General features: G+C 50.0%; 58 protein-coding genes and 1 tRNA gene (2 of these 59 only partly in view). 28 read left to right on the top strand and 31 right to left on the bottom strand.

What is annotated here, in order from left to right:
* The 3 genes from ABD843_RS00290 to porW all read right to left on the bottom strand — a co-directional run.
* Positions 1-402, bottom strand: partial view of a M12 family metallo-peptidase gene (locus ABD843_RS00290; protein WP_345076737.1) — the 5' end (the start) only. The gene continues 1,899 nt to the left of window position 1, outside the view; 402 of the gene's 2,301 nt are visible here — the first part of the coding sequence; the start codon lies at positions 400-402; the stop codon falls past the left edge of the window.
* Positions 403-650: 248 nt separating this feature from the next.
* Entirely contained in the window at positions 651-1,880 is a 1,230-nt protein-coding gene (hutI, locus tag ABD843_RS00295) for an imidazolonepropionase (protein WP_345076740.1), read from the bottom strand.
* 38 nt (positions 1,881-1,918) lie between these two features.
* A complete protein-coding gene (gene porW, locus ABD843_RS00300; protein WP_345076743.1) occupies positions 1,919-5,569 on the bottom strand; it encodes a type IX secretion system periplasmic lipoprotein PorW/SprE in 3,651 nt (1,216 codons plus the stop codon).
* Between the two features lie 236 nt (positions 5,570-5,805).
* On the opposite strand from porW, the gene ABD843_RS00305 reads away from it, so the two are divergent.
* From ABD843_RS00305 to ABD843_RS00315, 3 genes are all read left to right on the top strand, one after another.
* The gene (locus ABD843_RS00305) at positions 5,806-5,988 is read left to right on the top strand and encodes a hypothetical protein (protein WP_345076746.1); all 183 of its coding nucleotides are present in this window, start codon (positions 5,806-5,808) and stop codon (positions 5,986-5,988) included.
* Positions 5,985-6,359: a hypothetical protein gene (locus ABD843_RS00310; protein WP_345076749.1), complete on the top strand. Its 375-nt coding sequence runs from the start codon at positions 5,985-5,987 to the stop codon at positions 6,357-6,359. Before ABD843_RS00305 ends, ABD843_RS00310 begins: the two co-directional genes overlap by 4 nt.
* Positions 6,360-6,427: 68 nt before the next feature.
* Positions 6,428-7,069 carry a SprT-like domain-containing protein gene (locus tag ABD843_RS00315; protein WP_345076753.1) on the top strand — a complete coding sequence of 214 codons (642 nt, stop codon included), beginning with the start codon at positions 6,428-6,430 and terminating at the stop codon, positions 7,067-7,069.
* 14 nt (positions 7,070-7,083) lie between these two features.
* Here ABD843_RS00315 and ABD843_RS00320 read toward each other — a convergent pair whose 3' ends face one another.
* From ABD843_RS00320 to ABD843_RS00330, 3 genes are read right to left on the bottom strand one after another with little or no spacing between them, the layout of a single operon-like run.
* Positions 7,084-8,250: a PAS domain-containing response regulator gene (locus ABD843_RS00320; RefSeq protein ID WP_345076757.1), complete on the bottom strand. Its 1,167-nt coding sequence runs from the start codon at positions 8,248-8,250 to the stop codon at positions 7,084-7,086.
* A gap of 42 nt (positions 8,251-8,292) precedes the next feature.
* A complete protein-coding gene (locus ABD843_RS00325) occupies positions 8,293-8,736 on the bottom strand; it encodes a response regulator (RefSeq protein WP_345076760.1) in 444 nt (147 codons plus the stop codon).
* Positions 8,714-10,012 carry a sensor histidine kinase gene (locus ABD843_RS00330; protein ID WP_345076763.1) on the bottom strand — a complete coding sequence of 433 codons (1,299 nt, stop codon included), beginning with the start codon at positions 10,010-10,012 and terminating at the stop codon, positions 8,714-8,716. The genes ABD843_RS00325 and ABD843_RS00330 overlap by 23 nt, the downstream gene beginning before the upstream one ends.
* 221 nt (positions 10,013-10,233) lie before the next feature.
* On the opposite strand from ABD843_RS00330, the gene ABD843_RS00335 reads away from it, so the two are divergent.
* The 3 genes from ABD843_RS00335 (at position 10,234) to ABD843_RS00345 (ending at position 13,189) form a co-directional block, all read left to right on the top strand.
* Positions 10,234-11,973 carry a M28 family peptidase gene (locus ABD843_RS00335; RefSeq protein ID WP_345076766.1) on the top strand — a complete coding sequence of 580 codons (1,740 nt, stop codon included), beginning with the start codon at positions 10,234-10,236 and terminating at the stop codon, positions 11,971-11,973.
* A gap of 86 nt (positions 11,974-12,059) precedes the next feature.
* Positions 12,060-12,764: a carboxypeptidase-like regulatory domain-containing protein gene (locus ABD843_RS00340; protein ID WP_345076769.1), complete on the top strand. Its 705-nt coding sequence runs from the start codon at positions 12,060-12,062 to the stop codon at positions 12,762-12,764.
* Between the two features lie 203 nt (positions 12,765-12,967).
* A complete protein-coding gene (locus ABD843_RS00345; RefSeq protein ID WP_345076772.1) occupies positions 12,968-13,189 on the top strand; it encodes a hypothetical protein in 222 nt (73 codons plus the stop codon).
* 86 nt (positions 13,190-13,275) lie between these two features.
* Here the strand turns inward: ABD843_RS00345 and ABD843_RS00350 are convergent, their stop codons facing one another.
* The 4 genes from ABD843_RS00350 to ABD843_RS00365 form a co-directional block, all read right to left on the bottom strand.
* Positions 13,276-13,950, bottom strand: coding sequence for a phosphatase PAP2 family protein (locus tag ABD843_RS00350; RefSeq protein ID WP_345076775.1), 675 nt, complete (start codon positions 13,948-13,950; stop codon positions 13,276-13,278).
* Positions 13,934-15,409 (bottom strand): LptF/LptG family permease, encoded by a 1,476-nt coding sequence (locus ABD843_RS00355; RefSeq protein ID WP_345077095.1) that lies wholly within the window; start codon positions 15,407-15,409, stop codon positions 13,934-13,936. The genes ABD843_RS00350 and ABD843_RS00355 overlap by 17 nt, the downstream gene beginning before the upstream one ends.
* A gap of 184 nt (positions 15,410-15,593) precedes the next feature.
* Positions 15,594-15,980, bottom strand: coding sequence for an START-like domain-containing protein (locus ABD843_RS00360; RefSeq protein ID WP_345076778.1), 387 nt, complete (start codon positions 15,978-15,980; stop codon positions 15,594-15,596).
* Positions 15,981-16,165: 185 nt separating this feature from the next.
* Positions 16,166-16,981, bottom strand: a complete 816-nt coding sequence (locus tag ABD843_RS00365) for a class I SAM-dependent methyltransferase (RefSeq protein WP_345076781.1) — start codon at positions 16,979-16,981, stop codon at positions 16,166-16,168.
* 240 nt (positions 16,982-17,221) lie between these two features.
* Here ABD843_RS00365 and ABD843_RS00370 point away from each other — a divergent pair, with 240 nt between their 5' ends.
* Positions 17,222-17,872, top strand: coding sequence for a DUF47 domain-containing protein (locus ABD843_RS00370; RefSeq protein ID WP_345076784.1), 651 nt, complete (start codon positions 17,222-17,224; stop codon positions 17,870-17,872).
* 17 nt (positions 17,873-17,889) lie between these two features.
* Positions 17,890-19,083, top strand: a complete 1,194-nt coding sequence (locus tag ABD843_RS00375) for an inorganic phosphate transporter (protein WP_345076787.1) — start codon at positions 17,890-17,892, stop codon at positions 19,081-19,083.
* Between the two features lie 38 nt (positions 19,084-19,121).
* Here ABD843_RS00375 and ABD843_RS00380 read toward each other — a convergent pair whose 3' ends face one another.
* The 7 genes from ABD843_RS00380 to ABD843_RS00410 all read right to left on the bottom strand — a co-directional run bounded on the left by ABD843_RS00380 (position 19,122) and on the right by ABD843_RS00410 (position 24,755).
* Positions 19,122-19,547, bottom strand: coding sequence for a response regulator (locus ABD843_RS00380; RefSeq protein WP_345076790.1), 426 nt, complete (start codon positions 19,545-19,547; stop codon positions 19,122-19,124).
* A 189-nt stretch (positions 19,548-19,736) separates the two neighbouring features.
* Positions 19,737-20,222: a hypothetical protein gene (locus tag ABD843_RS00385; protein WP_345076793.1), complete on the bottom strand. Its 486-nt coding sequence runs from the start codon at positions 20,220-20,222 to the stop codon at positions 19,737-19,739.
* A gap of 13 nt (positions 20,223-20,235) precedes the next feature.
* Positions 20,236-20,607 carry a hypothetical protein gene (locus ABD843_RS00390; protein WP_345076796.1) on the bottom strand — a complete coding sequence of 124 codons (372 nt, stop codon included), beginning with the start codon at positions 20,605-20,607 and terminating at the stop codon, positions 20,236-20,238.
* A 10-nt stretch (positions 20,608-20,617) separates the two neighbouring features.
* On the bottom strand, positions 20,618-20,809 hold the full coding sequence (locus ABD843_RS00395; protein WP_345076799.1) for a hypothetical protein: 192 nt from the start codon (positions 20,807-20,809) through the stop codon (positions 20,618-20,620).
* 121 nt (positions 20,810-20,930) lie between these two features.
* Complete coding sequence (gene nadD, locus ABD843_RS00400; RefSeq protein WP_345076802.1) at positions 20,931-21,503, bottom strand: nicotinate (nicotinamide) nucleotide adenylyltransferase; 573 nt, start codon at positions 21,501-21,503, stop codon at positions 20,931-20,933.
* 153 nt (positions 21,504-21,656) lie between these two features.
* Positions 21,657-23,624 carry a transglutaminase domain-containing protein gene (locus tag ABD843_RS00405; protein WP_345076805.1) on the bottom strand — a complete coding sequence of 656 codons (1,968 nt, stop codon included), beginning with the start codon at positions 23,622-23,624 and terminating at the stop codon, positions 21,657-21,659.
* A gap of 78 nt (positions 23,625-23,702) precedes the next feature.
* Positions 23,703-24,755: a 2-oxoacid:ferredoxin oxidoreductase subunit beta gene (locus ABD843_RS00410; protein WP_345076808.1), complete on the bottom strand. Its 1,053-nt coding sequence runs from the start codon at positions 24,753-24,755 to the stop codon at positions 23,703-23,705.
* Between the two features lie 276 nt (positions 24,756-25,031).
* Here ABD843_RS00410 and ABD843_RS00415 point away from each other — a divergent pair, with 276 nt between their 5' ends.
* Entirely contained in the window at positions 25,032-26,192 is a 1,161-nt protein-coding gene (locus tag ABD843_RS00415; protein ID WP_345076811.1) for a phage integrase SAM-like domain-containing protein, read from the top strand.
* Positions 26,193-26,351: 159 nt separating this feature from the next.
* On the opposite strand, the gene ABD843_RS16355 is transcribed toward ABD843_RS00415, so the two are convergent.
* Entirely contained in the window at positions 26,352-26,537 is a 186-nt protein-coding gene (locus ABD843_RS16355) for a helix-turn-helix domain-containing protein (RefSeq protein ID WP_425575632.1), read from the bottom strand.
* Entirely contained in the window at positions 26,519-26,710 is a 192-nt protein-coding gene (locus ABD843_RS00420; RefSeq protein ID WP_345076813.1) for a hypothetical protein, read from the bottom strand. Before ABD843_RS00420 ends, ABD843_RS16355 begins: the two co-directional genes overlap by 19 nt.
* Before the next feature lie 240 nt (positions 26,711-26,950).
* Between ABD843_RS00420 and ABD843_RS00425 the strand changes: the two genes are divergently transcribed.
* The 3 genes from ABD843_RS00425 to ABD843_RS00435 all read left to right on the top strand — a co-directional run bounded on the left by ABD843_RS00425 (position 26,951) and on the right by ABD843_RS00435 (position 29,749).
* A complete protein-coding gene (locus tag ABD843_RS00425) occupies positions 26,951-27,400 on the top strand; it encodes an SRPBCC family protein (RefSeq protein WP_345076816.1) in 450 nt (149 codons plus the stop codon).
* Positions 27,401-27,421: 21 nt separating this feature from the next.
* Positions 27,422-27,799 (top strand): iron chaperone, encoded by a 378-nt coding sequence (locus ABD843_RS00430; RefSeq protein WP_345076819.1) that lies wholly within the window; start codon positions 27,422-27,424, stop codon positions 27,797-27,799.
* A 138-nt stretch (positions 27,800-27,937) separates the two neighbouring features.
* Positions 27,938-29,749 carry a hypothetical protein gene (locus ABD843_RS00435; RefSeq protein WP_345076822.1) on the top strand — a complete coding sequence of 604 codons (1,812 nt, stop codon included), beginning with the start codon at positions 27,938-27,940 and terminating at the stop codon, positions 29,747-29,749.
* A gap of 16 nt (positions 29,750-29,765) precedes the next feature.
* Here the strand turns inward: ABD843_RS00435 and ABD843_RS00440 are convergent, their stop codons facing one another.
* The gene (locus tag ABD843_RS00440) at positions 29,766-30,395 is read right to left on the bottom strand and encodes a uracil-DNA glycosylase family protein (protein ID WP_345076825.1); all 630 of its coding nucleotides are present in this window, start codon (positions 30,393-30,395) and stop codon (positions 29,766-29,768) included.
* 43 nt (positions 30,396-30,438) lie between these two features.
* Positions 30,439-30,777: a hypothetical protein gene (locus tag ABD843_RS00445; RefSeq protein ID WP_345076828.1), complete on the bottom strand. Its 339-nt coding sequence runs from the start codon at positions 30,775-30,777 to the stop codon at positions 30,439-30,441.
* A gap of 284 nt (positions 30,778-31,061) precedes the next feature.
* Here ABD843_RS00445 and ABD843_RS00450 point away from each other — a divergent pair, with 284 nt between their 5' ends.
* Positions 31,062-31,328, top strand: a complete 267-nt coding sequence (locus ABD843_RS00450; protein WP_425575629.1) for a spore germination protein GerW family protein — start codon at positions 31,062-31,064, stop codon at positions 31,326-31,328.
* Positions 31,329-31,402: 74 nt separating this feature from the next.
* Here the strand turns inward: ABD843_RS00450 and ABD843_RS00455 are convergent.
* Both ABD843_RS00455 and ABD843_RS00460 read right to left on the bottom strand, forming a co-directional pair.
* Positions 31,403-31,473: transfer RNA gene (locus ABD843_RS00455), tRNA-Gln, on the bottom strand.
* Positions 31,474-31,609: 136 nt separating this feature from the next.
* Positions 31,610-34,870 (bottom strand): M1 family metallopeptidase, encoded by a 3,261-nt coding sequence (locus ABD843_RS00460; RefSeq protein ID WP_345076834.1) that lies wholly within the window; start codon positions 34,868-34,870, stop codon positions 31,610-31,612.
* A gap of 119 nt (positions 34,871-34,989) precedes the next feature.
* On the opposite strand from ABD843_RS00460, the gene rsgA reads away from it, so the two are divergent.
* Positions 34,990-35,916: a ribosome small subunit-dependent GTPase A gene (gene rsgA / locus ABD843_RS00465; protein WP_345076837.1), complete on the top strand. Its 927-nt coding sequence runs from the start codon at positions 34,990-34,992 to the stop codon at positions 35,914-35,916.
* Between the two features lie 4 nt (positions 35,917-35,920).
* Here the strand turns inward: rsgA and ABD843_RS00470 are convergent, their stop codons facing one another.
* The 3 genes from ABD843_RS00470 to ABD843_RS00480 form a co-directional block, all read right to left on the bottom strand.
* A complete protein-coding gene (locus tag ABD843_RS00470) occupies positions 35,921-36,262 on the bottom strand; it encodes a carboxymuconolactone decarboxylase family protein (protein ID WP_345076840.1) in 342 nt (113 codons plus the stop codon).
* Between the two features lie 42 nt (positions 36,263-36,304).
* A complete protein-coding gene (locus ABD843_RS00475) occupies positions 36,305-37,081 on the bottom strand; it encodes a menaquinone biosynthetic enzyme MqnA/MqnD family protein (RefSeq protein WP_345076843.1) in 777 nt (258 codons plus the stop codon).
* A gap of 379 nt (positions 37,082-37,460) precedes the next feature.
* Positions 37,461-38,138: a toll/interleukin-1 receptor domain-containing protein gene (locus ABD843_RS00480; RefSeq protein ID WP_345076846.1), complete on the bottom strand. Its 678-nt coding sequence runs from the start codon at positions 38,136-38,138 to the stop codon at positions 37,461-37,463.
* A gap of 258 nt (positions 38,139-38,396) precedes the next feature.
* Between ABD843_RS00480 and ABD843_RS00485 the strand changes: the two genes are divergently transcribed.
* The 8 genes from ABD843_RS00485 (at position 38,397) to ABD843_RS00520 (ending at position 43,457) form a co-directional block, all read left to right on the top strand.
* Complete coding sequence (locus ABD843_RS00485; RefSeq protein ID WP_345076849.1) at positions 38,397-38,747, top strand: hypothetical protein; 351 nt, start codon at positions 38,397-38,399, stop codon at positions 38,745-38,747.
* A gap of 56 nt (positions 38,748-38,803) precedes the next feature.
* On the top strand, positions 38,804-39,292 hold the full coding sequence (locus ABD843_RS00490; RefSeq protein WP_345076852.1) for a hypothetical protein: 489 nt from the start codon (positions 38,804-38,806) through the stop codon (positions 39,290-39,292).
* Positions 39,293-39,657: 365 nt separating this feature from the next.
* Positions 39,658-39,879, top strand: coding sequence for a hypothetical protein (locus ABD843_RS00495; RefSeq protein WP_345076855.1), 222 nt, complete (start codon positions 39,658-39,660; stop codon positions 39,877-39,879).
* Positions 39,880-39,941: 62 nt separating this feature from the next.
* Positions 39,942-40,910, top strand: coding sequence for a hypothetical protein (locus tag ABD843_RS00500; RefSeq protein ID WP_345076858.1), 969 nt, complete (start codon positions 39,942-39,944; stop codon positions 40,908-40,910).
* Between the two features lie 72 nt (positions 40,911-40,982).
* Positions 40,983-41,669, top strand: a complete 687-nt coding sequence (locus ABD843_RS00505) for a TIGR02117 family protein (protein ID WP_345076861.1) — start codon at positions 40,983-40,985, stop codon at positions 41,667-41,669.
* 9 nt (positions 41,670-41,678) lie between these two features.
* On the top strand, positions 41,679-41,831 hold the full coding sequence (locus tag ABD843_RS00510; protein ID WP_345076864.1) for a hypothetical protein: 153 nt from the start codon (positions 41,679-41,681) through the stop codon (positions 41,829-41,831).
* Positions 41,832-42,076: 245 nt separating this feature from the next.
* Entirely contained in the window at positions 42,077-42,661 is a 585-nt protein-coding gene (locus ABD843_RS00515; RefSeq protein WP_345076867.1) for a YceI family protein, read from the top strand.
* Between the two features lie 163 nt (positions 42,662-42,824).
* Positions 42,825-43,457: a DUF47 domain-containing protein gene (locus ABD843_RS00520; protein ID WP_345076870.1), complete on the top strand. Its 633-nt coding sequence runs from the start codon at positions 42,825-42,827 to the stop codon at positions 43,455-43,457.
* 2 nt (positions 43,458-43,459) lie between these two features.
* On the opposite strand, the gene ABD843_RS00525 is transcribed toward ABD843_RS00520, so the two are convergent.
* The 4 genes from ABD843_RS00525 to eno form a co-directional block, all read right to left on the bottom strand.
* The gene (locus tag ABD843_RS00525; protein ID WP_345076873.1) at positions 43,460-43,807 is read right to left on the bottom strand and encodes a bleomycin resistance protein; all 348 of its coding nucleotides are present in this window, start codon (positions 43,805-43,807) and stop codon (positions 43,460-43,462) included.
* Positions 43,808-43,812: 5 nt separating this feature from the next.
* Positions 43,813-45,015: a GAF domain-containing sensor histidine kinase gene (locus tag ABD843_RS00530; RefSeq protein ID WP_345076876.1), complete on the bottom strand. Its 1,203-nt coding sequence runs from the start codon at positions 45,013-45,015 to the stop codon at positions 43,813-43,815.
* Between the two features lie 222 nt (positions 45,016-45,237).
* Positions 45,238-45,543, bottom strand: a complete 306-nt coding sequence (locus ABD843_RS00535; protein ID WP_345076878.1) for an FtsB family cell division protein — start codon at positions 45,541-45,543, stop codon at positions 45,238-45,240.
* Between the two features lie 177 nt (positions 45,544-45,720).
* Positions 45,721-47,010: a phosphopyruvate hydratase gene (gene eno, locus ABD843_RS00540; protein ID WP_345076881.1), complete on the bottom strand. Its 1,290-nt coding sequence runs from the start codon at positions 47,008-47,010 to the stop codon at positions 45,721-45,723.
* A 149-nt stretch (positions 47,011-47,159) separates the two neighbouring features.
* Here eno and ABD843_RS00545 point away from each other — a divergent pair, with 149 nt between their 5' ends.
* From ABD843_RS00545 to ABD843_RS00560, 4 genes are all read left to right on the top strand, one after another.
* Positions 47,160-50,402, top strand: coding sequence for a toll/interleukin-1 receptor domain-containing protein (locus ABD843_RS00545; RefSeq protein WP_345076884.1), 3,243 nt, complete (start codon positions 47,160-47,162; stop codon positions 50,400-50,402).
* Positions 50,403-50,507: 105 nt separating this feature from the next.
* On the top strand, positions 50,508-50,900 hold the full coding sequence (locus ABD843_RS00550) for a cytochrome c maturation protein CcmE domain-containing protein (RefSeq protein WP_345076886.1): 393 nt from the start codon (positions 50,508-50,510) through the stop codon (positions 50,898-50,900).
* Positions 50,901-51,096: 196 nt separating this feature from the next.
* A complete protein-coding gene (gene ccsA / locus ABD843_RS00555; protein WP_345076888.1) occupies positions 51,097-53,580 on the top strand; it encodes a cytochrome c biogenesis protein CcsA in 2,484 nt (827 codons plus the stop codon).
* A gap of 470 nt (positions 53,581-54,050) precedes the next feature.
* On the top strand, positions 54,051-55,862 hold the full coding sequence (locus ABD843_RS00560; protein WP_345076891.1) for an ABC transporter ATP-binding protein: 1,812 nt from the start codon (positions 54,051-54,053) through the stop codon (positions 55,860-55,862).
* 28 nt (positions 55,863-55,890) lie between these two features.
* Here the strand turns inward: ABD843_RS00560 and rnhA are convergent, their stop codons facing one another.
* On the bottom strand, positions 55,891-56,391 hold the full coding sequence (rnhA, locus tag ABD843_RS00565; RefSeq protein WP_345076894.1) for a ribonuclease HI: 501 nt from the start codon (positions 56,389-56,391) through the stop codon (positions 55,891-55,893).
* 109 nt (positions 56,392-56,500) lie between these two features.
* Here rnhA and ABD843_RS00570 point away from each other — a divergent pair, with 109 nt between their 5' ends.
* Positions 56,501-56,932 (top strand): VOC family protein, encoded by a 432-nt coding sequence (locus tag ABD843_RS00570; protein WP_345076897.1) that lies wholly within the window; start codon positions 56,501-56,503, stop codon positions 56,930-56,932.
* Between the two features lie 442 nt (positions 56,933-57,374).
* Positions 57,375-57,428, top strand: the start of a protein-coding gene (locus ABD843_RS00575; RefSeq protein ID WP_345076900.1) for an HAEPLYID family protein. Its footprint extends 858 nt past the window's final position; 54 of the gene's 912 nt are visible here — the first part of the coding sequence; it begins with the start codon at positions 57,375-57,377; its stop codon lies beyond the right edge, outside the window.

Below are 57,428 nucleotides of genomic sequence, written 5' to 3' on the forward strand. Positions count from 1 at the left end.
CGCCAGCGATCCCTCTACCCCTTGCACTACACCACGGTAGTACAGACCGGGGGTATAGTCTACTCGCGTATCCACACCGTTAGCGCCCATCGTATGTACCTCGAAGTCGTTGGCAAGTACCTGGTGCTGAGCCAGTTCTATGGTGTAAAAGGTGCCATCAGGACCGGGTATCACCAGGTTGATAGCGAAGCTCTTCTCATTCATGAACCTTGCAACACGCGCGTAATCCACTGTCAAAGGCTGTGCTTTGGCAACATTTTTCAGCAGTTCGGTCTTGTCGAAATTGTTGTCGGCAGCCCATATGTCGCTTACCGTTACCAACTTGTTCGACTCCTTCACATGCATGATGAATGTCTCTACAGACGTGCGGTCTTTTGCTACCACTATGGTAGACCCAAGCATTAAAGCCGCAGTGAAACTGTTAAGTAAAATTCTTCTCAACATTGTGATGAAATGTGGTTTTGTTATTAGCAGATTTTCAAAAATATGTGTTTTTGTTAAAAAAAGCTCAAAGCCAACTACATTTTTATTAGCAAAATACAATAAGAGATATAATGCTAATATTAAATGTGGACGCAAAGCATCGCCCATACAAATAAAAATGCTCATAAGGCCGCAACCACATGAGCATCAGTAAGATATGACCCTCTCTAAATTATGTGTCTATACACGGGGTTGTTGCCGTGGTCGTAAGGAATGTAGGCAAGGGAGTGCATTTTATTGGTCAAAATAAGGTTCGCACGCTTGCCCGGCCTTATGCTGCCCATCTCACGTTCCAGCTCCATGGCGGCGGCGCCATTTATGGTCACTGCGTTCACTGCCTCCTCGGGTGTCATTTTCAGTTGTGTACAGGCAATGGTGAGCAGAAGGGGCACATTGCCCGATGGGCACGAGCCCGGGTTGTGATCGCTGGCCAGGCATACCGGCAGGCCTGCATCTATTATGCGCCTTGCAGGCTGGTACTGTATACCCAGGAAGAAGGCAGCCCCCGGCAGCAGTACAGGCATGGTGCTGCTGCCCATCAGCGCGGCTATCTCGGCATCGCCTACACATTCCAGGTGGTCTACGCTTAGGGCATTGTGTTTTACCCCTGTTTGTACCCCTCCCGAGTAGTGTAGCTGGTTGGCATGTATCTTCGGCTTCAGGCCATATTTCCAGCCGGCCTCCAGTAGCCGCTCTGTCTCAGGCACCCCAAAGAACCCCTCTTCGCAAAATACATCCATATAGTCGGCCAGCCCCTCTGCAGCCACAGCGGGCAGCATGGTATTTATTATCAGGTCTACATATGCCTCTTTGTTCTGCTTGTACTCCTGTGGGTAGGCATGCGCCGCCAGGAAGGACGCCTTTACCGGTATAGGCACGCTCTCGCGCAGCCTGCGTATCACCCGCAGCATTTTCAGCTCGCCTTCCAGGCACAGGCCATAGCCGCTTTTTATCTCTATGGCGCCCGTACCCTGTGCCATCACTTTGTGCAGGCGTTCCAGGCTTTGCTCATACAGCTCGTCCTCGCTCATGGTGTTCAGTTTGCGGGCAGAGTTCAGTATGCCGCCGCCTCTCCGGGCTATTTCCTCATAGCTTATGCCCTTTATCCTGTCCACGAACTCACCATCCCTTGGTGCGGCATATACGGTATGGGTATGGCTGTCGCACCAGGCGGGCAGTACCATACGACCGGTGGCATCTATGGTCTCATCGGCATGCATATCGGGCATATCGGCCATTGTGCCGAAGCTATGTATTAGGCCGTTCTCGGTGAGCAGCCATGCGTTCTCCAGCATGGGTACAGTAGCCATATCGGCCCCGGCCACACGGGTCCTGGGGGCATCTGTTGCATATTCCACCTGGTGCAGCAGCGATATATCGGTAATGAGTGTGCGCATGAATGTCTGTTAGAGACCGTAAAGATAGAGCGCGCCGGTCACTTGGGGTAACTGGCATTGTAGAACGCCCTGTATCCCTCGGGGTCCTTATCGGCGAACATCTTCTTGTAGTTCTGCGCAGAAATGACCATGATGCCGATCTCTTCTTTCCCGAACTCACCCAAGGCCGGCAGTGCTGCAAGGTCTTTCATATATGCCTGCGCCATACCTGCCGATGGGAAGCCTTTTACTATGAATACGGCCTCTTTCATCCTGTAAAAGTCTATGAGCAGTTCCAGCGGCGTAGCCGCATATTTTGCCGAGTCGAAGTCGCGAACGGCCTTTTTCAGTCCTGCGGTACGGAAGTCCACTCCCGGCAGTACTACTATGCAGTAATGCGGGCTATCGGCCTTGTAGCTATATACAGGTGGCACATCAGGCAGAACGGGTGGGGGAGCAGGAGCCACCTCTTCCGGTCTTGCTTTCTCTTCTGTGGCCTTTTTAGGTGTGCTGCCGGCCACAGGCAGTGGGCCATCCTTATACCAAGATGGTTTGCCGCCATTGCGCACCTCGCCTATGTACTTCTTCACCGACCGCGCCCATTCGGTAAGCGTATCGGCGGGATTGGTACGCAGGAACTGCGATATCACTGTATCGGCCATATCATAGTTGCCCGCGCCTGCATAGGCCATCGCCTCCAGCACCTCGAACCTGCGATGGTAGAGCGGGTTCTCGTATTTTTTCTTTGCCATGGTGGCACGCATCTGCGCCTCGGTATACTGGTGGCGCATCAGCATATCGTATGTCTCGTCAAAGTAGGCGGCTACTTCTGTCACATTATCGTTCGTTGCCTTGCTTTCGCTCTTTCCGGGCCTCAGTATGCTTGCATACTGAGATGTGGGGAATTTCGCCAGCAATTCCTGCGCATAGACCTGTGCCTTGTCCAGTTGCTGCTCCTTTACGGCTATCTGGTACCGCAAAAAGAGTTCTTCCTCTTTCTGTGTATGTGCCCGGTAGCGAATGTTCAGCGTGTCTAGCGTGTGCAGGGCCCGGGTATGGTCCTGCAGTTGTTTCTCATATGCCTTTGCCAGCAGTATGTATGCCTTTTGCTGCACCTTGTAGGCCAGCTCTTTTTGCTGTGGGGTATTGGGTACTTTGGCCAGCAGGCTTTCCTCTGTAGGCAGGCCGTTCTCTGTTTTGGCTATGCCCTTGCCGCCGTCCTCTTCATCGTCATCATCGGCTCCCGGTGTTGGGGTAGTGGGCTTGGTGCCAGCCGATAGCGGCATGGCCGCTGCCCGGCGCCAGTTGTCTGCCAGCGGGCGGGTACCCCATTTGCGCTTGAAGTCGCCACTGCCCTGCGATATTTGCGACGGATTGGCAAAATACCAGCTCGCAGAGTTGTCCTTATCATTGTCCGCAGCCTCGGCCGCTACTGCTGTGGCGCCTGCATTCTCGGCAGTGGTCATACTGTCCTGTAGCTTTTTCTCCTGTTCGCGCAGGTAGCGGCGGGCCACCTGTTGTTGCTCTCTCTTGCTCATGGCGGCCAGTGCCAGCATACTATCGGTCTCGTGTATGGTATTGGCCGGGCCCGATATCTCCGCTAGGCCCGTACTGCGTTGTGTGGCGGCGGCAATGGTCTTGTCCTTCGCATTGCCTGCATACTTGGCTGCGCTGTCGTATGCGCCTTTGGCGCTTGCATAACTGGCATTGGCATAGTACACATCGCCCAGCGCCGCAAAAAGCTGTGCTTTCTGTTTCTTGGTGGCCTTGGGCGCCTTGGTACCTTTTACATAGTAGTTGATGGCCTCATTGTTCTTACCCGCCTTTGCCGATAATTTGCCCAATACATAATACACCTGGTCGTAGTAGGTGGCATACTTCGCATCTTTCAGTATGCGCTTCAGGGGTATGGTGGCATCTTCCACATCCTTGCCGGCCATCAGTTTATTGGTGGCTATATATTTCCGTGCGTAGAAGTCCATTTCCATCTTGGGAAAATTGTCTACCACGGTCTCAAAGCTCTCTGCCGCCTGCTCATAATTGCCCATGTTCTGCAGCAGCTGGCCGTTCAGAAAGGCTATGCGTGTCCTTAGCCATATGGGCAGGTTGCGGTCGTCTACGGCTATTTTCAGTTGTTCCGATGCCGCCACATAGTTCTCTGTCTTCAGGTAGGCAAAGGCCTTCTCTACGGCCAGGCGGCCTACAAGATCGCTGGGCAGGTCGGCATCGTATTCCAGCAGCGACAGTACCGATTCTCCGTTCTCTACCTGCCCGGCCGTGGCATAGGTACGCGCCAGCCACAGTATAGCATCGTTGTGTACAGAGCGGTGCTGCCAGAAGGCCAGCTTCGATCTTTTCTTACTGTCCACTATAGATGGTGCACCCTTCGGGCGGCTGCCGCCGCTACTGCGGCCCTTGCCTTTTTTATTCTTGTTCTTCTGGTCGTTGGCTATTATGTAGCGGAAAGATGTGGCGGCATGCTCGTAATTGCCCTTGTAGTAATATGCCTGGCCCAGTATCAGGTACATATCATTGCCCCACTTTATACGCGGGTCATGTATCTGTATACCTACCGATACCTTGTGGATGATACTGTCCATATCGGCCGCCAGTAGGGTAGAGTCCTTGTTGGGGTCAAAGGGGAAGAGCCCTATGAGCGAGTCATAATTGTCCTTGTTCACCCGCTGCATGTTCAGCTCGGCCTCCTCCATCTTCCGGTTCGCATTGTAGTAATAATTATAATGCGTGAACGAGTTCTGGAACAGCCGCCGTTTCGGCCCCCATCCTTTTTTCAGCATCGTCTGGTTCGACCATTCTTCCCGTTTCTGTTTCAGCTTCAGTTCCAGCTTCAGCTTCATGGCCTCCTGTTTTTTCTTCTCATTGGCCTTGGCCAGCTTGCTCTTGGCGTCTTTTTTCTTGTTCAGGCTGTCTGTTTTGGTCTTCCGGGCAGTGGCCAGGCTGTCGGTATGTTTTTTGCGCACCAGCTTCATGCTGTCCATCTTCTTGGTGCGTACCAGCTTCGCGCTGTCCATACTGTGCTTTCGCACGGTAGCTATGCTGTCCCTGAACTCTTTTTGTACTGCCTTTATACTGTCGGTACGGTGCCGTTTCACCAGCGTCACACTATCGGTATACCGCTTGCTGGCCTTGTACTTTTTCACTTTTGCTAGGCTATCCGACCGGTGTTTCTGCACCGCCTTCATACTATCGCTGCGCGCCTGCCTTACACCGGTGGTGCTGTCTGTTATGTGTTTCCTTATTTCTTTCAGCGAGTCGGTACGCGCGGTGCGGGCATCGGTCAGCGCTTTGGCCTTCTTATCCTTGGCTTTTGTTACACTGTCGCGGTATTTCTTGCTTTCCTTGTACTTGCGGGCCGCAGCAGCGCTGTCGGTCACTTTTTTGCGGGCGCGGGCCACACTATCGGTCTTTTGCTCGCGCGCCAGCTTTATGCTATCGGTCTTTTGCTTTCGCGATGCCGATGCGCTGTCCATAGCATGTGTGCGTGCATTCCTGGCACTATCCAGCGCTTTTTGCCGGTTCTTTGCCAGGGTCTCCTGCTGCTTTTTCCTTGCTTTGGCTATGCTATCGGTACGGGCACGAGCCTGCTTTGCGCTGTTCTTATTCCCCTTAGACGATTGCGAATACGCACCCGGGAAATAAGCCAGCGCCAGGAAGAACAGTACGAAAAATGATATTATTTTATATCTCAACCTGGCAATGCCTTATCTATCGTACAATAACGGAGAAGTACATAAAATATTATATATTTTTATGCATTATTCGACCCCGTTCTGCAAGCTCTCAAAAATAGAGAAAAAACAGGTGTAACAGATCTGTAATGATAAATTAACAAACTTGTTCGCCACCATAAGGCCGTATGTGTTAATTTCGGTATAGAATAAACGCCGCTATAGGAACTAAAGATAAACGTATAGATAACAGCGCTATGCGTTACGCAGGGCTGGCCACCCAGTGGCTGGTAATGCTGCTGCTGGCGGTGTGGGCGGGCTACAAGATAGATGCCATGTTAAAATGGCCTATACCTTTGTTTATAATTTTATTCCCCTTAATTTCATTGTCCTTTTCCCTGTGGAAACTGATAAAGGAACTGAACAGACCTAAAGAATGAATAAGAAGTTCGTGATAACGATGGTGGTGATATTCCTGCTGCTGGCACTTGTGTTCGGCGCTATGGGTGTGTACGCACCACAGTTCCAGACGCTGCCATTGCATATTGCAAATGCCGTGATGCTGGTACTATCGCTGCTGGCGTACATGCTCATGAACAAGACCGTTGCCGACAGGCCACATGCCTTTGTGCGCGGCGTATATAGTGCATCGCTGCTCAGGTTGTTCATATGCATGGCCGCTATGCTGGCCTATGTACTGCTCAATCGTGGCAGCCTGCACAAGCCTACAGTGTTCGTGCTGCTGGGCGTGTATGCCGTATACTCCGGCACAGAGACCTACCTGCTATCCCGAACCGCAAGAAAACACTGATCTTACTCCCATTCATCTCACACAAAAAACAACCTGATGTCTGAAACGAATAAATAGTTCACCTCAAAATGAAAAAGCAGGAAAGATCTTTCAGTTTCTTAGAGCAATTCTTACCGCCGGGATCTCTTGAACAAGTAGCCCCTTTCTTCAAGACCCATGTCATACACCTCACACTCACCAACGAAAGGCGCAGTGTGCTGGGCGACTACCGCAACCCTACGTCCGATACTCCCTATCACCGCATCAGTATCAATGCCAACCTCAATAAGTATAGTTTTCTCATAACACTGCTGCACGAGCTGGCGCACCTGTTCACCCATGTACATTTTGGCCACAGGGCCTCGCCGCATGGCAACGAATGGAAGACCCAGTTCCGCCATATACTCATACCTTTTATGGGCAAGCGTTTCTTTCCGGCCGATGTGGAGCGTGCGCTTTATGCCTATCTGCACAACCCTGCCGCCAGCACCTGCACCGATGCCGAACTCTTCAGATCGCTATACCGCTACGATGAGCACAAGCCCGGCTACAAGCTGGTAGATGACATAGCCATCAACCAGTTCTTCGAGATAGAGGATGGAGAGGTGTTTCAGAAGGTAGAGAAACTACGCACACGCACCAAGTGCCGTAGTGTGGCCACGGGTAAGATGTATCTCTTCCAGGGTATAATGGAGGTAAAGGCGGTACGCCGCCGGCCGGAATATGCATAGTGTAGCATATATCGCTATGCGGTCACGGCTGCTTTGGTCACATCGTATAGCAATATGAGGCGTGCAGCCATACCGTCGAACATCACACTGCTTGCCATTATCTCCACATCTATCAGGGTGCCGTCCTTTTTCTGATGTTTCCATACACCCCTGTTCGATCGTTCTTCGCTTTTCGCTGCCATGAATACCTCCATAAAACTGTTACGCTCTGTAATGGGCCGTATATCGGCAGCCGTCATGCTCATGAACTCTTCATAGCTATAGCCATAATGCGCCATCGCTGCCTTGTTCACATCCAGGAAGCGTGAAGAGCCTTCTTCTATCACCCACATGGGTTGCGGGCTATAGGCAAAAAGGCATTTGTATTTGTTCTCGTTCTCGCTCAGTCTTTGTTTTGCCTCCTGGCTTTCCGTTATGTCGCGTATGATGCCGGTGAGTGCTGTTATATTGCCATCGGTATCGCGTTTTATCACCATCTCGCAACGGATGTATTTTATCACACCTTGTGCTATCAGCATGCGGCATTCATACTTCATATTGTTCAGGTGGCTGAAGGCATGCTCATGTACCTGTTTCACATGTGCCACATCATCGGGGTGTACACGCGCCATGAAGTTCTCAAAGGTAGGTGCCACTGCCTCGGGCTCATAGCCCAGTATGCGGTATTTTTCGTCAGACCACGCACTGTGTCCGTTCACGAGGTCGGCCTGCCAGCTTCCGAAGCGGGCCAGCCGTTCGGCCTCCTTCATCAGCGCCTCTTTGGCAAATATCTCTTTTATGTGCCGCTTCTTATCCAGCGTGGCCTCGTAGCGTTCCAGTGCGCTGGTCACAGCGCTGGGCAGGCGTTGCAGCCTGTCCTTCAGCACATAGTCCCACGCGCCCTCCTTCATTGCATTCACCGAATACTCTTCCGATACAGTACCTGTTACCAGTATCAGCGGCAGGTCTATGTTCTTCTCCTTTAGTATATGCAGGGCGTCCATAGCCGTAAAGTTGGGCATGGAGTGGTCGGCCAGTATTATATCGTATGTACCTGCATGCAATGCATTGATGAACGACTCCTTATCGCATATCACAGTGATGTTGAAGTTCAGCATTGCCCTGTCCAGTATCTTCTTCACCAGGTACGCATCCATCACCTCGTCTTCCAGGTGCAGTATATTGATCTCTTTGGCCAGCATAATGTTCTACAAATATTAGAATAATGTATCGATCTTGCAATTTTAACTTTTACCCATAGGCGGCCATTGATTCAGTATCAGCCAGTACATTTTCAGGTCGGCAATGGCCTTGCTGAAAGAATCGAAGTTCACCGGCTTCACTATATAGCTGTTCACGCCCAGTTTATAGCTCTCTATTATATCCTTTTCCTCTTTCGATGATGTGAGCACTATCACCGGTATCATTCTCCTGGCCTCGTCGGCCTTCAGCCTGCGCAGTATCTCCAGCCCGTCCACGCGCGGCAGGTTCAGGTCCAGCAGTACCATATGGCGTTTATGGTCGTTCAGCAGCTCCGGCGACATCAGGTAGGCCAGCGCATCGGCGCCATCATCTATGTGCCTTATAGAGTTGCCCAGGTTGTTCGTCTTGAGGCTTCTTATGGCAAGTTCTGCCTCATATGGATCGTCCTCTACTAGCAGGATCTCAATTGGTTCTGTTCCCGTCATGGTCGGTGTTTTTTATTGGTAGTGTGAAATAGAATGTAGCTCCCTTATTCTCTTCGCTCTCTGCCCATACATACCCTCCGTGTTTCAGTACTATACGCTGCACTATGGCCAGGCCTGTGCCCTGCCCATCCATATCGGTCTTTTTATGCAGCCGCTGGAACATGCCGAACAGTTTGTGCGCATACTTCATATCGAACCCCACACCATTGTCGCGCACATAGTACAGCACCTTATCGCCCCTCTGCTCCGATCCTATTTTTATCACAGGCTGTGGCTGGCGGGCAGAGAATTTTATGGCGTTCGCTACCAGGTGGTGCCATACCTGGCGCATCAGCACACTATCGCACGCTACAGGTATCATGTCTCCTATCACAAAGTTCACGGTATCATTCCCTGCTGGCAGCCCTGCCACTGCGCTCCGCACCATTCCGTCCATATCGGCAGGCAGTATCATCAGGTCCTTCTGGCTCAGCCGCGACAGGTTCAGCAGGGCATCTATCATTTCGCTCATATGCCGCGTGTTCGCTATCACAGCATCCATCAGCCGCTTGCTCTCTTCGTTGAACACCTCCTTATGGTCGGTATACAGCATATCGGTATACCCGCCTATTATGCGCAGCGGCGCCCGCATATCGTGCGATACAGAGTAGGAGAATACTTCCAGTTCCCGGTTCATGGCCTCTAGCTTGCGGCCGTGCTCTGCTGCCTGCTGCTCCAGTTCCATGTTCCGGGTCCTTAGTTTCGCTTCTGCATTCCGCAAGGCCGTCACATCCTGTAGTATACGTTCTGCTTCCGCTTTTTTTTCTTGCAGGTTTCGGTCCAGTTCGGCCTGCAGTATCCTTACTTTTTCTTCGGCCTCCCTGCGCCTCGTTACCTCCCGCTCCTGCTCGGCCTCGGTACGCATTGCCCTGAAGGCACGCATATTCCTCAGGAGCCTGTACAAAGTGTAGATGCCTGCCAATGCCACTATGGCCCGAAGCACGGTATCGACCCGGTATACAGGCACCCAGAACATAAGCACGCCCGATAGATGCGTGATACCACACAGCGCCATGAATATGGCCAGCGTATAGAACACCCGCAGAAAAGCCACATTGCCACGGCGAAACGCTATACGCGCCATCGCCACGGCCATGGCCGTGCATACCAGCCATATGAGGCCATCGCCGGCTATATGCATCCAGCCCTCCAGGTCGGTCCAGTTGCCGTTCTGCCATCCCTGTGGCCAGTCGCTGCTATCGAATAATTGTCTGAAAAGGTCTGACAGGGATCTCATTTTTATGTTCTTTACACATATCGTGTCAAAAGGGATAGAGGCAAATTAGGCAAGGTTTTTAAAGCATGCAAGTACTGTGACACATAAAATATGGATCGAATTTTGTGTATGATTAACATGATATAAGTTATCGATCGTTAATAAAGTTCCTGGTTTCATCATATCATACATCTCTCTTACTTCCGTTCTTCGTATTTTCACATTCACAAATGTTCTATAAAATGAGACATATATGTATACTGTTGCTGGCGCTGATACCTGTGTGTGGCCGCTCACAGACGGGTATCACCTGTACCGATACCGTTGCCGCGCGGGTAATGATGGGCGCCTACGACCCTGCCGCATACCTGGCCTCGGTCGTCATCGATCACCCTGATGCCATAAGTGCAGGTATACGCAACAATGTATCGCCCGACTCACTGCATGCCTACCTCGATGTGCTGCGTTCCTTCCGCAATCGCAATACCGGCTCCGATACCACATCGCCCACGCGTGGCATAGGCGCTGCGCGCCGCTGGATATATACCAAATTCCAGCAGTTCAGCGCGGCTAACGAGAACCGGCTCAGGCCTTCCTACCTCCAGTTCGATAAAACACTATGCAGCATCACCCGGCACCGCAATGTGCTGGCCGTGTTACCCGGCTCCGATACTACCGACAAGGCAGTGATAGTGATAGAAGCCCACATGGATAGCCGCTGTACCGATCTTTGCGACACCGCCTGCGTGGCCGAAGGGATGGAGGACAATGGCAGCGGCACTGCGCTGGTGATAGAGCTGGCGCGTGTGATGAGCAGGTATAGCTACAAGCATACCATTGTCTTCATGACCACCACCAGCGAAGAGCAGGGGCTGGATGGCGCCCAGGCCTTTGTGAACTATGCACAGCTACACAACATCAAGATACGTGCGGTGATGAACAACGATGTCATTGGCGGCATCATATGCGGTCATACGTCCTCGCCTCCCGGCTGTCCTTTCTTCAAGCATATAGATAGTACACAGGTACGCCTGTTCTCCAGCGGCGGGTTCAATTCCTTTCACAAGGGCCTGTCCCGTTTCATAAAGCTTGAGTATAAGGAAATGCAGCGCCCCTTCGTATCGGTACCCATGACGGTGAGCATCATGACGCCCGAGGACCGCACCGGCAGGGGTGGCGATCATATACCGTTCCGTATGGCGGGGTTTACCGCTATGCGCTTCACATCGGCCAATGAGGCAGGCGATGCCAACGTGACCAGCGGCACTTATGAGGACAGGCAGCACACATCCGGCGATAGCCTTGGCGCCGATACCGACCTTGATGGCTCGCTCGATGAGTATTTCGTTGACTTCAACTACCTCGCCCGCAATACGGTCATTAATGCCAATGCCGCTGCCATGGCCGCTATCGGGCCCCGCACGCCCAACTTTACCCTTACCACTACAGGAGGCAACCTCCGGATCACCCTCACTGCCGAGACAGGTTATCCGCAGTATAGGGTAGGGGTGCGCACCACCACTTTCGATTGGGATTCTGTTTACACCCTTTCCGGTGGCCCTACTGTTTTCGATATACCGCTCTCTGCTACCGGCAATCATATAGTTAGCATAGCCTCTGTTGACGATAGGGGAGTGGAAAGCCTCTTCTCGCGAGAGCTGCAAGTGGTGGTAACGCCTGCAGGTGTAGGCAGTGCGCCCTACATACCAAGACCCATAGAGCTGATGCAGAACAAGCCAAACCCCGCCGATGAAGCCACTATGATAGGTGTGCTGGTGAACAATAAGGTGGCCTATAAAGATGCATATATCTCCATCAGAGACCTGAATGGGCGCGAGGTACAGTGCACTCCCATATCGCTCACCGAGGGTATGAACGAGATCATCTACGATCATGGGTACAACATGAGTGGCACTTATATGTACAGCCTCGTTATAGATGGCAGGGTCATAGACTCCAAGCGTATGGTCTTCGCCAACTAGAGGTGCGTACCGTATCTTAAAGTATTGCCAAATTCAATGCATATGCGATATGTATACTCATTGGCAGCTTAGTTTTAATGCCTGAAATGAGGCTGCGTTACTTATTCGTCACTTTACTGCTACTGCCGTTGGCGCTCACCGCGCAGACATTGCAGGGTATTGTCTCTGATGCAGCTACACACAAGCCCATATTTCCTGCCACAGTGGTAAATGTGCGCACGCGGGAGGTGGCATATACCAATACCAACGGCTACTACAGCATCACCGCGCAGCAGGGCGATGTCATAGCCTTTACCTGTATAGGCTACAAGAACGAGGAACGCACTAAGCCGCCGTCGGTGCTCATTGCCAACCTCAATGTAGCTATGGAACAGCAGGAATACGAGCTGAAGACCGTAGTACTGGGCCCGGGTGCGCTTACCAAGTACCAGGTCGATTCTATAGAGCGTGCCCAGGTATACAAGATACCCTTGCAGCGCAGGCCGCCATCGCCTATCATGAGCCCGGTATCGGCCATAGCCGAGAAGTTCTCTAAAAAGGCCAAACGCACTTATCAGTTCCAGGAGGATTTTGCGAATGCCGAGCTGCAGAAATTCATAGATACCCGCTATACGCCCGATGTGGTCACCAGTGTCACCGGCCTCACCGGCGATAGCATAGGCTATTTCATGTACGCATACCCTATGCCCTACGAGTTCGCACGCAATGCAACCGGCCTGGAGATAAAGATGTGGGTACGAGACAACTACAAGCAGTGGATGCGCAAACTATCCCCCGAGGTTCATAAGTGACCTTTAAAGGTCCATTTTAACGGTCCCAGGCTAACCTTCTGCATATCACAGCACTACAATAAAGAGACCTTTTTTACATGGGAATGTTGTAGATCTTCTCTCTGCGATCGTAAAGATCGTCGTCCAATACCGTACGATCTTTGTATGGTAAACGGAAATGCCAGCAATGGCCTCCTATTTATCTCACCAAAAAAACCACTGTTATGAGAACGCTTCTTTCACTGACCGCCTTTGCCGGTCTGCTGTTATTCACCTCGTGTGAAAAGAACTATGTATGCGAATGCACCACTGCTGCCAATGGCGGCAACCCCGCAGTTGTTACCAATGAAGACCTTGGTAAAATGAAACTGTCGGAAGCAAGAGCAAAATGTAAAGACAAGGAAGGCACTGTATTGGGTGTAAGCCGTACATGCAAGCTGAACTAACTTCACTTGGTTTCGCCCATGTGCGTGCATGCGCCCGAACATAGTAGAACGCTCACGGTCATCTCCTTTTTCGTACAACGATAGCATTAGCGACCGTTGTGGGAGGGCGCCGTTGAGCGTTCGTCGTTTATAAGCCTTTTGAAAAGCGGGCCCATCAGTATACAGCACAGGGTAGATACTACAGCGCCTATGATGCTGCCTGCATACACATCTTCAAAGAAGTGCGCCGCCAGGTATACCCTGGAATAGCATACGCCCAGTGCCAGCGCGAAGAACAGCAGCCCCAGCGGCCTGTACCTGGGCAGCAGCAGCATGGTGATGAAACAGAAAAAGCTGAACGCCCCCTCGCTATGCCCCGATGGGAAACTGCGGGCATACAGTTCCGGCCAGTGGGGCAGGCGGTGCAGCCATGGCGCAGTACTGTACAAGTTCAGCGGGCGTGGGTGCTGAAAGTACGATTTCATACCCTGCTGCACCAGCATAGGCACTATGTTCACCACTGCGGCCACTGCAAAGTATTCCCATCTTCTCAGCCGGGGTATCAGCATCAGTAGCAGCAGGGCGGGTATTATCACATATGCCTCTCCCATCCATGTGGTGTAGTACATTATGGTGTCCATAAGGTCGGTATAGTGCCCGTTTATGGCCCTGAACATGAACTCCTTCCCATACATCTGGTACAGGGTGCCACCGGCCACCATCCACACTATAAGCGGAAGGTAGAAGTATGGGTTGAGCGATATGTTATTTCTCTTTAGCAACTGTATCGGTAGGTACTGCCGGCCCGGCAAAGGTAATAGCCCGCCACAACCTGAAATACCACTCTTTCGTAAATATTTTAGAGTCGTTGCGTGCGGCATTTATGAGCAATATGGCCAATGGCATCAGCGCTATGGACGACAGCCACATACCCAGCCACGGCGCCACCGATCCTGCCTTGGCCAGTTTCTCGCCCGTTATGTTCAGTATGTGGAATATCACAAAGAACACTACGGCCACCACCATGGGCATTCCCAGCCCTCCCTTGCGTATGATGGCGCCCAGCGGTGCGCCTATAAGGAACAGCAGCAGGCATGCAAAGGATAGGGAGAATTTGCGGTGCAGCTCTATCTCGTATTTCAGGTAGTTCTCCGTCTGCAGGCTGTTGTCCAGCGATACGCCGTCCATCTGTGTCTTCTGAAAGGTCACATTGTTCACTACTGCCTGCATCACCATCTGGCGCATACTGTCCGGCACATATTCCAGGAAGGTGCTGTCATAGGTCACCCTGGCAGGCGCATATTTTTGTGCCAGTGCTTTTACAACGGCATCTTTTTGCCTGCCTGCCGTTTCCAGCGATATATATGGTGCCAGGTTCGATGTGACCATGCCCAGGCTGCGCTTTTGCTGTCTTTTCAGGCTGTCTATGCTCTCGTTCAGCTGGGCCACATCCATCATCTGGTTCGCGCTTTTGAACATGTCCTCGTTCGTTCTCGTGAACTTGAACCCCGACATGTCGAAAACTTTATCCCACTGGTCGAAGTGCATGCGTATCTGCGTATAGTTATGCACCCCGTGCTCAAAACCCTCATTGTACTGCCAGCCATCCTTCAGCCGGAAGATGAGCGCCCGCTTATCGGCAGTGGGTATCATTTCGCCCTCCCTGGCCATCACCAGCTTATTGTTGCCTACCATATCGCTATGGTCATATATCACTATATCGCGTATGGTGCGGCCGTCCTCGTCCTTGCTGCCTATTCTTATAGAGTAGCCAGGTATCTCGCTGTTGAACTGGTTGGGACGTATGGTCAGTGTCGGTTTCGAATTTCGCACATCGTACAGCAGCGATAGCGCTTTCAGGTTGGCAACCGGTATCACATAGTTAGCGAACAGGAACGCCAGGAAGGATATGAATGTGATGAAAATAGCCAGCGGCTGCATGAAGCGCAGCAGCGATATGCCCGACGACTTGATGGCCACCAGCTCGAAATTCTCGCCCATATTGCCAAAGGTCATGATGGAGGAGAGCAGTATGCCCAGCGGCAGCGCCAGAGGCACCAGTATGGTAGACATGAACAGCAATAGCTGGAAGAGTGGCCATACGCCCACACCCTTGCCCAGCATTTCGTCCATATACAGCCAGAAGAACTGCATGACCAGCACGAACAGCGACACGAAGAAGGTGACGATGAACGGCCCTATGAAGCTCTTGATGAGTAATATGTCCAGCTTCTTTATCAGCTACCTATACATTTACGGCTGCAAACCTACACAAAAACCCTGCCCTTTGGTGGGCCCGTGGCAATGATCAACTTTTTATTTAGAATATGGCCGCCATCCCGGCCACAAAAAAGCCTGCGCCACATAGCAGGGTGCAGGCTTTCGTATACCTTTCCGAATGGTGTGTACTTCCAGGGCACATCTCTTAGGCAGCACCTATGCGGTGCTTCAGATCGTGTACCTGTGTGTTCCACAAGCGCTCCTGGTCTTTGATGTCGGCCTTGTCGGCAAAGTCGGTTATCCTCAGTATGGTCTCGTTGGTCACCGGGCTCTGCTCTATGCTGAACTCAAAGAACTCGTCCTTGCCATAGTGGTCCCACCTGTATCGTATGAATTCATTTTCCACATGTTCCAGCATCATTGCTATATCGGTCGATCCATTCCATGTAAAGAAATAGGTGTTGTCCCTCTGGTCTACCTTATCTGCGAACCACTCCTGCAGACCCACCGGGGATGATAGGAATTCATATAGTATAGTAGGGGAGCATCTTATGGGAAACTCTACGGAATACATTATTTTCTTCTTGCTCATTGTCGATCTGTTCTCTTGTGAATGTTCAAGTGCAATAATAAAAAAAGGAGGTTACAAACAAAATTTTATTCCGCTTTCCCCGGGAATTTTCTCAAAACATTTTGAGATATTTTCCTATAGACGTTAAAATACCCTTACAGATGGCTGCAAGGGTATTGAAAATATAAAAGATGTGCCCTGAAATATTACTCCACGATATATAATACCGACCGTGGGTGAATGCCACACCGTTCGAATTGCTCTTTGCCAAAGTCATTTATCCCCAGTTCATTCACCTTAAAGCCTGCATTTTTCAGGTTGGTCACAAAGCCTTTTTTAGAGTAGGCGCGCACATGGTCGTTCTGGCCATAGTACTTCCACCTGTCTATATCTGTCTGTATCTTATCGTCCTGCAGTGTTTCTTCTATGGCCAGGCATATAGGTACCATGGCTATACCCCAGCCGCCGGGTTTCAGTACACGACGCAGTTCGCGCATGGCCTTGTTGTCGTCAGGTACATGTTCCAGTACATGCGAGCATATGAATATATCAAAGCGGCCATCGGTATATATATTCATATCCGTTATGTCCACCTTGTCGTCGGCCTTGGGGTTAAAAAGGTCGGCCGACCTGTAATTGATACAGCTCGATGCCCGCAGGTAACTCTCCAGCGCCTCGGTAGGCGCTATGTCCAGCATATTGTAGCGGCTCTGGCAATTCGTACCCAGGCGTTTTTCTATATATAATGCATACAGGCGGTCGCGGTCGCTCGCATAGCACCTGGGGCATTGATACCTGAGTATATTTATGGTCTCATAGGCGAATAATGAGAAAACATGCTGGCTATCGTCCAGCATTTGCAGATATTCGCTGCTCATAGGGTTGAAATAACTAAGGCCTGTCCTGCATACGGGGCAATGATATTTATTTCCCATATATGCAAGGTGGTGGGGGTCCGACCGTAGCTGCTTATTGAAACTGTGAATGGCTTTTTTCAGCCTCAGCACATTCTTATTCGCCATGGCGCAAAAGTATAGTAAAATTCACTGCTTGCATCATGCAAGTATTCTTTTGCAGACCGATATATAAATGTTGTTCATTTTTATGTAATACCCCATGCAGGCGGCATATTATGACCGATGATGATGCCCTAAGGTTCCAATGTTACCAAATTATTAAGTCTGATGGATTTTTTTTAAATTAGATGCCTGTGGGGTTAGCTTTGCGGCGCTAATAGTTCTATAAAATAAATCTCCGGTTAAATGTCTCCGATCGATTCGTTTCTCAAGATCTTCTTACCTAAGGACAGGATATTCTACACTTTGTTCGAAGAAGTGGCCAATACCCTGGTGCTGATGGGTGATACCTTCAAAAATGCCCTATCTGAGAAAGACCTGGCCAAAAGGGACCAGATGCTGAAAACGCTGGAAGAGCTGGAGCATAAGAACGACGAGATAACGCACCAGATATTCATAGAGCTGGGCCGCAATTTCATCACCCCGTTCGACCGGGAGGATATACATTACCTTGCCACATCGCTCGATGATATAGCCGACTATATATGGGGTGCTGCTAAGAGGGTAGTGAACTACCAGATAGATGACAGGAACAATACCCTGCAGGCATTTGCCGAGATCATCTGCAAGTCCATCAAGTCCATCAATACCGCCATACATGGCCTGCGCGGCATGAAGAACCTGCGCGATATCACTGCCTCATGCGTTACGGTGAACAGTCTGGAGAACGATGCCGACGACCTGCTGGATAATACCATGATGCGCCTCTTCACATCGGGCGTAGATCCCGTAGAGCTCATAAAGCAAAAGGACATCTTCCAGATGCTGGAGATAGTGACCGACAAATGCGAGGATGCGGCCAATGTAGTAGAATCTATCATCATTAAATACGCTTAATATAATCAGGCAACTGTATGTCGGTATTGCTCATAGTCATTATTGTGCTTGCTCTGTTGTTCGATTATATAAACGGATTTCATGATGCGGCCAACTCTATAGCTACGGTGGTCTCCACCAAGGTACTTACCCCCTTGCAGGCTGTTCTTTGGGCTGCCCTGTTCAATTTCGTTGCCTTCTTCATTTTCAAAGATCATGGCGTGGCCAAAACAGTGGCCAAGACCGTACACGATGGCTACATCACCCTACCTGTCATATTCTCGGGTCTTGTAGCCGCCATAGCGTGGAATCTCTTCACTTGGTGGTTCGGTATCCCGTCCAGCTCTTCGCATACCCTTATAGGTGGGTTCGCCGGTGCGGCCATAGCCAATGGTGGTTTTGCAGCTATCAACTCCGAGCCCGTTATCAAAACGGTCAGCTTCATAGTGCTGGCGCCGCTCATAGGTATGATAATGGCCTTCATCATTTCGCTCTGGTTCATCTATTCCTTCCGCAAAGGCTGGAGGCCCAAGGTGGTATCGCTTATTATTATGGTCACGGTCTCCCTGCTGGTGTTCCATTATATAGAGACAGACCCCTCAAAGCTGAAGAATTATCACGAAAGTTACATCGCCAATGTATTGCTGGAAAGCAAGAACCTCAAATGGCTCTTGCTGGGTGTCATAATGGTGGCCATGTGTGTATTCACCATGGTGCTCGGCTCGCTCAATACGGCCAGCGCTACGCAGTTCCTCAAACGCTTCCAACTGGTGTCTTCGGCCATATTCAGCGTAGGCCATGGTGGCAACGATGCGCAGAAGGTAATGGGTATCATCACTGCGGCCCTCTATTGCGGTGGAGAGATAGCGAAAGACCAGATGCCCACATGGGTGCCACTGGCCTGCTATACTGCCATAGCGGTAGGTACCATGAGCGGTGGCTGGAAGATCATCAAGACCATGGGTACACGCATCACCAAGGTCACGCCGTTCGAAGGTGTTGCCGCCGAGACGGCCGGTGCCATAACCCTCTTCCTTACCGAGAACCTGAAGATACCCGTGAGCACCACGCATACCATTACCGGCTCTATTATAGGCGTAGGCGCTACCAAGCGTGTATCGGCCGTGCGCTGGGGTGTCACCATCAACCTGCTGTGGGCATGGATCCTCACCATACCCGTTAGCGCCATGCTGGCCGCCGGCTGCTATGCCATCGTTAGGTTGTTCGTGTAAATTGGGTAAAATTCGTTTTCAGAGGGGCGCCCGGGTCGTTACGAGGTAATGCCGTAGCGCTTGTTCAGCACATGTACTATCAGCTTTATCGACTCCTTGGTCAGAGGCTTTATCAGGTAGTACTCCACATGCTTGTTCGATTGCGCGCGCATCATATCGCCCTTGTCTATCGATGAGGATAATATGTAGATGCGTACCCTGTTCCTGGCTTCCTCGCTCAGTTTTTCGAAACGCGCCAGGAAACCCCAGGCATCCATCACCGGCATCATTATGTCCAGCAGCAGTATGGCAGATTCATCGTTATCGGGCTGAGAGTATTTCTCGGCCACATATTCAAAACCTGCCACAGGGTCGGTGAAATCTACCACCAGGGCATTGGGATATGTTTTTTCTATTATAGTACGACAAAGTTTGTTGTTCAGTTTGTCGTCGTCTATTATCACAAAATTGTTCAGGTAGCTCATATATCTCCGTTGAAAGATAGGTATCGTTTATCTGCCGACAAAGATATTTCTATTTTTCAACATGAATAAATAAAAATTGCATAAATGCAGTATATATATTAACAAGAAAGTGCTAATAAGATACTAATAGAACACTGGTAGGTACAAGCCGGATGTGGGATGAAAATGCTGTGCAGGAATTGCTTTGAATTATTTCTGCTCTGTTGCTGCCTGCCGGGCTTTTTTCTCTTTCTGCTTCTTTACTATCAGCTTCACGCCCTTGTACGATAGTTGCATCGCCTTCCATTTAAGGTAGCTGCCCAGGAATTCCTTTCCTGCGGCCCAAAGCACTTTTTTAGCGCGGGAGGGCGATTTTTTACCTTCGGGAGTGGGCTTGTTCTTTTTTGTAGTGGTGGTGTCATCATCATCTTTCTCTTCGGTGGCCGAAGAGAGCCATTGCTGCGCCATGCTCACAAGCGGGCCTGCAATGGTTCCCGCAAATGGTGCGATGCGTGATGCGATATTCATTATAAAAGGTAGCTTGCCGCCCAGCAGGCCGCTGCTGCCTATACTGTCCACTACATCGTCCATAGACAGCAGGCCTTGCTCTTCCAGCAATTCTTTTTCCTGCAGCAGGCGGCGCCGCTCCTGCTCCAGTTCTGCAACGCTGCGCAGCTTTTTAGAGTATGCTTTCATAAAGACGTTCTTATCAGGCTTTCTTGTTCTGCTCGGCCTCATCGCCCTCATCATCGGCCGATGAGGTTATGACCTCTACAAGCGAATCGGCAAAGAAACGGGTGATGGGCCTGCGCAGCACTACTACCAGCGCCAGCAGCAATATGTATATACCTGTGGTGATGAAGTAGGCCGCAAGCGGCGATACCCCCATTTGTATGAAGGCGCTTGTAAGGCCAAAGCCTATGAACAATACTATGCAGAAGAATATGAGCAACCCTATGAGCGCGAACAGTACATAACTCACCACGCCGGCCGTACGGCCTATCAGGTCTATCTTTACCAGGTCTACCTGTACTTCTATATAGCGCGTTATCCTGTCCTTTATTCCGCTGAAGATGCCCATAATGTCTGCTTTATGTGTATATGTTCTCCTCTATATCCGCAGGTACTTTGCCGAATTTGTCCTTTATGTTGTTAAGGCCCTTTTTCAGCTTTTCCATGTCCTCTTTGCGTTTTTCTTTGTCGGTGGCCAGCAGGTAGCCGACCGCTACACCTACCACTACTCCTGCGAATAGGGTAGCTACTGTGTTGCTCATTTTTGCCATAATGGTATTATTTGGGTGATCGTTCGTTAATTGAACCTAAAGTTCTGTAAAGTTAGAATACCATGCAAGTCCCGGCCTTACATATATCACACATAAGTGCATGATCTGTGTTTTTCTTAACTTACTTCATATAGTAGCGGTTGTCAAGTATGTATTTTTCTACCACGCCGGGCACTATATACTTTATAGACCGTTTTTCCTTCAGCTGCCTGCGTATGTAGGTCGATGATATGTGCAGCAGCGGCGCATCCAGCATGGTTATCTGTGCGCCCCAGGTATCTTCTATCTCGAAGCCCGGCCTGTTGTACACTATGAACGAATAGCGCTCTACCAGGTGCTCGAAGTTCTTCCACCGGTGTATGTTCTGAAAGCTGTCGGCCCCCATTATCACCGAAAAACGCTCCAGCGGGAACTTCTCGGTAAGGTAGGTGAGCGTATCTATGGTATAGGACGGCTTCGGTAGCTGGAACTCCACATTGCTCGCCCTGAACTTCGGGTTATCTTCTATGGCTATATTCACCAGGTGCAGCCTGTCGTACTCGTTCAGCAGCGAGTGCGAATCCTTTAACGGGTTGTGCGGCGATACCACGAACCATACCTTATCTACCTCTGTATGCTCTACTACATGGTTGGCTACTATAAGGTGGCCTGTGTGAATGGGGTTGAAGCTGCCGAAGTACAATCCGATGTGCATGACTGGAACTGGTGATGATATAATGACCGGGAAAACGCCCCGAAAGGCGGCACAAAAATATCATTAATTACCGTTCCCCGGGTTAAGGTCTTATGATATTGCCGGTCAAATTAGACACATATTATTTTTTGGTGTCCGGCACACCGGCAGGTGTCATTTTTTCTTTGCATGCTCGGCCACGCGCTGCATTTTGCGTATAGCGCCCTCGGCATTATGCAGCTGGCGTTCGTTCTCCTTCATGTCGGTATGCCGTTTGCGGGCTATGGTGCGGTCTTCCAGTGTCTGTCGGCTCTTTTCGGCCTTTTCCATGTGGTCCACTATTTTCAACTGTCTTTTGCCCTGCTTGCTCAGCGCTGCAAAGAGCTTCCTGTTGCCCCTTAGGTAGTTACCGTAAAATGTTATGCACCTTGCTGCGCTATCTATAGTACTCTTGTAATGTTCTATGGTTGCAGCATAGCGCGTGGTCAGTTCCACATTGCCTGCGTTCAGTTTTTTGTACTGCTCCAGGCTGCGCACATTGGCCTTGTGTACGTTCAGCGCAGCTACATACTGTTTCTGTAGTTCCTCGTACCGCAGGGCTACCGTATCGAAGCTTGCAAAGTAGTACTTCATCAGTGTGTCCGTCACCTGGTATTTCTGCTGTTCGAACAGGCGGCTCCACTGCTTTACCTCATCATCATAGCTATCGTGCATGCTGAGGCGTGCTACGGCCTCTTGCACCAGCATAGAGTCCTCCACACCCAGCGACCCCGCCAGCGAATCGAGCAATACCTTGCTCTCTGCTATCGCTATCTCTGTACTTGCCTCCTTCAGGCGTATATCCTGCAGCATCGCGTCCAGCCGGGCATTGCGCGCCTCTACCGAGTCGTTTATCACCTCCAGTTCGGGGGCGCCCGCCCGTTTCTGTACCTTACCTGTCTTTACTTTATCTATGCCGTTGGGGTTCAGCCCACGACCGCGCTTCTGAATATCGGCCAGCTTCTTGTGGCTTCTTGTGTACTTATTGTTGGCGCCACGGTCGTGTTTCCTGCATTCTGCCAGCAGCCGTTTATCGTCTGTCTTTATACGGCGTATATACTGTTTGGCCTCCATTCCTTTGGCCCTGTTCTTCCGGCTCAGCCTGCTATACTCCTCCGGGAATGCCTTTTTCTGCTTCTTTATATACTCTACAGATGTCTTCATATTCGCCGTAGCGTCCTTCAGCATGGGCAGTGCACGTTTGCCGGCCGTATCCTTGCTCAGTTGCCTTAGCAGCGAATCGGCCAGTATGGTGTTCTTCATCGCCATAGCCAGGTGGTAGCGCTCATTGTGGGCATAGGCTCTGTCGGCCATTTCCAGGTTTCGCTCTGTCTCGCTCAGTTTACTTATCTCGTCCAGCCGGGGCGATGCTTTCACCGGCTGGCTTATCTCGTTGAAACGCCTCACCGCACTATCTCCTGCCTCGAATATGGTCAGCGGCATCAGCGTATCCGTCAGTTGCCACAACGGGTCCTCGGGCAGGTGCCGCAGCCGGAAGACCTCCGGGTCCTGCATGAAGTACTGCGGGTCGTACCTGAATTTGAATTTCAGGTTCTTCGCCTTTAGCTTCTTCTGCATCAGCAGTTTGTTCAGCAGCATACGCAGCTTGCTGTTGGCCTGGTGCATATAGCCGGCGCCCCATGTAGGATCTGCCAATTCCCACCGGCCATCTATCTTCACGGCACACCATTCGTGGCGGGGTATATACATCGCATCCCCATTGTCGAATATCAGGTCCTTAGCATAGCCACCTATGGTCACCGCTTCCAGCCCTGCACTGCGGCACAGGGCCACATACAGCTCTGCATATCCCCGGCACAGCGCTCTTTTCTGTCGCAGGGCCTGTGCCACCTTATCATCGTCGCTACCATCTAGTTGCCACATACCTTTTACATCATAGGCTATATTATGGGTCACCCAGTTGTATATGGCGTTGGCCTTCTCTTTCTGTGTTCTCAGGTCTATACACAGGGCCGCAGCCAGCCCATCTACATCGGTACCGAAGTTGCCGGGTGCTGTTATGCCAATGGTAGTATCGGTCTGTGCCCATACGGTGGTAAAGGAAAGTAGAGCCAGGACAAATGAAAGTATTACACTGTGCATGCAGGTATATATAACTGCACTAAAGTAAGCCATAGTATAGCATTTGCAAACAGGGTAGGGCGTACATACCCCTCCGGCTCATCTCAGCCCCTCGTTCACGCTGCGCAGGGCCGCGCTGCCGGGGCATAGTATATCCTTCCCCAGCTTGTTCAGCGGCACATCGGTGGTGTTTATTATGTTGTGCAGGTCTTTAGTGTTGGTATCTATATACAGCAGGCCTGTCAGTATCTCCTGCCGTGCAGCGGCCGTTTTTACGGCGTTCATGGCGCTCAGGCGGTCCTGCGGGTCCCAGTTCTGTTCCAGCTTGCGCAGCCGCAGGGCCGATCCGTCATGCATCTCCACGTTCTTCATGCTGCCCTCCTCATATTCGGTGGTTATCTCCTCCTTCACAGGTACGAAGTCTATGGTGCCAATAGCCTCTACATGTTCGCGTACATGGTCGTAAGACTTGGTAGAGCCCACATTGTTGTTGAACGTCACGCAGGGCGATATCACATTGATGAAGGCGAAGCCCGGGTGCGCCATTGCGGCCTTTATGAGCGGTACCAATTGTGTCTTGTCACCAGAGAAACTTTGCGCTACATACGAGGCCCCAAGCTCTATGGCCAGGCTGGCAAGGTCTATGGTCTCGAAGAGGTTCACATTCCCGCTTTTGTTCTTCGACCCCTTGTCGGCCGTTGCACTGTCCTGACCCTTGGTGAGCCCGTAGCAGCCATTGTTCATCACTATGTATACCATGTTCAGGTTGCGCCGTATCACATGTACGAACTGTCCCATGCCTATGGATGCCGTATCGCCATCGCCCGATACACCAAAGTATATCAGGTCCCTGTTGGCAAGGTTGGCGCCTGTGGCCACCGATGGCATACGCCCGTGTACCGAATTGAACCCATGCGAATTGCTGAGGAAATAGGTAGGTGTTTTCGACGAGCAACCTATGCCCGATAGCTTGGCCAGCTTGTGGGGCTCTATGCTCATCTCGTAGGCGCTCTGTACTATGGCCGCGCTTATAGAGTCGTGGCCGCAGCCCGCGCACAGCGTACTCAGTGCGCCCTCATAGTAGGCCATCGTATATCCCAGCTTGTTCTTGGGTAGGGCCGGGTGGCGGAACTTCGGGCGAACGTAGGTCATACCTGTGCGTTTTAGCGTTGTGGAACCATATATGTACTAGTGAAAGATATGAAATATTATCTTGTGCAACAAATTTTTAATGCAGTAAAAGAAAAGCCCCGGGGAGGCCGGGGCTTTAGAGCGGAAGACGAGATTCGAACCCGCGACCCTCAGCTTGGGAAGCCACTAAAGGCATACACGACCTGAATAGCCACATCTGTTTATGAATGACATACACTTTACGAATTAGTCATTTACATACACACTTCTAAGGTCAAGCTTGAAAATAGCTTGAACATGAACTACAAATTCATATTAGACAAACGCCGTATTCGGCAGAACAACACCTATCCTCTAAAGGTGAGGGTTTATGAGGGGACAAAGAGTACGGAAAGGTCGTTAAGCATAGCCATCAAAGAGAGTGAATGGGATGATGATGCACAGGTAGTACTTAAAACCTGCAAGAACCATAAGCTATACAACTCAAAGCTTGCACAGGAAAGGGTTGAACTTGATAAGCAAGTCCTATTTGGTATCGAAGCCACACAGACCAGAAAGCCAAAACCCAAACACTCCATTATAGACTATGGCAGCAGGCTATCGGTAGAGTATGAAAGGACAGGCAAATCAGGTAACTCGATTGTATATAACACAGCCGTTGAGATGCTGCTTAGATACACAAAGCAGAAAAACCTAACATTTGAGGACATAGACTACTCGTTTCTTGTGGCCTTTCAGAATGACCTGCTAACAAGGGGAGTTGGTGTCAACACCATATCAATATACCTGCGAACCATAAGAGCCATCTTCAACAAGGCTATCAACGAAGAACTGACGGACAACTACCCTTTCAAGAAGTTCAGGATAAAGCAACAGCCTACACCATCAAGGTCGCTGACTGTTGAGGAACTGCGGAAGATAGCCCATTATAAGTGTTCAGGGGTGGTAGAATTCAACAGAGACCTATTCCTACTGTCGTTTTGCCTGATTGGTATAAACTTTGCTGACCTCCTTACCTTGACGACTGGCAACATCGTTAATGGCAGAGTAACATTTGCCAGAAAGAAGACACATAAGGTTTACTCCATCTTATTGCATAGCCAGGCAGAAACGTTATTTGCGAAATGGGACAAAGGCACCCATTATTTGCTACCAGTCCTCTCACCCACTTACAAGGGTGTTACTCTCATCCATAAAACGCAGTTAGCGATAAGCCTGTGCAACCATTATCTAAAGAAGATAGCCAAAGACCTCGAAATCAATAAGCAGGTATCTACCTACTATGCACGTTATTCATGGGCAAACATTGCTCGTTCGCTGGGGTATTCTAAAGACCTCATTGCCGAAGCACTTGGTCATGAATATGGCAACAAGGTTACGGGAATATACCTTGACAACTACGAGAATGCTGTATTGGACAAAGCCAATGAGCAAGTCATAGCTGCCATCTTTTCGTAACCCATTCTATCGTTCACATACAAATACAACCTCAAATGAAAGAAGTAGTTAGTACCATCATTGGGTTCATCCGAACCTTACTGGCAATCATTGCCATTATCTTTCTTATCGGGCTGTGGGATTTCATCTGCAACCCATTGAAGTTCATTCATTGACCGCTTAGTCAACCTCGAAGTCCATCAATTCCTTTGGCTTCACTTTCAGGATGCGGGCAATCAGGCAGGTATGGGACAGGGACGTATTTATTACCCCTGTCTCAATTCTGCTTATCTGGGACGGAGGTAACCCAGCCTCATTGGCAAGCCGTTCCTGTGAGTAGCCCTTTTTCAGACGTATCTCACGCAGCTTGTTTCCAGGCCGAAGGGGCCCATGCTCTTACCTTTTACTCGTTTACCTTTCGACTTGTCGATACTCAGGCCTACGTTCTTAGAGCTTATTACGGTGAAATCGATGAGCCTTCTTGTGCAGCTTGTCATCATGGTAGCAGCTATCAGCGCTGCGCACATCATTTTTTTCATTGAGTATATTTTTGGGTCGTTCAATATCACACAATATACAAAATGATCAGTTATAAATGATTATTATTTCAATGTTTATTAGGTCTATATTCGCTTCAGCATTCCGTGCGATCTCATACTTATGGGCCTTCTGCTTCTACTTTCGAATAGGGTCGCTATCCACCCGCAGATCGTCGCATACACACACCATCTCATTCGTTCTTTTGTAGCACCTTTGTATCTACCAAAAACAACTATATCATGTCTACGAACAGCGTTTCTCTGCACCGCGTCATCAAGGCCACTCCCGAAAAAGTATTTCGTGCCTTTACCGATCCGCTGGCCATGGCCTCATGGCTGCCACCTTACGGCTTCCTCTGCACTGTTCACGAAATGAACGCACAGGTAGGCGGCACATACAGGATGTCCTTCCAGAATTTCTCTACAGGCAACAGCCACTCATTTGGCGGTCAGTATGTAGACATCAAACCGAATGAGTACCTGCGGTACACCGACAAGTTCGACGACCCGAACCTGCCCGGCGAAATGACCACTACCGTATGGCTGCAAAAGAATATGGCAGGTACCGAGCTGAAGGTAGTACAGGAGGGCATACCCGCTGTAATACCCGCCGAAATGTGCTACCTGGGCTGGCAGGAATCTCTCGAAAAGCTCATAAAGCTGGTAGAGCCACAGATACCCGATGCCTGATAAATAATAAACCACATTGCCATGGCAAAGACCGACTTTAAGAACATGAACGAATACCATGCCACCCAGCCGAAGGAGGCGCAAGAGCGCATGCAGGCCATACGCGATGTGATACACGAGGTAGTGCCCGGTGTGGAGGAGACCATTAGCTACCAGATACCCTGTTTCAAATACCTGGGGTACCTTATCTACTACTCGGCCCACACCAGGCATATATCTCTTTCCTATCCCTATACGCCTCAGTTCCTGGCGGCCTTTGCTACAGAGCTTAGGGAATACAAGGTAAGCCGGTCGGCCATACAGTTCCCCGCCGACAGGCCCCTTCCGCTCGATCTCATACGGCGTATCATCCTCTTCAGGAAAGCCGAGAACGAAGCCGCCCCTAAAAAGAAGAAATAGAGAAGAGGCCATCACTTCCCTTTGCTGCCGGGTATATCGGCTTTCTCATTCCGCAATGATATGGGCATCATATACATGTATATATGATGTTTAAAAAATAATACCTACATTGTTGTGTTCCAATGTAGGCCATATCTTATGAATGAAACCAATGTTCAGTTGCCCACACTCACTATCAATATCGGTATAACCGGTCGTACGGGAGCCCCGTCTGCCGGTATCGATATAAACGAAGAACTCGGTAACATCTTTTCCCTGGTGGGGCAATGCGTAACAATGATGTTCGCCAATGGCCTGAACAGGTATTATGCCGGTAGCCCCCATCATTATCTCCTTACCACACTGGCAAGCCATTACGATCGTATAGCCTCGCAGATAGCCCTGGACAAAGGGTTCGCATTACAATGTGCCATACCTTCCAAAAAGGAAAGGTATGCACAGAGCCTGGCCAGTGACGAGAAGGAAAGAGAGGTGATATCTTCCCTCTTAAGTAAATGTGAAAGGCTGTTCGAGCTGGATCTCGAGGACACAATGGGAAGCAAATGGGCCGGTGAAATAGTCGTAGATCATTGCGATGTGCTCATAGCTATCTGTGATGGCAGGAATACCGGCGATGATCCAGGATCGCAACACATGATAGAGCTGGCGAACGCACAGAATGTTCCTGTCCTGTATGTAGATGCCGCTACCGCAAAGCCAGCAGTACTATCCTTCCAGGGCCAGCAGGTACCCCTGTCGGGAGATGCGCTCATCGGTGTTCTGCAGCCGCTTTTATCGCCCGGCGATGGGGCGGCTTTCAACGATATGTACAACAAGGAGCCTGCTCCATACTGGCGCTATTCTTTCATAGACCCTATGCTGAAGCATCTTTTCACCAAGGGTTTTCAGGGACGCCCTGCGTTGGGCCGGTCGCGCTATGATATATATGCCAAACAAGGCTGGGAGGAGCTTTGGCAAGGTGCCGTTCCTGGAAAAGAAGATCTGTTCAGAGACTATGCCGATGGTGGTTTCAGAGAAAAATATGAACAACTCGATGCATTATCGATGCGATATGCCGATACATACAAAAGTGCAGGTATAATGCGACATATCTATTTTTTCCTTTCCGGCATGGGCTTGTGCATAGGCTTCTACTATGGCTTTTGGTACAACAGCGCCGGAGAAAAGACACTCACCGTCACCACCATCAGGACGCTCGGTTTTGTGATGCAGGCCATATGTATATTGCTTATAAGAAGGATATACAAGAACAATGAAGCAGCGAGGTGGCACCAGCGGTACATAGACTATCGCATACTGGCCGAAATGCTGCGCCACTCCACGCTGCTTACGTCTATGGGTATCGGGGTACATGGCATCAGCCTGCCCGCATTTCTGAAAAAGGATGGCGTGAGCTGGATAAACTGGCATTTTCGTGTCATAATGCGCAATGCCGGTATACCGGCCATCACCGTCAATGCTTTGCAGCTTGATACCACAAAGCTGCTTATAGGGAATCTACTGAACGGCCAGGTAAGATACCATACCGATAGTGAGCGCAAGAACAATTTGATAGCCCGGCGCCTGAAGAGCGCGAGCGACCTGTTCTCCAGGCTCACCTATACTGCCGTTCTGGTGCGTGTAGGGGTATATGCGCTTAATGTGCTGAACTGTGCCGCGCTTATGAACGAGGATCTTCTGGATATACTGGTAAAGACCACCAATGCACTTTGCCTGTTGTTCCCGGCCCTTATGCTGCTGTTCGATTCTATAGCCGCGCAGGGTGGATATGATATGCTGGCCCAGCGGTCGGCGGCAATGAAGAACGGGGCGGCGAAACTAAAGGAAATGGCCGATGCAAAAGCAGACCATAATACTTTGAAGCAGGTCATTCAGAATGCAGCTACGCTCATGATAGCCGAGGTATCGGACTGGCGTTTGTTCGTGAACACCAAGACCATCAAAAAGTAAGGTGCTGTTCCGCTTTCTAAAAGTGCCATTCCTCGCGCCAGCGCATCAGTATATAGTCCTCTATCGATTCTATCCGTTCGTCGTCAGGGTGCTCACTGTTATACAACTCGTGCTGGAACGATGCCGAGCCTGATGGGTTTACCAGTTTTCGTTCGTGCATGCCATTCAGATTGCAGTACCGCATCACAGGTGTCCATAGGTGCCGCCAGAATGCTTCTGTCATCCCTCTTGTAAGGTACACGTTGCGAATGGTGGGGTAGCGCTGCAGAATCCTCACTATATCTACATAGGTGAAGTCGTCAAAATTGTGAACAAAGGCCTTGTCCTGGAAACCGCCCAGCATTTTGGGGTGGTGCCGATGGTGCGGGTCGGCATCATCTATCGAGGCTATCAGGTCGGTAAGCGCTATGCCATGCTCGCTGCAGAAACGCTTCCATTCGGCAGGTGAGGCATTTATAAGAGAAGCACCGCCATACAGGCGTGGCAATACATTCCAGAAATAACTGTCCCCGGTACGGCCATAGAACCATTCTGCGGTATTACCTGTGGGCCATTCGGGGTCAAAGGTACCCACTATCAGCGTGGTAGGTTCGTGTTCCAGTCTTTCCAGGTGCAGGTAGCTGTGAAATTTGTGCCGGCAGGCCATTCGTCTATCTTTCGCGCAATTTATCGCTAAACAGCTACAGTTCTCAGCTTTTCTTGTTTATCAGCATCAGCAGCAACCCTATACAGAACAATGAGGTGAATATCTGCTTGTTATATTTCGCAAGCCAGTTGGGCAGGTAAATGTCGAAATTGTCCATTGGGGAATTTGAATACCTTCTTGCCATTTTAGTAAGGGGGCAGCTACCTCCGAATATCAGTAATACAACACCTTCGCCCACCACTGCGCCTGCGGCCAGCCATGAGCAGGCAGATACCTTTCCCGTTATACCACTATACATTACATAGGCTATCATGGCAACAAATGCGCCCCATACCACTGTATGTACGGTCTTTATGGCTCTTAATTTCTGGGGGTCGGTCATTCTGTTCCTGGTAGCTTTTCTTCTGGCAAAGTATACCGGCAAGCAAATATCGGTGAACTTTCAGGGCAATACCGTTATTGTTCTTTGCATAAAGAACACCCTTGCCAGGATGGCATGGGCGTATATAAAGGGCTAAAAGCATTATTCATATCCTAAAATAAAACAAAAATGCAAACCTTGAACGACATGCTCAGCAAAATGACCGAGTTCCTGAGGTCAGAAGCAAAACAGAAACTATTATCGGACAGCAGTTCCAGTTGGGAGAATTCACTTGTGTGCCGGTAATGTCCGTAGGATTCGGAATAGGCGGTGGCGGTGGAGAAGGAAAAGGTAAGGGCGGTAATGGAGTACAGGCCATGGGAGAGGGCGAAGGTGTAGGCGCCGGTGGTGGTGCCGGTATGAGTCCTGTGGGTTTTTTGGCCACCAAAGGTGGAGAGATACAATTCATCTCTACCAAAGGTTCAAAAGGTATAGGCACAGCGCTAGAGAAAATACCCGATATCCTGGAGAAATTCATGGACAGTAAAAAGCAGGACACCTCTAAGGCATAGCAAATATGCCGATCGTTGTATAAAAGAAAAAGTCGCTGAAATCATTGATCTTCAGCGACTTATCTTCTTTCAAGTAGTTCGACTAGGATTCGAACCTAGACAAACAGAGTCAGAGTCTGTTGTGCTACCGTTACACAATCGAACTATTCTGTTGTAACAGGCTGCAAATTTACATAGGTTTTTGTGGAGTACAAAATTTCTATGCCGGAATCTGTGCCCAAAACCTCACATTATTACACTATCACATTTCAGCACATTTATCGCATTACCACATTGTCGCATTAAAAAGCCCTGCTCACACCCACTACATACCTCAGCGCCAGGTAGTCGCTGTTGCCATAGGGTGGGCGGTTCAGGAAGAAGGGCATATCCACACGCAGCGTAAGTGGCCTTGCTTTCTCAAAAACGCCCCAGCTTTTTATAGTGAACGCACAGCCTACACCCGCATCGGCATGCAGGGTGCTCCATGTCGATGTCGGTATGGTATAATGGAAATCCATGTTCTGGTAGCTGCTCAGTTCCATAACACCCGCATCGCCAAAGGCATATATATCGGCATGCAGCCAGTTGCGTGTAAGGCGTGGGCGCCACTGCAGGTAGTTGCTTATGCCTATTTCCATGTTCACCGCGGCTCCGCTGCGGCCCTTATAGCCTGTCAGCAGGCCTCCGTTATGCTCGTCGGGGGCAAAGTAGCCCGCATAGCCGCGCAGGTTCAGGCCACCGCCCTGCTGCCAATGGTTGGTCTCGTACAGCCCTGTACCCCGCCAGTCGGTAGGGGAGAAGCCTATAGAACGGGTGTATTTATCCTCCATCATCTGCTCGGGGTTGGCTCCTGCCATGTACAGCATGCTCTCATAAGGCATCTGCCTGCCCAGCCCGAAGCGCCCTATGAAACGTGTACGCACATCCAGCAGGTCTAGCGTAGAGTAGTTCACTGCCTCCAGTTGTGCATACGAATAAGTGAATTGCAGCGCATCCTTTGCCAGGAACGGTGCGCGTGCGCTGAAGGTGTAGCGGCCTACACCTCTCATATACTGGTAGCTGTGTGTCCATGCCACGTTCACAGAGTTGTTCTTGCGGCCGGGTTCGCTGCTCCAGTCTATAGGGTCGTACAGGTATGCCTTGTCAAAAGAGGAAGGTCGCCACATCATCAGCCCGTATAGCTGCACCAGGTTCTTATCGCTCTGCTGCCAGTTCACACCGCCACGGTTATACCACAGGCCGTCCAGGTAGCGGGTATTGATCTGCAGTTGCAGCCTAGGCAGCTTGCGACTCAGTGGCGACAGGTAGTTAATAGAGTAGTTCACCGGTTTATACCTGTCATAATACCCCTCACCCTTGAACGATTTATAGGCGTCCTGCTGCAATACATGCGTGTTCCACCATACTGTCGCATCCAGCTTATAGAGCTTCGCAAAATAATCACCCTCGAAGTGCAGACCGGCCTTTATGCCGTCCACCGGGTTCCACCATGCATCGGGACGTACATACATGCGGTAGTGCTTGCGGTCGGTCTGAGGCGCCATGCCGCCATCCAGCATCACCTTTACGGCTCTGGGGCTTATGGGCAGGCCGCGTGTCTTATAATTGTCCACCATATTGCGGTCGGCAAAACGGTAGGTAGTATCTATCTGCACATGCCTTATGCCCGCCGGTGCATATATGCGTGCGGTGTAGGTCGGATTCAGTATGCCCCAGCCGGTCCATTTGGGTAGGGTAGTGGCGGGTGTACTCTTCTGGAACCATGTATTGGGTATGTTGTAGCTCTGTTCGCTGCCGTCTTTCCCGGTCACGGTGAAGTCCAGCGGCATCTGCATATCGCCCCTGCGGCTGAAGCCTATAGCAAAGCTATCTGTGCCGCGTATCTTGCGTACCTTACATATACCATAGTCCAGCGGCTTTGTGGTCTCGAACCACTGGTCGAAGAACCACGACAGGTCTACCTTGGTATAATTGATGATGGATGCACGGAAATCCTCGAAGTACGGATGCGCGAATTTCCACTGGTCGAAGTAGTGCATCATCGCGCGTTCAAATAAGCTATCGCCCAGCACATATTCCAGGTTGTACAGCATACTGGCCGTCTTGTAATATACCAGGCCATAGCCGCCGCCATGTGCCAGCGCACCATTGAAGTCGTCAGAATGTGTGTTGATAGATACTTCGTTCTGGTTCAGCGCAGCGCTACAGTAAGAGTTCAGTACACGCAGGTCCATCACATTCGTGGGCTGCGCGAATTTCCTCCTGTACCACGACTTCGGCTTATCTACCACCAATATATCGCCATCTATGCGGCGCAGCCCCATCGATGTCAGGAATTGGGTAAAGCCCTCGTCCATGGCAGCACGGAAGGTCTCGTTGCTACCTACCTGCCCGTAGAACCAGTTGTGGGCTATCTCGTGTACCAGCAGGCCACGGTAGCCGGGGTCTATACCGCCATCCAGTGTCAGCATGGGGTATTCCATACCGTCGGCAGCATCAGCGGCCACTATCTTAGGGTAGCAGTACCTGCCTATACCCTCCGAAAAGGTCTTTATGATCTTCGATATATATTCCGGCGCGTTCTGCCAGCCTGCCGCATGCGGCTCCTGCACTATGGCCACACATTCCACATCGTTCCAGTAGGCTGTGCCTATGCGGTACCAGGGGTCTGCAGTAAAGGCAAAGTCATGCACATTATTGGCTACAAAATGCCATTTCTTGCGCTCGCCCTTCACATAGGGCGTTATCACCGATGGCGTCTCGTTCATCTTCTTATTGGCAAAGTTCTTCAGATCCAGCTTGGCGCGCAGCTCGTCGGGCAGCACTTCTTTGCGGTTCCTCAGTTCGCCGCTGGCCTCCAGTACATAGTTCGATGGGAAGTCCAGTGTCACATCATACAGCCCAAAGTCGCCATAGAACTCCCTGTTCAGGTGCTGGTAAGTGTCCCAGCCATGCATCCTGTCGTACACCGATATCTTGGGGAACCACTGGCAACCGTTATAGTGCATAAAGCCCCATGCCGGGTACATCTTCATGCGGCGGCGGGTACTGCCCATATCATAGTAGGTATTGAAACTCATACTCAGCTCTACCTTGCTGCCCGGCGCCAGTGGCCTGGGCAGGTATACCTTCATTATGGTATTGTCCAGCTCGGTGCGAACGGTCTTGCCGTCGGCCTGTATATTGTCCAGCACTATACCCAGGCCTGCGCGTTCCTTCTTGCCCAGCCTCGCCTTCGACTTATTGGCCTTTTCCAGCTCGCGCAGGTAAGAGTCTTTTATGAATGCATTCTGGAACAGGTGGAAGTACACATACCGCAGCGTATCCGGCGAATTGTTCCAGTAGGTGAGCTCTTCTGTTGCCTCTATCACATGGTCCTGCTCGTTCATGTGCGCATTTATCTTGTAGTGCACATCCTGCTGCCAGTAGGCGGCATCGGGTCTGCGGTTCTGCCAGTAGTGCTTATTGGTAGTGCTGCGGTAGGCATTATCGTTCACCTGTGCATGACCATAAGAGGCTATGAGTACCCCCAGCAGGGTCAGGGCGGGCCGTAAATTCATGAGTAGTTGTATTTGTGCGTAAAAATAGAATATAATACCGAAGGTTACTTCCCCCATAGAAGGTTATGAAGACCGTATATTATGGAGCCCACACAGTATTTTTGCAGCAATTATATCTAATGAAGGGGAAAGTATACAGGTCTACCGGTAGCTGGTATGTGGTGCATGCAGAAGATGGCCAGGTGTGGAATGCCCGCATCAAGGGCCGCATGAAGATAGATGAGGAGATATCATCTACCAACCCCATAGCCGTGGGCGATACCGTGCTGTTCGATGCAGAGGATGAGGCGGTAAAGACCGGCATCATCACCGGTATAGCCCCGCGCCACAACTATATGGTGCGCATATCGCCGCACAATCCCGGGCAGAAGCACATCATAGCTGCCGATATAGACCTGGCCCTGCTGGTGGCCTCTATAGCCGAGCCCCGCACATCCACAGGTTTTATAGACCGCTTCCTGGTCACAGCCGAGGCATACCATATACCTGCCGTGCTCGTCATCAATAAGACGGATATCCTAAAACCCAAACACCACGAGATACTGGAAAGCTGGATAGATATCTATACCTCGATAGGCTACGAGGTGTTCCCGGTATCGGCTACCGATGCCGCTACGCTTGCAGCCCTTACAGAAAGGATCCATGGCAAGATCACCCTGTTCAGCGGGCACTCGGGGGTGGGGAAGAGTACCCTTATCAATCAGCTCATACCCGGCCTCGGTATTCGCACCAATGTCATTTCCGGCTGGAGCGGCAAGGGCCAGCATACCACCACCTTCGCCGAAATGTTCGATCTGCCCGATGGCGGAAAGATAATAGATACCCCCGGTGTAAAGGAGTTCGGCCTCATAGACCTGGCACAGGAAGAGCTGTCGCAATATTTCCCCGAAATGCGCCGCGTGTTGCACCAATGCCGTTTCAACAACTGCAGGCACATCAACGAGCCCGACTGTGCGGTGAAGCAGGCCGTCAACGACGGCACCATAGCCATAGACCGCTATGCCAACTACATGGGCATGCTGGATAGTATAGAAAAGAAGTGGTAACGCCTTACTGCGCCTTCAGCGCCTCCCAATATTCGGCAGCGCGGCGTGTGTGAGGTATCACTATGGTACCGCCCACTATATTGGCCACTGCGAATATTTCGTACATCTCCTCTGTAGATATACCCTCATCATGGCATTTGCCAAGGTGGTATTTGATGCAGTCGTCGCAGCGCAGTACCATGCTGGCCACCAGGCCCAGCATCTCCTTGGTACGCACCGGCAGCGCGCCCTCTGCATATGTGTTCGTATCTAGGTTAAAGAGCCTGTTGATCACCTTGTTGTTCTTTCCAAGGAGCACCTCGTTCATCTTGGCCCTATACTCGTTGAATTCTTTTACCTGGTCCATTTCTTAATTATGAATTATGAATTATGAATTATGAATTGGGTATCATAAAGAGAGCTTACCTCCCTCTCCTTCGGAGAGGGTCGGGGAGAGGCTTTTCAGGAATTTGTCCAATCCCTTTCTCTTCGGCTCGTCCAGAACATACTGTATGTTCTCCCTGTAGTATACGTTCAGGTCGTACCACGGGAAGGGGTTCTCTGCTATCACCGCATCTATATGCTTCAGCCCCTCTGCATTCGCCGCGTCGAACCGCGCTATGAAACCCTGTGGCAGTTCCTTGTTCGCCACCCATGCCGCGAACACGAAGTCCAGCCCGGTATGTGCCTTCCATGCCGCCGACAGGTCATACACATAAGCAAAGTCGTTCAGCATCTTTAGTGCCCTGTCTCCTATTATCACCCCGGCGGTAGTGCCCTTTATGTTGTCTATGAAGTGTTCATCGGCGGTCCTGTATACCACCTCTTTTTTCCAATAGTGTTGCAGCAGCAGTTGTGCCAGCCGTACCGATGTGCGCGACTGGTAGTCCAGGTACACCTCTGTCACTTCTTCCATAGGCACCCGGCTGAAGATAGCTACCGATACCACATTGCCATCGCTGGCTATGCCATGGTCGCCTACTATATGTGCGCCGTTTATGCCCGGTATGGCCGCTACTGGCAGCAGGGCCATATCTATCTCATTGTTCCGTAGCTGCTGCGCCAGCAGGGCAGGGTAGGCCACAGAGAGGGTCATATCATGCCTTACATCACTGCGCTCTATGCCATACAGCAGGGGCTTGGTGTTCAGGTAGCTTACTGCGCCTACTCTTATTTTTTCGTCCACTTACTTCCTGTTTTGCCCGCAAAGATAGTAGCCCACTACCAACCGCTAGCGATGCCTGTGCTTTCTTTTTGTATATCTGCTGAAAAGAGGTTTACTTAGGATTTATGCAATATTTCTTTTAAAAGCCATTCAAAACATTCATTGAATATGCCTTGTTCGTTGAAGAATGTGTTGTCCGCCGTTCGTCTCCATCCAACTTTTTCCGTTTTATACTCTATGTCATATTGGTATTCATAAGTTGTACACAATCCTATTGGTATTTGGGGGGTACCGTCAACATTTTTCATAAGATGACCTTTGCATAACTGAACTATTAGTTTAGAATTATTGTACCGAGGAATGCCTGAGCGAGGATCCCCTTGAATATCTTCTACCCATTTTATGGAAAATGATTCATTTTTTGTTTGTAATATATAGTATATCGGCGCGAAAATATTATACTCTTCTTACGCATGCGCCTTAATTCAAGTACGTTCTCTTTTAAGAGTTCTATAATACTAAGAACGGATCTAGGGGCCTCTTCTACAACTTGGGGAGAATGAATAAATTTCTCACTAACAGATCTAGCATTATTCTTCTCTGTTATCCTATTCATTAGATCATCAAGTGGATCTATCTTTTCAAACTTTTTAAATTCTGCCTCTATGTCATTGCGTAGTTCGCGAAAGCACTTTGCAAAATTTTTATTCTCATGCCCAATGCTATTACTTCTTTTGAATTTATAGGGTAGGTCAGCCTGTGCATGAATGAAGCCTTTTAGCTCATTGATGATCTCTATCTCAACTATAGGGTATGTTTTCTTATCAAGTGCTTTTGCAAAACCTATCTCTTGATTTATCCACTGCGTTCCTATAGAGTTACGCGTCAATATAGGAATGACGAGATCCGCACTTTGTAATTCTTGAAGAACTTTATCAGATAACAACTGTAGAGCATTCTTATATGACCCAATTCTTATTATCTCATAATATTCACTTGATGACATTTCCTTTTCGATGATGTCCACTTTAGAACTGTCTTTTTCATTATAACTAATGAATGCTTTCTTCTTGCTCATTTGTACGAGTTTGACGCAAATGTCTCAAACAACATCTATTCATTCCGTGAAATGTAGAGAAAACTCCCCATTCCTACCCACAAGACCTGCCCATTTCAGCGCCCCGGCGTCCTTAACAAACTTTTGCTTTCTGCTCTACCGAATTGATAGCCATATAGTTGGAAACGTTTTTTCATTCCTTTGACACATTAGCGAATGGTTTTTGGGCTATATACTTCGATATCATCAATTTTCTGGACCCAATTAAACTTAATTCCGATGAAAAAGATATTGATGGCGCTGGCAATTACCACTTTAGCGTATACCGGCGCGGAAGCTCAGAACAAAACACCAAAGCCCCAGGAAAAATGTAGTCTGTCGGCCGATGGTAAGTACGTCACATGCTGTAAGACCTCTCTGAACCCGGCTTATGACATCAAGGGCAAAACAGTAGCGGCAAAACCCGTTGCCAAAAAGCCTGTCGCCAAGAAGACGGTGAACTATCGTCCACGTCCGGTACGGAAGACCTACTATGTGAAGGACTACCAGGTATGTAAGGACGAAGGTGGCTACTACACATGCTGCCTGTACGAGAACAACTACCGTACCACTATCGAAGACCTTAAGTAGAACAATGTAGCCGAACAGAAAACATTTTTCCTGAAACTCATTTAAAAGATACTGCAATGAAGAACATCTTGATGACGCTGGCACTGATCACCTTTGGGTGCGCCGGCGTGGAAGCTCAGATCAATTGTACTGTAGTACCAAAGCAGAAGGTGACCACACAGGTGCAGCAGACCAACCAATGCAAGCTGGTACCTAAGGATGTCTGCACCATATCGCCCGACAGGCGCTCTGTGACCTGCCATAAGACCGTAGATGGTCAGAATTTCACCCCCTATGGCAGGCAGACCACATACTATGGACCCACAGGCCCCATACCGGGCAGCAAAGCTAAGTTCGAGACCGAGACCGTTGTCATAAAAGGTAACGACAAGCCCGACCACTGTACCCGCGATGAGGCCAACCGCACCACCTATTGCTACTACAAGGGGTACCGTATATGCCGCGACGAGAACGGCTTCTACAGTACATGTTTCGCTCCGGGCAACGGCACTGTAAAGGCCGGCGCCACGAAGCTACCAGGCAACAATGGCGTGGTCTTGAAGTAGAGGTGATATCAGCATGACCTACCTGTAAAAAGGTAACACATTGCTGCCACTAACATAGCCCGCCCGGGCAACACCCACGGCAGGCCATAAGCAAAAGATCTGTTTCCAGAACAGGTCTTTTTCTTTTGCGCGCTATTCCATCGTAGCACCAATAACATGCCATTAAGGCTTTTCATACTAAAATACCCGGAACAAAAAACCGTATTTTTCCCGTATCGCCGCGTTTTTTTCAGCGCTAATTTTCCGCTTAACGATCGTTCCCCTGTTGGTCGAAATGCCTATTCGTGCGGCATTGTGTGGTTGTATCTGTCATAGCTGGCCGCCCTTGTAGGTTCTTTTACCTGTCAACTAACTCTCTTTTGGCGATGAATAAACTAGATACATCACACCCCGACTATATAAAAGGGTTTCAGGAAGGGTATATGATAACGATGCATCTTCCCGAGATATCGGACTGGATGGCCCGCAAAAAGGATAGCGGTCTCAAGTATGCCGGCTTTCTGCACGGGCGGCTCGAATACCTGATGGAGAAGGTGCAGGACCTGGTCATAAAGCAGGATGCCTGGGAGTGGGACGATGATGAGTGAATAGCGCATGTTCTCGTATTTTGTGGTTAGCTTTGTATTCCTATCTTTTATTCCATATCTCTATGTTCAGGTATTTTGCCCGGGTCCTTTTCTCTCTGTTATTGTTCGCGGCCTTGCCGGTATCGATACCGGCATCTGCGCAGGCGCCCGATACTGTTTATGCCGGCTGCTACATCACCAGCATCCACAACATCGACTTCAAGGACAAGGAATATACCGCCGACCTCTGGCTTTGGCTCAAATACCGCAACAGGAAGTTCGATTTTCTGCAGAACCTGGAGATACCGCAGGCCAAATCTGTCTCCCGCTCGTTCGCTACCATCGATACCAGTGGCGAAAGGGTATACCTGCTCATGAAGCTGCAGTGCATCATGAAGGACACCTGGAAGATAGAGAACTTCCCCTTCGACAAACAGAAGCTACGCTTCTCTATAGAGAACTCCCAGTTCGACTCCCGTGTGCTGATCTTCGTAGCCGATACATTGGGCAAGCATTTCGATCCCCGCTTCACCCTGCGCGGCTGGCGTATAGACAGCCTCAACATTACCACCGGCACCCGTATATACGAGACCACCTTCGGCGATGCTGCGGTGGCCGTCCCGCATACCGAGTATAGCAACTACAAGGTGCGCCTGCAGATAAACAGGGATGCCATGGGCCTCTTCTGGAAGATGTTCCTGGGTATGTATGTGGCCTTCCTCATAGCCTATATGTGCCTCTACATACATACCGACAACATAGACTCCCGTTTCGGCCTCAGTGTAGGTGCGCTCTTCGCGGTAGTGGGCAATAAGTACATAGTCGATTCTTCGCTGCCGGAGTCTACCTCGTTCACCCTTGTAGATACTTTGCATGGTATCACCCTCTTCTTCATATTCATTGTCATGATGTGCAATTCCTACACCCTGCGGATGGTAAAACAGGAGCGCCCATCGCGTGCCCGCCGGTTCGATCGTGTCAGCGCTGCCGTGGTATTGGTTTGCTACTTGCTGCTCAATGGCTATTTCATCTATAATGCCACCCGCAACTAAGCCATCATTTTAACGTTTCTTCGTGGTTTACCTTTTCAGTGCCGAGGTATCAACTGGTATCATCCCCACCATATGAAAAGAACCATCTGCATAGCATTCAGGATAGCCGGTATATCCATGCTGTCTTTCATAGTATTCACCCTCCTATACTTATCCGGTGCATATGTATGCTCCCGCATAGCCATAGGCCGCGACAGCGATAGGGGAGAAGATGTGGCCATATACATAAAGACCAATGGTGTACATACCGATATAGTAGTGCCAGTACATACCGCTCTTGCCCACTGGAGCCATGAGGTGCCATATTGCAATACCCGTGGCTGCGACACCACCTGCGGTTACCTGGCAGTAGGCTGGGGCGATAAGGGTTTTTACCTGCGAACGCCCACATGGGCAGATCTGAAATTCTCCGTAGCGTTCAATGCCGCATTCTGGTGCAGTACCACGGCCATGCATGCTACCTACTATCCGAAAATGATGGAGGGGCCTAATTGCAGAAAGATAATGATAAGCAACGTGCAGTACGCGCGGCTGGTACAGTATATACGCAACAGCTTCAGGCAGGACGAGGGTGGGCATTTTATGAACATACCTACCGAAGCCCGCTATGGCAATAACGATGCATTTTATGAAGGCACAGGTACCTATAGCCTTTTTCGCACATGCAATACATGGGCCAATACTGCATTAGCGGCATGTGGCCAGAAGCATTGCCTCTGGACCATCTTCGATACACCTATCTTCGACAAGTACCGATAACTGCTAGCGATGCCTATGGTAGGGATGATAGTGATGCCCGTGATAGTGATGATGACGGTAGCCGTGGCCATGGCCATATCCGCTGCGGTATCCTCCCGGTGGCCTGTGTGGCGCCAGTATGATGCAGGAAGAAAGACCAAGGCTTGCCATCATTATCAGTAACATTATTTTTAGCTTGCTCATAGCTGCTTTTTATTGATAGACCGCAGAAGCTCTGCCATGTTTAGATCAGCAGAGAGGTTCATTGGTCGTTTTACGAAAACTTTAAGGTCTTAATGCGGTCACCTCCGGTATACCGGTATAACGCAGTATATCACCCCGCTCAGAACCGATGTACATACATACATTTGCCCTGCCGAACTTTTAAAAGGCGAACGACCAGACAAATATAAAAAACAGAACAGAAAATGAAAAGAACAGCACTATCTATCGCATTTATCGCTTCGGGACTGCTCATGGCCTTCAGGACACCCGCTCCATCATCGGCATGGTCTCTCGATAAGGCACACTCGAAGCTCGGCTTCAGCATCTCTCACCTCACCGTATCGGACGTAGAGGGCAGCTTCAAAAAAGTAGATGCTAAGATCACCTGCACCGGCGACGACTTTACCGATGCCGTGGTAGAGCTTACGGCCGATGTGAGCAGCATAAACACCGACAACGATGGCCGCGACAAGCACCTGCAGAATGCCGACTACTTCGATGCCGAGAAATATCCTACCATCACCTTCAAGAGCAAGACCTTCAAAAAGCTGAAGGACAATACCTATGCCGTTACAGGAAACCTTACCATGCACGGCGTTACCAAACCGGTAGAGCTGCGCGCTGTGGCCCGCTCCGGCACCAACCCCATGAGCAAGAAAGCCATTACCGGCTTCAAGATCACCGGCGTCATCAACCGTATAGATTTCGGTATAGCGCCCTCTACCCCAAATGCCATGCTGGGCGAAGAAGTGACCCTGACCGCAAATACAGAATTCTCTAAGGACTAATATAAGACGGTCACTTTTATAGAACGGATGCCCGTAAAGGGCGTCCGTTCTGCTTTATGCACGAGGCCGTAGCAAGGTTATCTTATTATTAAATGCTCTTGCCAAGGGGCATATTGCGTCTGCCGCACTCTAATTTTGTATAGCTACGAACGCCACATCCACCATGCTCAGGAAGATATTCTCATTTCGCAACAAATGCTTCTTTCGTTATATCGACGAGCTGGCGATACACCTGCAGGCTATGGGCTCTATGTTCCGCGATGCCATGGCCGGTGGCCCTCATACGCTGGATGCGCATATCATGAAGATGGAAGAAAAGGAGCGTGCGGTATCGCGGCTGGTAAGCGAGCTGCGACAAGAGGTAGGGCAGGACCTGATGTCGCCCTTCGACAGGGAAGATATGCACTACCTGTCATCAGACCTGAAGCATACGGCCGGCGATCTGCTGCACATCACACGCCAGGTACGCAGCTATATGCTCTTCGATATTCCACCTGTCACGCATACCATTACCGGCCAATATATTACGGCAATAGAAAAACTCTGTACCATTCTTTATGGACTTAGAGATACTGGTGGCCTGCTGCGCATGACAGGCGTATGTACCGAGATAAAACAACTCCTTTACCACTGCGACGAGCAGCTAGATAAGGCCATTGCCGATATGGTGAACGATGGCAGGGAAGGTATCGCCCTCATCAAGATAATGGATCACTTCACGGCCCTCGATCGCCTGCTGGAACGCACGCACGATACCGTTAATGTTTGCGAAAGCATCATCGTAAAATACTCTTAGGCTCACACCATGCTCTGGCCAAAGGTGAGCAGGTTATTATCGGGGTCCAGCAGCGCGAATTCCTTTTGTCCCCATGGCTTGTGTTCCAGAGGTGTGGTCTTTACGCCCCTTGCTTTTAGCCGGTGGTACCACTCTTCTATATCATTGGTTCGTATGTACACCTGCCCGTAGTTCTCATTAGGGTCCAGCGTTGCGAACCTGAAGAAATGTATCTGTATATTATCCCGCTGCACCATCAGGTAGTCATCATACTCACCGCCGAACTGTTGGAAACCCAGTTCGTCTATATAAAAACGCCGCGTAGCGCTTCTGTCCCGCATAGGTAGCTTGGGGTTGATGTCCGTCAGCATGCTTGCTATTTGAATCGCCTGTTATAGGGGATAGTTATCTCGAAGGTTGCCCCATCATTGATGACCGAAGTGATATTGAAACTGCCGTTCAGGCCCTTTATCAGGTGTTTCACCAGTGCCAGCCCGAAACCGTATCCTTTCTCGCCGTCCGTGCCATCGGCCGATTCCGTATTGTCGGCCAGCAGTCTTGCTATCTGGTCGTCGTCTATGCCGTTGCCGGTATCTTTTACACTTATTCTCAGTATGTTGGCCGTGTCCGCTATTTCCACGTTCAGGCCCACCGTCACACTGCCGCCCCGCGGGGTGAACTTTATCGCGTTCGATACCAGGTTGCCCGCTATCTGCATCAGCTTGTTCTGCGGAAAGGGTATCTCTATGCCTCCGTCTATCTCTATTTTCAGGGTTATATCCTTGCTTTTTGCCTGTGGCGTATACAGCTCTTCCAGCCTTGCCTTGAAGGTGTGCAGTGTCATTTCGCTCGGTCTGGCCGTGCGTGACCGCTTCTCTTCTGTCAGTATCTCGTCGGCCAGCTCCAGTACCGACTTACCACCCTTATGTATCAGCCCAATGAATTCCAGCACCTCGTCCAGGTCATTTTCCTTTCCCTGCATGCTTATTATCTCTGCCAGGCCCATTATGCCGGCTATAGGCCCCCTTATATCATGCACCACTTTGTTCTGGGTATGCTTCACTTCATCTACCTTGTTCCTCAGCGACTCTATGTAGCTTACCGTCTTTAGCCGGTTCATTATCTCGCCGCTTATTATCTTCAGCATCTCCACTTTTTCCGGCGTCAGTGTTTTCGCTGTCATATCCAGCACACATAGTGCGCCCACGTTCTGGTCCTGGCTCACCAGCGGTATGCCATGGTAAAAACGGAAGTGCAGACCATCTGTCACGAAGTCGGCATCATGGAACACAGGGTCCACCGACATATCGTTCACTACGAACTGGTCTTTCTCCAGTATCGTATACTGGCACACGCTTTCTTCGCGCGGGGTCTGCTCCACATCCAGCCCATAGCTCGATACCGTCCATACCGTATAATTGTCTATCAGGTTCACCAGCGATATGGGGCTGCCCGTCACTTTGGCTGCCAGCTTGGTCAGGTCGCGGAAAGTGTCTTTCAGGTCGGCATAGTTGGGGTCCAGGTCCGACAGTGCCATTATCCTGGCTATCTCGTTCTTTGGTATGGGTGCGCTTTTCACTTTATATCGTTGTGATCGGTTTGTTACAAAGGTAAGTGCTATCGTGTTTTATTACAATTTCAGTTCATCGCTCATCGATCATTCTTTTCAGTGATATGGTTCCTCTATCCGGCAACATCTTTGTTGCCGCATTACCCGTGTACAGCCCTTTCAGATATGTGTGCAAAACAAGAATGGCGACCTGTAGAGGTCGCCATTCTTCTATACATTAGTATTAGCTGCTTATTGCTCTATCACATACACATCCTCTCCCTCATGCTTCATCCTGAAGCTCTCGCGCGCATAGCGCTCCAGCCTTTCGGGGTCATTGGGGCGGCCCTGCATATCTACCGTCAGTGTTCGGGTCTCTGTCTCCATTTCGGCTATCTCGTGTCGCAGGTATTCTATGTTCGCTCTCAGGTCGTCCAGCTCGTGCTGGCGGTCGCGCAGTGTCATCCAGTCGTTCTGGTCAAAGTACATCACCCATGCTACAAAGCATATGGTCACAATGAAGTACTTGTTCATTATCACCCTTGTTACTTTTTTCATAGGTATCGCCATCTGTACGCAGTTTTACTTTACCGAAATTACACCCGCACCTGCAGAGCGCATTCAAATACTTATCAACATATCCACACATATCCCATCCCCTCCGGGGGAGCAGAGCCTATCTCCCTCTCCTTAGGAAAGGCCTGCCTGCCGGTAGTCAGGGTGGGGGAGAGGTCCCTACTTACCGAACTGCAGCATCTTGCCGGGATAGTAGGCCGTATCTTTCAGCTCTTCCTCTATCCTCAGCAGTTGGTTATACTTCGCCATACGGTCGCTCCTGCTGGCCGATCCTGTTTTTATCTGGCCACAATTCAGGGCCACGGCCAGGTCGGCTATGGTAGCATCCTCGGTCTCGCCGCTGCGGTGGCTCATTATGGTATTGTACCTGTTGTGCTGCGCCATGCTCACGGCATCTATTGTCTCGCTCAGGGTACCTATCTGGTTCACCTTTACCAGCAGGCCGTTGGCTGTGCTTTCTTTTATACCTTTTTCCAGGCGGGTCACATTCGTCACAAAGAGGTCGTCGCCTACCAGCTGTACCTTGTCGCCAAGGGCCTCTGTCAGTTTCTTCCAGCCTTTCCAGTCGTCCTCGGCCATGCCGTCCTCTATGCTCACTATGGGGTACTTCTTGCACCATTTTACCCAGTATTCCACCAGCTCGTCGCTGCTCATCTTCTTGCTATCGCTTTTGTGGAAATGGTATTTCTTGTCCTTCTCGTTCCACAGCTCGCTGTTAGCGGCATCCATAGCTATGGCCACTTGCAGGCCCGGCTTGTAGCCAGCCTTCTCTATGGCTTTCAGCACGGTCTCTATGGCCTCCTCATTGCTCTGTATATTAGGGGCAAAACCACCCTCGTCACCCACATTGGTGCTGTAGCCTTTATCTTTCAGCACGTTCTTCAGCGCGTGGAATATCTCTACACCCCAGCGCAGCCCCTCGCTGAAGGTGGATGCGCCGATGGGCATCACCATGAACTCCTGGAAGTCTATCTTGTTGTCGGCATGTGCGCCGCCGTTCAGTATGTTCATCATGGGCACAGGCAGTGTGCGGGCATTGGCGCCGCCTACATACCTGTACAGCGACAGGCCTGTGCTCTGCGCTGCTGCCTTGGCAGCGGCCATGCTCACAGCCAGTATGGCGTTCGCGCCCAGCTTTGCCTTGTTGGGCGTTCCGTCTATGTCCAGCATTATTTTGTCTATGGCACGCTGGTCGGTCACGTCACAGCCATACAGTTCTTCGGCTATTATGTCGTTGATGTTGCTTACGGCTTTCAGTACACCCTTGCCCAGGTATTTTTTCTTGTCACCGTCGCGCAGCTCCACTGCCTCATGCTTGCCGGTGCTGGCGCCGCTGGGTACGGCCGCACGACCCATATTGCCTTCGCTCGTATATACATCGGCCTCTACCGTAGGGTTGCCCCTGCTGTCCAGTACCTGGCGGGCAACTATGTCTGTGATAAAACTCATGTGGATGTTTTTGGTTTTGTGCTGCAAAAATATAGGTTAATACGCGATCTGGTACTTACTGATGTCATATTATTTATTCCGGATGTACATTGATATTCATGTAGAATATTTTTATCTTGTAGCCTTGGCCATTATACCCACTCCCCGATATGGAAAATACACCGCAGCGTTTCAAGTATTACGCATTCATAAGCTATAGTCATAAAGATGAGAAATGGGCCAAATGGCTGCATGAAAAGCTAGAGAACTACAAGCTACCCAATATCATCAGGAAAGAGACCGATGGCCGCCTGCCAAAGGACATCAGGCCTATATTCCTCGATAGGACCGACATCAACACAGGGCCGCTCAAGTCTACGCTCACCCGTGAGCTCGAAGACTCAAGGTTCCTCATCGTAGTTTGCTCGCCCAATGCCGCCGGCTCCGAATGGGTGGACCGTGAAGTAGAGCATTTTATCAAGATAGGCCGTGCCGACAGGATCATACCCTTCATAGTAGATGGCAGCCCGCAACCCACAGCCGGCCAGAAACAATGTTACCCACCATCGCTCGATAAAGAGATACTAGGCGCCACCCTCGAACCCTCTAAAGAGCAGGCCTTTGTAAAGATAGTCGCTTCTATACTGGGCCTCAAGTTCGACGACCTGTGGCAGCGGCACGAGCGCCGCAGAAAACGGCAAAGGAATATCAACTATACTGTTGCCACACTGCTTACCATCTTCGTCGCCATGGCCTCCTTTCTTACCTGGGACCATTACCGCGATAAGGTCACTTACTATGCCGACTATGCAGAAAGGTTCGGCATACCCAATGGCATATATGCCCTCACCCCCGAACAGGCCGTCCACCGGGCCGAGCATTTCAAATTCACATCCAGCGAGGGCAAGCTGCGCAAAGTAGAGCATGTCAACTCATCCGGAGTGCCCATAACATATCAAGAGGTCACCTATAGCGATATGGCCCGCCCCGTCACGTTAAAGCTCATCTACTCAGAAAAAGGCGATCTCGAACGTGCCGACCATGCCGATCAGACCGGCCGCGTCATAATGAGCCACAAATATTCGGGAGAGGATCTCAGTGAGATAGACATAAAAACAGCCAAAGGAAAGGATATGGCCCTTTTCACCACCACCGGTATCTCCAAAAGTTTAGGTGTCATACAAAAGACCAAGATCAACCGTTACTCCGTAGAGCGAAATACAAAAGGAGAGATAACCAAGGTGGTCTTTAAATATGGCGGCTTCGATGTAGTATGCGATGGCAATGGCATATACGGGTACGAATATACCCGAGATGATCTGGGCCGCATCACAGAGATGCTGTACCTTGATAAGGACGGCGCCCCCATGCAGAACGGTAGTGGTGTTGCAGGCCGTTCTTTCGAATACGACGCATATGGTAATGTGATATCAGATACCCGCTTCGACCTAAATAGGGAATACACCAACGACATAGGCGGTTTTGCCAGGTACACCGCCACATCGGATGATAACGGCAATATCGTCCGCGAAGCATACTTTGGTGAAGATGGGAATGCTATTTCTTGCAAAGCCGGCTATGCCCAGATCTCCTTTAGGTACGATGATAAAGCATGTATGGTAGAAAGCCGGGCTTGGGACAAAAATGGCAACCCGACCCTCGATTCTAACGGTACATCTATGATACGATGCCGGTATGATGATAATGGAATGAGAATACGCGAGGAATACTTCGATATCAATGGGGCCCATTGTTATAATAAAGTAGCTATCAGCATGTATCAATTAGAATATAACAAAGATCGTCTCCTTGCATCAGAACGTTATTACGACACTCAGGGCAGACCATGCTATGGTAAAGGTGGCTATGCGATGACAAAGTACGAATATGATGAAAATGGCATCCCGGTACAACAGACCTATTACGACGAGAATGGGCAGCTTTTTCTTGGCAATGATGGCTATGCTATATGCAAGGCAAAAGTGAATGAAAATGGAGATGTTACAGAGATAGCCTATTTTGATACTGATGGAGAACCCTGTTATTTTACCGACCGGTATTCCATTTTAAGGGCAGAATATGATGTTAGAGGAAACCTTAAGAAATACGCTTTTTATGATACTAAAGAACGACCCTGTTTTTCCACCCAGGGTTTTAGTATCACCACTATGAAGTTCGATGATAATGGAAACATCATCGAACAGGCATATTTCGACACACAAGGCATGCCATGCTTTCGCAAAACATCGGAAGTATACTCTAGGCTAAGTGCTGAATATGAAAAGAACAAGGTCACTATTTCGCGCTTTGGAGATGATGGCCTGCCTTGCCTCGACGAGACCTGGATCGCAAGGTCGGTCATAGTATTCAATGATCTGGGCAAACCCATATCCACATATTTCTATGGATTGGAAGATGAGCCCGTGATGTGTAAAAGTGGCTATGCGCAAATGCATACCGAATACGATGCAAAGGGAAATATCTCCAGGGAATCATATTACGATGCTGATGGACTGCTATTAGATGGGCCCTATGCAATTGCCATTATGGAATACGACCATAATGATAGAGGCCAAATGATAGAAATGAGGGCCTATAACAATAACAGGCAACTCATATCCGAGCCAATAAATGGCAGTTGCGCAATAAATAAGAAAAAATATGATGATAGGGGGAATCTGGTAGAAGCAAGTTATTTTGATAGATATGGCTACCTTATGTCCGGAATATGCAGAACAGAATACCGCTACAATGAAAAAGACGAAAAGGTAGAGGAGCGGTCCTATAACAAAGCCAGTGAATTGGCATACAACGATAATGGGTTTGCCATTGCCAGGTATACATACGACCTGCGCGGCAATATCCTCGAAGAGAACTATTTCGGTACAGATGGAAAACCCGTTATCTCCAGGGACAGGTATGCTACCGAAAGAAACACCTACGATAGGAATGGTAAACACCTATCTGTCTCGTTTTATGATACCGACAACAAACCATGCAAGAACTATGCCGATGAGCACATGATATGTTATCGATACGATGAACGTGGTTTTAGTATAGCAGACAGTATTCTCGGTACCGATCTTTCCCCATCTAATAATGATCTGGGTACACACAGATACCTGCGCGAGTTCGATGCACGGGGAAATGCCCTGAGATACATATATGTACCATTGGACGGGACAGTATATAAGAAAACAGCACCAGTGATACAGATGAGATACGACAAACGGGATAATAGGATAGAGAGAATAAGCACCGATATGAATGGTGACCTATTCTATTATAGCAGCGCTTCCTGCCCTGTGACCCGGTATACCTACGATGCCAGGGGAGTACTTACCTCTACCATCGACTACAAAACATATACCGAGCCCTGTTCTTTCAGAGGCGGTGGCCGTATGGGGGATTGATGTATAAAAAGACGATTTCCTGACCAACACGCTGCTCTTGCTGAACTTTATACATTGTCAATGCATTATCTTTGCGGCGGAAAAGCAACTTTTCCGGCACAGGAGATGAAAAAGACGCATATCGTATTACTGGTATTGATAATGGCCGCCATTGCCGGTCTTATCACCATATTTGGCGATTTCAGCTCTTACGAGACATTCGCATCGGCATCCAAAGAGCCCAAGAAAAGCTACTACATCATAGGTACGCTCGATACCACCGAGGCCATGCTCTACGACCCCCATGTCGATGCCAACCACTTTACCTTTTATGCAAAGGACAAAGCAGGGGCACAGAGCAGGGTCATATTCAATGGCGAAAAACCAAGGGACATAGAGAAGTCGGAACAGATAGTGATGATGGGGTATATGGATGGCGATACGTTCCACTGCTCCCGCATCCAGATGAAATGCCCATCGAAGTACAAGAAAGACCAGGTAGCAGTAGGGAAGGGGTAGTTTTTGAGGGTAGATAGTATTTAGTATATAAGTAGATAGGCAAAGAGTAGATAGGGCTTTAGCACACATACCATGTGCGTTTTGCATATATACAGTTGACCATCTGCTGGACCACACAAAATGACCATCTACTATCTACAAAGTACCGAACACAAAATGACCATCTACTAACGACTACCTACTCACGACTAAAAAAATGGACAACATACAATACATAGGAGAACGTTTGTGGCCCGGGCAACTGGGTCATTTTTTTGTTATCGTCTCTTTTGTGGCGGCATTGTTCAGCGCGTTCAGCTATTTCAGGTCGGCAGGCTCAGAGCACGATGCCACTGTCAGTAGCAAATGGCTGCTGATGGGCAGGTGGGGTTTCGTTACACATTCCTTCTCCGTAGTGGCCATTTTTGTGGCGCTGTTCTACATCATCACCCGCCACCTTTTCGAATACCACTATGCATGGGAGCATTCCTCGCTCGATATGCCCTCCGAATACCTCCTCTCCTGCTTCTGGGAAGGGCAGCAGGGTAGTTTCATGCTCTGGACCTTCTGGCATGCCATATTGGGCCTTATCGTCATGCGTACCGCCCGCGGGCTGGAGAGCCGCACCATGGCTGTCATATCCGTGGTACAAGTATGCCTCACCACCATGATACTGGGCCTGTACCTGGGCGAGCATATCAAGGTAGGCAGCACCCCCTTTATGCTGCTGCGCCATGCCATGCCGGAGGCCCCATTCTCCCGTATGCCCAATTACCTGGAGATGATAACCGATGGCAACGGCCTCAACATACTCCTGCAGAACTACTGGATGGTCATTCACCCACCCATACTTTTCCTTGGCTTTGCCCTTACGCTTATACCCTTTGCCTATTGCATAGCCGCCCTGTGGAAGGGCGATATGCAAAGCTTCATAAAGCCCACCATAGTATGGTCGCTGGCGGGTGGGGCCATTCTGGGTCTCGGTATCATGATGGGAGGCGCTTGGGCATACGAGTCGCTCAATTTTGGTGGCTACTGGGCGTGGGATCCCGTAGAGAATGCATCCCTCGTGCCATGGCTTACCCTTGTAGGCGGCCTGCATACACTGCTGGTATACAAAAGCACCAAAAGGGCATTTACCATCACTTTTGTGCTGCTGCTGCTCACCCACTTGCTCATTTGGTATTCTACCTTCCTTACCCGCACGGGCATCCTGGGCAAGACATCGGTACACGCCTTCACCGGCGATGGTACGGCCCTTACCTACCACCTGCTCATAGTTATAGGCCTGCTGCTGCTGCTTTCTATAGCGCTTATGGCCTATCGCTGGAAGGCCATGCCCCGCATCCGCACCGAGGAAGAGATCCTATCCCGCGAGTTCTGGATGTTCATCGGCTCTGTCATTCTGTTCCTCGCATCCATAGAGATAGCCATTACCACCTCTATACCTGTATGGGCGCCACTGGCCAAATGGATCACCGGCAAAGACCTTGCCCCGCCCACCGACCCCATGTCGCATTACAACAATATACAGGTGTGGGTGGCCATCATCATAGGTCTGCTCTCGGCCACCATCCTCTACATGAAGTACAAGAACAGCGATGGCAACGTACTGGCAAAACGCCTCGGCGGCACGGGTGCGGTGGCCCTCGTTATGGCGGCGCTCATTGCCTGGGGGCAGGAGATAACCACCTGGCAATATGTGCTCATGCTCTTTGCCGCCTGCTACGGCATAGTGTCCACCATATGGTATGGGGCAGCCATACAAAAAGGCCGTTTCAGTAAGCTGGGCGCTTCCGTATCGCATCTTGGTTTTGCTACTGTGCTGCTGGGCATCTTACTTTCTTCTTACAATAAGCACGCTATATCGCTGAATACCACCGGAATGTCTTTCGACCTAAAGAAGAACACCCAGAGCGAGACCATAAAAGAGAACATGGAGAATGTCATCATGTTCCGCGGTGTGCCAGTGGCTATGGGCCCCTACTTTGCCACCTACATCGGCGATAGCGAGGTACACAGCAAGGACAGGCGCATCTACTACCGAGTAGTGTTCGAGAAAAAAGATACCGTCACCAAAAAAGTATCGGAGCGCTTCACCCTATACCCCGATGCGTTTATCAACCCCAAGGGACAGCAGGGCCTCAGCGCTAATCCATCTACCAAACATTACTGGGACCGCGATGTGTTCACCTACATCAATAGTGCTACCGATAAAAGCAAGAGCGATACCAGCAGCTACCGCAGCCATACCGTACAGAAGCCGGGCGATTCCATATACCTCAGCAATGGTTTTATGATCTTCCGCGGTTTCAGTAACCAGATCAATGACAAACGCTACCAACCCGCAGAGGGCGACCTGGCCGTAAAGGCCCAGCTCGATGTCTATGACCTGGCCGGCCTCAAGCAGACCCTGAACCCCATATACATACTGCGCGACAAACAGTACATAATGCAGGTAGATGATACGTTGGAGGCTATGGGACTCTACACACGTTTCGGTGCCCTCAATGTACACTCCAAAGACTCTGCCTCTGTAGATATACAGGTACGCCAGACCAACCCCATGGACGACTTCATAGTCCTCAAAGCCCTTGTCTTCCCCTACATCAATGTCCTTTGGCTGGGTGTAGTGGTCATGGTGTTCGGCTTCCTTATCAGTATGACCGCCGCCATCCGTGCCAAACAGGTGACATCTTAAACCTCATTGAGTTAGGTCACAATATATTTTCTCCCATCTAAGACTACCGATTACCCATATCTTTTTGCAGTTGTAAGGATCCGTCATAATGCTCCGCCAGGAGCAAAAGGTTTGTAGGAATATCTTTTTATCAGGTCTTTGCTCCGTCAGGAGCTACCCATATTTTGTCGGGTAGCCCGCTACGGGGCATAACAACATGAGGTTTCCATTTTTGCTACAAACATATAGCCCCGCCGGGGCACAACATATCCCTCTGGGATGAACGAAATGAACGAGTGTAGCATCAGGAGGTGCTGGCATGGGCCGTATTTTTACCGAGAAAAGACGATCGTTCACCGAAAACCATAGTTCCCCGCCTCTCACTGTTGTAAATTTGCACCTGTTTCAAACAATGTGAGTGTGCTATAGCATTCACAGCCCACCTCCCTCTCCTTTGGAGAGGGTTGGGGAAAGGTAGATAAATAATAATAATGGCGCGCCCAAGAGATACCAGCAAAGAAGACCTGCCAAAGGTCAAGATCACTAAAGAGTCCATTAAAGAGACCCTTCTCATTTACAATTACCTGAAACCCTATAGAGGCACCTTTATAGCCGGCCTCGTATTCATAGCGCTCTCCAGCGGCACCATGATGGGTTTCCCCTATATGCTGCAAAAGCTCATAGATAGCGCACACGGTACACCCAAGCCTCCATTTGCCTTTTCGCCCACTACCATCGCCCTCATAATGGTGGCTCTGCTAGGGGTGCAAATGATATTCTCCTTCATGCGTATATACCTGTTCACCTATGTGGGCGAGAACACGGTTTCAGACCTCCGGCAGGATATATACAAGCGCCTCATCACTATGCCCATGAACTTTTTCGGGCAGAACAGGGTGGGGGAACTCTCCAGCCGCATATCGGCCGATGCCAACCAGATACAGGAGGCCGTTACCGGTCTGCTGGCCGAATTCCTGCGCGGCTGCCTCATCATGATAATGGGTATGGCCTATATCCTGTTCATCAACTTCAAAATGACCCTGCTCATGCTGTCGGTCGTACCGGTGATAGTGGTCATAGCGCTGGTGTTCGGTAAATACATCCGCAAGATGTCGCGTAAGGCGCAGGACCAGCTTGCCGAGTCCAATACCGTAGTACAGGAGACCCTGTCGGGTATAGCCAACGTAAAGGCATTCTCTAACGAATGGTACGAGACCGGCAGGTACAGAAAAAATATCTCCGAGGTGGTGAATATGTCCATCAAGAATAGCCGTTTCCGCGGCCTGTTCGTTTCCTTCATGCTGTTCAGCGTGTTCGGGGCCGTTACATTGGTGGTATGGTATGGTGCGGGTCTCATGCAGGCCGGTCAGCTCTCCTTTGGCGATCTTACCGCTTTCGTGGTCGTTACTGCCTTCGTTGGCGGCACTATGGCAGGTTTTGCCGAGATATTCAGCCAGTTGCAAAAGACCCTCGGCGCCACCCAGCGTGTGCGCGAGCTGCTGCGCGAACAGGTAGAAGATGTGACCGTTACCGATACCGTGGTAGAAGAGCAGTACCGCCTGCGTGGCAATGTCACTCTCGAACATGTCAAATTCAGCTATCCCTCCCGCCAGGAGATACAGATCATCAAAGACCTCAGCCTCAATGCCCGCAGCGGCCAGCAGATAGCCATAGTAGGCCCCAGCGGTGCAGGCAAAAGTACTATTGTGTCCCTCCTTTTGCGCTTTTACCAGCCCGACAGCGGCCGCATACTCTTCGATGGCCGCGATGCTGCCTCCATACCGCTCTCGCAATTGCGCAGGCAAATGGCCCTTGTGCCGCAGGATATCCACCTCTTTGGCGGTACCATATATGAGAACATAGCCTACGGGCGCCCCAATGCCACCCTGGAAGAGGTGCAGAACGCTGCCCGCAAGGCCAATGCCCACGAATTCATATCCCGTTTTCCCGAGGGGTACAATACAACGGTGGGGGAGCGCGGCATAAAGCTCTCCGGCGGCCAGCGCCAGCGTATAGCCATAGCCCGCGCCATACTGAAGGATCCTGTTATACTACTGCTCGATGAGGCTACAAGCTCGCTCGACTCAGAATCGGAGGCCCTGGTACAAGATGCCCTGCAGAACCTGATGAAAGACCGTACATCCTTCGTCATAGCGCACAGACTTTCCACCATCCGCAGTGCCGATCAGATACTTGTGCTGGAGGATGGACGTGTACGCGAGAGCGGTACCCATCACGAGCTCATATCTATCGAGGATGGCCTCTACCGCAACCTCAATAAACTACAATTGTTCGAAGGTTAGTAAAAAAAGCTCCCTATAGGGCCGGGGGTCACATCAGCATCTCATCCTTGTCGCCCGCCTCATAGCCCACATCTTCCAGCAGGTTGCCGCTATCGGCCGCCGCAGTGGCCAGCTGGTCGCAGCGGTTGTTCCATTTATTGTCGGCATGGCCCTTTACCCATACCATGCGTATGCGGTGCTTGCGGTATTCCTTTAGAAAAAGCTGCCACAGGTCGGCATTCTTTTTTCCTGCAAACCCTTTTTTTAACCAGCCCCATACCCATTTTTTCTCCACGGCGTTCACCACATAGGCCGAATCCGTATATATCGTTATATCCAGCCCTTCGCGCTTCAGCAGTTGCAGGGCCGCTATCACGGCCATCAGTTCCATGCGGTTGTTGGTAGTATGGCGGTAGCCCTGCGATATTTCCTTTATCGTATCTCCCCAGTGCAGCACAGCGCCATAACCGCCGTTGCCGGGGTTCCCGCGCGATGCGCCATCCGTGTATATTATCAGTTGCGACAGATCCCGAGTCTTATTAGGCTGCAATGATACGACACAGCGCCCGCATATCTAATAGCGCTTACTTATCCACAAAATAATGTTCTGTTCACCCGAACTCCTTTACTTTGTGCCGAACCTCAAAAACACACTTTTTATGGCAAAGATGAATCCTTACCTCAATTTCGATGGCACAGCAGAAGATGCCTTCAATTTTTACAGGTCCGTTTTCGGTGGCGAATTCACAGGCGTATTCCGCATGGGTGGCAACCCGGGTAGCGAGAACCTGCCCGAGGCCGAGCAGAACCGCATCATGCACATATCGCTGCCTATAGATGCCAACACCACGCTCATGGCTTCCGATATTCTGCCATCTGCCGGCCACGTTCTCAACAACGGCAATAATGTACACATATCCCTGCATCCCGAAAGCCGCGAAGAGGCCGACCGCCTGTTCAATGGCCTGTCGGTCGGTGGCAAGGTAGAAATGCCGCTGCAGGATACCTTCTGGGGTGCATACTTCGGTAACTTCCAGGACAAGTTCGGCATCAACTGGATGGTGAACTATGACTCTAATACACCGCAGTAACTAACTAATAACCAATAGTATGAGACCGGCAGCTTTCTTAGAAAGCTGCCGGTCTCTTTTTAAAAAGAACAAACGATCGGATTTTCTCATGCACAAAATAATTTTAAAATATATTTGTATATCTAAAAAATATCGCGTAACTTTGTCTCATAATTTATATTATGTTAAATTGAATTCTCCTTCTTTTTAGAACCCTTCCCCCTTTACAACATTGCCGATCTTAAATTTTAAAAGGCAGTGTATGCCCTTTAGCTTTATCTTGAAGCATAGATCTATTATTGGTCGGTAGCGCATCGGTTATGCATAAATAGTGAGAACCGCCGATCTCATTCTCCATATTACCCCTTCCCCTATTAGTGAACAAAACCCTAAGATCCTTGCCCGGTATAGTTAGATAGGCCTATTGCTATTATTTTGCGCTGCATCACAAAACAGTTGTAGCATGGTATCATTATCAAAGGTCGTAAGTACGGTATCGTTCCTGGCATTCGCATCC

Source organism: Nemorincola caseinilytica, assembly GCF_039540515.1.
Taxonomy (GTDB): Bacteria; Bacteroidota; Bacteroidia; order Chitinophagales; family Chitinophagaceae; genus Nemorincola; species Nemorincola caseinilytica.

Excerpts from the sequence above, each read along its gene's own strand:
- ABD843_RS00545 (WP_345076884.1), top strand. The coding sequence starts at position 47,160 with ATGGAAAATACACCGCAGCGTTTCAAGTATTACGCATTCATAAGCTAT.
- ABD843_RS00430 (WP_345076819.1), top strand. The coding sequence starts at position 27,422 with ATGGCAAAGACCGACTTTAAGAACATGAACGAATACCATGCCACCCAG.
- ABD843_RS00340 (WP_345076769.1), top strand. The coding sequence starts at position 12,060 with ATGAGGCTGCGTTACTTATTCGTCACTTTACTGCTACTGCCGTTGGCG.
- ABD843_RS00460 (WP_345076834.1), bottom strand. The coding sequence starts at position 34,870 with ATGAATTTACGGCCCGCCCTGACCCTGCTGGGGGTACTCATAGCCTCT.
- ABD843_RS00335 (WP_345076766.1), top strand. The coding sequence starts at position 10,234 with ATGAGACATATATGTATACTGTTGCTGGCGCTGATACCTGTGTGTGGC.
- ABD843_RS00315 (WP_345076753.1), top strand. The coding sequence starts at position 6,428 with ATGAAAAAGCAGGAAAGATCTTTCAGTTTCTTAGAGCAATTCTTACCG.
- eno (WP_345076881.1), bottom strand. The coding sequence starts at position 47,010 with ATGAGTTTTATCACAGACATAGTTGCCCGCCAGGTACTGGACAGCAGG.
- ABD843_RS00305 (WP_345076746.1), top strand. The coding sequence starts at position 5,806 with ATGCGTTACGCAGGGCTGGCCACCCAGTGGCTGGTAATGCTGCTGCTG.
- ABD843_RS00500 (WP_345076858.1), top strand. The coding sequence starts at position 39,942 with ATGTTCAGGTATTTTGCCCGGGTCCTTTTCTCTCTGTTATTGTTCGCG.
- ABD843_RS00470 (WP_345076840.1), bottom strand. The coding sequence starts at position 36,262 with ATGGACCAGGTAAAAGAATTCAACGAGTATAGGGCCAAGATGAACGAG.
- ABD843_RS00320 (WP_345076757.1), bottom strand. The coding sequence starts at position 8,250 with ATGCTGGCCAAAGAGATCAATATACTGCACCTGGAAGACGAGGTGATG.
- ABD843_RS00520 (WP_345076870.1), top strand. The coding sequence starts at position 42,825 with ATGCTCAGGAAGATATTCTCATTTCGCAACAAATGCTTCTTTCGTTAT.
- ccsA (WP_345076888.1), top strand. The coding sequence starts at position 51,097 with ATGGACAACATACAATACATAGGAGAACGTTTGTGGCCCGGGCAACTG.
- ABD843_RS00405 (WP_345076805.1), bottom strand. The coding sequence starts at position 23,624 with ATGCACAGTGTAATACTTTCATTTGTCCTGGCTCTACTTTCCTTTACC.
- ABD843_RS00310 (WP_345076749.1), top strand. The coding sequence starts at position 5,985 with ATGAATAAGAAGTTCGTGATAACGATGGTGGTGATATTCCTGCTGCTG.
- ABD843_RS00570 (WP_345076897.1), top strand. The coding sequence starts at position 56,501 with ATGGCAAAGATGAATCCTTACCTCAATTTCGATGGCACAGCAGAAGAT.
- ABD843_RS00510 (WP_345076864.1), top strand. The coding sequence starts at position 41,679 with ATGCCTATGGTAGGGATGATAGTGATGCCCGTGATAGTGATGATGACG.
- hutI (WP_345076740.1), bottom strand. The coding sequence starts at position 1,880 with ATGCGCACACTCATTACCGATATATCGCTGCTGCACCAGGTGGAATAT.
- rsgA (WP_345076837.1), top strand. The coding sequence starts at position 34,990 with ATGAAGGGGAAAGTATACAGGTCTACCGGTAGCTGGTATGTGGTGCAT.
- ABD843_RS00325 (WP_345076760.1), bottom strand. The coding sequence starts at position 8,736 with ATGACGGGAACAGAACCAATTGAGATCCTGCTAGTAGAGGACGATCCA.
- nadD (WP_345076802.1), bottom strand. The coding sequence starts at position 21,503 with ATGCACATCGGATTGTACTTCGGCAGCTTCAACCCCATTCACACAGGC.
- ABD843_RS00505 (WP_345076861.1), top strand. The coding sequence starts at position 40,983 with ATGAAAAGAACCATCTGCATAGCATTCAGGATAGCCGGTATATCCATG.
- ABD843_RS00345 (WP_345076772.1), top strand. The coding sequence starts at position 12,968 with ATGAGAACGCTTCTTTCACTGACCGCCTTTGCCGGTCTGCTGTTATTC.
- ABD843_RS00525 (WP_345076873.1), bottom strand. The coding sequence starts at position 43,807 with ATGCTGACGGACATCAACCCCAAGCTACCTATGCGGGACAGAAGCGCT.
- ABD843_RS00495 (WP_345076855.1), top strand. The coding sequence starts at position 39,658 with ATGAATAAACTAGATACATCACACCCCGACTATATAAAAGGGTTTCAG.
- ABD843_RS00550 (WP_345076886.1), top strand. The coding sequence starts at position 50,508 with ATGAAAAAGACGCATATCGTATTACTGGTATTGATAATGGCCGCCATT.
- ABD843_RS00485 (WP_345076849.1), top strand. The coding sequence starts at position 38,397 with ATGAAAAAGATATTGATGGCGCTGGCAATTACCACTTTAGCGTATACC.
- ABD843_RS00360 (WP_345076778.1), bottom strand. The coding sequence starts at position 15,980 with ATGAGCAAGAAGAAAATAATGTATTCCGTAGAGTTTCCCATAAGATGC.
- ABD843_RS00435 (WP_345076822.1), top strand. The coding sequence starts at position 27,938 with ATGAATGAAACCAATGTTCAGTTGCCCACACTCACTATCAATATCGGT.
- ABD843_RS00390 (WP_345076796.1), bottom strand. The coding sequence starts at position 20,607 with ATGGGCATCTTCAGCGGAATAAAGGACAGGATAACGCGCTATATAGAA.
- ABD843_RS00440 (WP_345076825.1), bottom strand. The coding sequence starts at position 30,395 with ATGGCCTGCCGGCACAAATTTCACAGCTACCTGCACCTGGAAAGACTG.
- ABD843_RS00370 (WP_345076784.1), top strand. The coding sequence starts at position 17,222 with ATGTCTCCGATCGATTCGTTTCTCAAGATCTTCTTACCTAAGGACAGG.
- ABD843_RS00450 (WP_425575629.1), top strand. The coding sequence starts at position 31,062 with ATGTCCGTAGGATTCGGAATAGGCGGTGGCGGTGGAGAAGGAAAAGGT.
- ABD843_RS00425 (WP_345076816.1), top strand. The coding sequence starts at position 26,951 with ATGTCTACGAACAGCGTTTCTCTGCACCGCGTCATCAAGGCCACTCCC.
- ABD843_RS00385 (WP_345076793.1), bottom strand. The coding sequence starts at position 20,222 with ATGAAAGCATACTCTAAAAAGCTGCGCAGCGTTGCAGAACTGGAGCAG.
- ABD843_RS00365 (WP_345076781.1), bottom strand. The coding sequence starts at position 16,981 with ATGGCGAATAAGAATGTGCTGAGGCTGAAAAAAGCCATTCACAGTTTC.
- ABD843_RS00535 (WP_345076878.1), bottom strand. The coding sequence starts at position 45,543 with ATGAAAAAAGTAACAAGGGTGATAATGAACAAGTACTTCATTGTGACC.
- ABD843_RS00330 (WP_345076763.1), bottom strand. The coding sequence starts at position 10,012 with ATGAGATCCCTGTCAGACCTTTTCAGACAATTATTCGATAGCAGCGAC.
- ABD843_RS00410 (WP_345076808.1), bottom strand. The coding sequence starts at position 24,755 with ATGACCTACGTTCGCCCGAAGTTCCGCCACCCGGCCCTACCCAAGAAC.
- ABD843_RS00490 (WP_345076852.1), top strand. The coding sequence starts at position 38,804 with ATGAAGAACATCTTGATGACGCTGGCACTGATCACCTTTGGGTGCGCC.
- ABD843_RS00560 (WP_345076891.1), top strand. The coding sequence starts at position 54,051 with ATGGCGCGCCCAAGAGATACCAGCAAAGAAGACCTGCCAAAGGTCAAG.
- ABD843_RS00420 (WP_345076813.1), bottom strand. The coding sequence starts at position 26,710 with ATGAAAAAAATGATGTGCGCAGCGCTGATAGCTGCTACCATGATGACA.
- ABD843_RS00445 (WP_345076828.1), bottom strand. The coding sequence starts at position 30,777 with ATGACCGACCCCCAGAAATTAAGAGCCATAAAGACCGTACATACAGTG.
- ABD843_RS00415 (WP_345076811.1), top strand. The coding sequence starts at position 25,032 with ATGAACTACAAATTCATATTAGACAAACGCCGTATTCGGCAGAACAAC.
- ABD843_RS00395 (WP_345076799.1), bottom strand. The coding sequence starts at position 20,809 with ATGGCAAAAATGAGCAACACAGTAGCTACCCTATTCGCAGGAGTAGTG.
- ABD843_RS00515 (WP_345076867.1), top strand. The coding sequence starts at position 42,077 with ATGAAAAGAACAGCACTATCTATCGCATTTATCGCTTCGGGACTGCTC.
- ABD843_RS00375 (WP_345076787.1), top strand. The coding sequence starts at position 17,890 with ATGTCGGTATTGCTCATAGTCATTATTGTGCTTGCTCTGTTGTTCGAT.
- ABD843_RS00480 (WP_345076846.1), bottom strand. The coding sequence starts at position 38,138 with ATGAGCAAGAAGAAAGCATTCATTAGTTATAATGAAAAAGACAGTTCT.
- ABD843_RS00380 (WP_345076790.1), bottom strand. The coding sequence starts at position 19,547 with ATGAGCTACCTGAACAATTTTGTGATAATAGACGACGACAAACTGAAC.